The sequence below is a fragment of the Aeromonas sp. 603404 genome (assembly GCF_049171775.1).
Classification (GTDB): Bacteria; Pseudomonadota; Gammaproteobacteria; order Enterobacterales; family Aeromonadaceae; genus Aeromonas; species Aeromonas veronii_A.
The window spans coordinates 57,672-115,342 of record NZ_JAAKPE010000003.1; the positions used below are offsets into that span (position 1 = coordinate 57,672).

At 59.2% G+C, this 57,671-nt stretch carries 45 protein-coding genes (2 of these 45 cut by a window edge); 33 read left to right on the forward strand and 12 right to left on the reverse strand.

The window, feature by feature from the left end:
* The 8 genes from manA to G5306_RS06020 form a co-directional block, all read left to right on the forward strand.
* Nucleotides 1-576: the end of a mannose-6-phosphate isomerase, class I gene (gene manA / locus G5306_RS05985; RefSeq protein ID WP_421312554.1), read on the forward strand. The gene continues 615 nt to the left of window position 1, outside the view; only the last 576 of its 1,191 coding nucleotides appear in the window; its start codon lies beyond the left edge, outside the window; the stop codon is at nt 574-576.
* Nucleotides 577-1,215: 639 nt separating this feature from the next.
* Nucleotides 1,216-3,912: a GH92 family glycosyl hydrolase gene (locus tag G5306_RS05990; protein ID WP_421312555.1), complete on the forward strand. Its 2,697-nt coding sequence runs from the start codon at nt 1,216-1,218 to the stop codon at nt 3,910-3,912.
* Nucleotides 3,913-3,967: 55 nt separating this feature from the next.
* Nucleotides 3,968-6,370, forward strand: coding sequence for a GH92 family glycosyl hydrolase (locus tag G5306_RS05995; RefSeq protein ID WP_216978429.1), 2,403 nt, complete (start codon nt 3,968-3,970; stop codon nt 6,368-6,370).
* 62 nt (nt 6,371-6,432) lie between these two features.
* Complete coding sequence (locus tag G5306_RS06000; RefSeq protein ID WP_421312556.1) at nt 6,433-8,955, forward strand: GH92 family glycosyl hydrolase; 2,523 nt, start codon at nt 6,433-6,435, stop codon at nt 8,953-8,955.
* 308 nt (nt 8,956-9,263) lie between these two features.
* Nucleotides 9,264-11,702 (forward strand): GH92 family glycosyl hydrolase, encoded by a 2,439-nt coding sequence (locus tag G5306_RS06005; protein ID WP_421312557.1) that lies wholly within the window; start codon nt 9,264-9,266, stop codon nt 11,700-11,702.
* 442 nt (nt 11,703-12,144) lie between these two features.
* Entirely contained in the window at nt 12,145-14,037 is a 1,893-nt protein-coding gene (locus G5306_RS06010; protein WP_421312558.1) for a PTS fructose transporter subunit EIIC, read from the forward strand.
* 233 nt (nt 14,038-14,270) lie between these two features.
* Nucleotides 14,271-15,029 carry a DNA/RNA non-specific endonuclease gene (locus G5306_RS06015; RefSeq protein ID WP_421312559.1) on the forward strand — a complete coding sequence of 253 codons (759 nt, stop codon included), beginning with the start codon at nt 14,271-14,273 and terminating at the stop codon, nt 15,027-15,029.
* A 312-nt stretch (nt 15,030-15,341) separates the two neighbouring features.
* A complete protein-coding gene (locus tag G5306_RS06020; RefSeq protein ID WP_421312560.1) occupies nt 15,342-16,445 on the forward strand; it encodes an ElyC/SanA/YdcF family protein in 1,104 nt (367 codons plus the stop codon).
* A gap of 81 nt (nt 16,446-16,526) precedes the next feature.
* Here the strand turns inward: G5306_RS06020 and G5306_RS06025 are convergent, their stop codons facing one another.
* From G5306_RS06025 to cyoA, 7 genes are all read right to left on the reverse strand, one after another.
* A complete protein-coding gene (locus G5306_RS06025) occupies nt 16,527-16,901 on the reverse strand; it encodes a DUF805 domain-containing protein (protein WP_005337730.1) in 375 nt (124 codons plus the stop codon).
* 60 nt (nt 16,902-16,961) lie between these two features.
* Nucleotides 16,962-18,332 carry an MFS transporter gene (locus tag G5306_RS06030; protein WP_266135111.1) on the reverse strand — a complete coding sequence of 457 codons (1,371 nt, stop codon included), beginning with the start codon at nt 18,330-18,332 and terminating at the stop codon, nt 16,962-16,964.
* Between the two features lie 160 nt (nt 18,333-18,492).
* Complete coding sequence (gene cyoE, locus G5306_RS06035; protein WP_421254918.1) at nt 18,493-19,389, reverse strand: heme o synthase; 897 nt, start codon at nt 19,387-19,389, stop codon at nt 18,493-18,495.
* A gap of 11 nt (nt 19,390-19,400) precedes the next feature.
* Nucleotides 19,401-19,730, reverse strand: a complete 330-nt coding sequence (locus G5306_RS06040) for a cytochrome o ubiquinol oxidase subunit IV (protein WP_421312561.1) — start codon at nt 19,728-19,730, stop codon at nt 19,401-19,403.
* Nucleotides 19,731-20,345 carry a cytochrome o ubiquinol oxidase subunit III gene (locus G5306_RS06045; protein ID WP_421208695.1) on the reverse strand — a complete coding sequence of 205 codons (615 nt, stop codon included), beginning with the start codon at nt 20,343-20,345 and terminating at the stop codon, nt 19,731-19,733.
* A 107-nt stretch (nt 20,346-20,452) separates the two neighbouring features.
* A complete protein-coding gene (gene cyoB, locus G5306_RS06050) occupies nt 20,453-22,429 on the reverse strand; it encodes a cytochrome o ubiquinol oxidase subunit I (protein ID WP_421208693.1) in 1,977 nt (658 codons plus the stop codon).
* 3 nt (nt 22,430-22,432) lie between these two features.
* Nucleotides 22,433-23,476 carry a cytochrome o ubiquinol oxidase subunit II gene (gene cyoA / locus G5306_RS06055; RefSeq protein ID WP_227342352.1) on the reverse strand — a complete coding sequence of 348 codons (1,044 nt, stop codon included), beginning with the start codon at nt 23,474-23,476 and terminating at the stop codon, nt 22,433-22,435.
* A gap of 578 nt (nt 23,477-24,054) precedes the next feature.
* On the opposite strand from cyoA, the gene G5306_RS06060 reads away from it, so the two are divergent.
* Both G5306_RS06060 and G5306_RS06065 read left to right on the forward strand, forming a co-directional pair.
* The gene (locus G5306_RS06060) at nt 24,055-25,980 is read left to right on the forward strand and encodes an NAD(P)-binding protein (RefSeq protein ID WP_421254920.1); all 1,926 of its coding nucleotides are present in this window, start codon (nt 24,055-24,057) and stop codon (nt 25,978-25,980) included.
* Entirely contained in the window at nt 25,977-27,182 is a 1,206-nt protein-coding gene (locus tag G5306_RS06065; RefSeq protein ID WP_042056466.1) for a cytochrome c, read from the forward strand. Before G5306_RS06060 ends, G5306_RS06065 begins: the two co-directional genes overlap by 4 nt.
* An 88-nt stretch (nt 27,183-27,270) precedes the next feature.
* Here G5306_RS06065 and G5306_RS06070 read toward each other — a convergent pair whose 3' ends face one another.
* From G5306_RS06070 to G5306_RS06080, 3 genes are all read right to left on the reverse strand, one after another.
* Nucleotides 27,271-27,606 carry a DUF3634 family protein gene (locus G5306_RS06070; RefSeq protein WP_005353195.1) on the reverse strand — a complete coding sequence of 112 codons (336 nt, stop codon included), beginning with the start codon at nt 27,604-27,606 and terminating at the stop codon, nt 27,271-27,273.
* Between the two features lie 106 nt (nt 27,607-27,712).
* Nucleotides 27,713-28,681: a nucleoside hydrolase gene (locus tag G5306_RS06075; protein ID WP_005337734.1), complete on the reverse strand. Its 969-nt coding sequence runs from the start codon at nt 28,679-28,681 to the stop codon at nt 27,713-27,715.
* 220 nt (nt 28,682-28,901) lie between these two features.
* Nucleotides 28,902-29,195: a hypothetical protein gene (locus G5306_RS06080; RefSeq protein ID WP_005353197.1), complete on the reverse strand. Its 294-nt coding sequence runs from the start codon at nt 29,193-29,195 to the stop codon at nt 28,902-28,904.
* A gap of 212 nt (nt 29,196-29,407) precedes the next feature.
* On the opposite strand from G5306_RS06080, the gene G5306_RS06085 reads away from it, so the two are divergent.
* From G5306_RS06085 to G5306_RS06150, 14 genes are all read left to right on the forward strand, one after another.
* Nucleotides 29,408-30,853, forward strand: a complete 1,446-nt coding sequence (locus tag G5306_RS06085) for a coniferyl aldehyde dehydrogenase (RefSeq protein ID WP_421254921.1) — start codon at nt 29,408-29,410, stop codon at nt 30,851-30,853.
* A gap of 11 nt (nt 30,854-30,864) precedes the next feature.
* On the forward strand, nt 30,865-31,485 hold the full coding sequence (locus tag G5306_RS06090; RefSeq protein WP_421312562.1) for a TetR/AcrR family transcriptional regulator: 621 nt from the start codon (nt 30,865-30,867) through the stop codon (nt 31,483-31,485).
* On the forward strand, nt 31,466-31,984 hold the full coding sequence (locus G5306_RS06095) for a hypothetical protein (RefSeq protein WP_421171820.1): 519 nt from the start codon (nt 31,466-31,468) through the stop codon (nt 31,982-31,984). The genes G5306_RS06090 and G5306_RS06095 overlap by 20 nt, the downstream gene beginning before the upstream one ends.
* A gap of 17 nt (nt 31,985-32,001) precedes the next feature.
* The gene (locus tag G5306_RS06100; protein ID WP_421171818.1) at nt 32,002-33,186 is read left to right on the forward strand and encodes an iron-containing alcohol dehydrogenase; all 1,185 of its coding nucleotides are present in this window, start codon (nt 32,002-32,004) and stop codon (nt 33,184-33,186) included.
* Nucleotides 33,187-33,362: 176 nt separating this feature from the next.
* Nucleotides 33,363-33,623 carry a GNAT family N-acetyltransferase gene (locus G5306_RS06105; RefSeq protein ID WP_033114285.1) on the forward strand — a complete coding sequence of 87 codons (261 nt, stop codon included), beginning with the start codon at nt 33,363-33,365 and terminating at the stop codon, nt 33,621-33,623.
* On the forward strand, nt 33,610-34,200 hold the full coding sequence (locus tag G5306_RS06110) for a nucleotidyltransferase family protein (protein WP_320656213.1): 591 nt from the start codon (nt 33,610-33,612) through the stop codon (nt 34,198-34,200). The genes G5306_RS06105 and G5306_RS06110 overlap by 14 nt, the downstream gene beginning before the upstream one ends.
* Nucleotides 34,201-34,271: 71 nt before the next feature.
* Entirely contained in the window at nt 34,272-36,095 is a 1,824-nt protein-coding gene (locus tag G5306_RS06115; protein WP_421232362.1) for a SulP family inorganic anion transporter, read from the forward strand.
* Nucleotides 36,096-36,216: 121 nt separating this feature from the next.
* Nucleotides 36,217-37,578 carry an MATE family efflux transporter gene (locus G5306_RS06120; RefSeq protein ID WP_421312563.1) on the forward strand — a complete coding sequence of 454 codons (1,362 nt, stop codon included), beginning with the start codon at nt 36,217-36,219 and terminating at the stop codon, nt 37,576-37,578.
* Complete coding sequence (locus G5306_RS06125; protein WP_421298232.1) at nt 37,575-38,186, forward strand: hypothetical protein; 612 nt, start codon at nt 37,575-37,577, stop codon at nt 38,184-38,186. The genes G5306_RS06120 and G5306_RS06125 overlap by 4 nt, the downstream gene beginning before the upstream one ends.
* Nucleotides 38,187-38,462: 276 nt before the next feature.
* Nucleotides 38,463-38,678: a YdcH family protein gene (locus tag G5306_RS06130; RefSeq protein ID WP_005337763.1), complete on the forward strand. Its 216-nt coding sequence runs from the start codon at nt 38,463-38,465 to the stop codon at nt 38,676-38,678.
* 162 nt (nt 38,679-38,840) lie between these two features.
* A complete protein-coding gene (locus G5306_RS06135; RefSeq protein ID WP_421312564.1) occupies nt 38,841-40,034 on the forward strand; it encodes a sugar ABC transporter substrate-binding protein in 1,194 nt (397 codons plus the stop codon).
* On the forward strand, nt 40,031-42,169 hold the full coding sequence (locus G5306_RS06140) for a diguanylate cyclase domain-containing protein (protein ID WP_421312565.1): 2,139 nt from the start codon (nt 40,031-40,033) through the stop codon (nt 42,167-42,169). The genes G5306_RS06135 and G5306_RS06140 overlap by 4 nt, the downstream gene beginning before the upstream one ends.
* Nucleotides 42,170-42,308: 139 nt before the next feature.
* On the forward strand, nt 42,309-42,968 hold the full coding sequence (locus G5306_RS06145; RefSeq protein ID WP_064336484.1) for a YceH family protein: 660 nt from the start codon (nt 42,309-42,311) through the stop codon (nt 42,966-42,968).
* A gap of 85 nt (nt 42,969-43,053) precedes the next feature.
* Nucleotides 43,054-43,611, forward strand: coding sequence for a HutD family protein (locus G5306_RS06150; protein ID WP_421312566.1), 558 nt, complete (start codon nt 43,054-43,056; stop codon nt 43,609-43,611).
* Between the two features lie 115 nt (nt 43,612-43,726).
* Here G5306_RS06150 and azu read toward each other — a convergent pair whose 3' ends face one another.
* On the reverse strand, nt 43,727-44,167 hold the full coding sequence (gene azu / locus G5306_RS06155) for an azurin (RefSeq protein ID WP_421312567.1): 441 nt from the start codon (nt 44,165-44,167) through the stop codon (nt 43,727-43,729).
* Nucleotides 44,168-44,502: 335 nt separating this feature from the next.
* Between azu and G5306_RS06160 the strand changes: the two genes are divergently transcribed.
* Entirely contained in the window at nt 44,503-45,558 is a 1,056-nt protein-coding gene (locus tag G5306_RS06160) for an FAD:protein FMN transferase (RefSeq protein WP_421312568.1), read from the forward strand.
* A gap of 61 nt (nt 45,559-45,619) precedes the next feature.
* Here G5306_RS06160 and G5306_RS06165 read toward each other — a convergent pair whose 3' ends face one another.
* A complete protein-coding gene (locus tag G5306_RS06165; protein ID WP_103250619.1) occupies nt 45,620-46,045 on the reverse strand; it encodes an Hsp20/alpha crystallin family protein in 426 nt (141 codons plus the stop codon).
* A 295-nt stretch (nt 46,046-46,340) separates the two neighbouring features.
* Here G5306_RS06165 and G5306_RS06170 point away from each other — a divergent pair, with 295 nt between their 5' ends.
* The 8 genes from G5306_RS06170 to G5306_RS06205 all read left to right on the forward strand — a co-directional run.
* Nucleotides 46,341-47,987, forward strand: coding sequence for a tetratricopeptide repeat protein (locus tag G5306_RS06170; RefSeq protein ID WP_421208669.1), 1,647 nt, complete (start codon nt 46,341-46,343; stop codon nt 47,985-47,987).
* 66 nt (nt 47,988-48,053) lie between these two features.
* The gene (locus tag G5306_RS06175; RefSeq protein WP_421312569.1) at nt 48,054-49,016 is read left to right on the forward strand and encodes an ion channel; all 963 of its coding nucleotides are present in this window, start codon (nt 48,054-48,056) and stop codon (nt 49,014-49,016) included.
* A gap of 115 nt (nt 49,017-49,131) precedes the next feature.
* Nucleotides 49,132-49,938, forward strand: coding sequence for an exodeoxyribonuclease III (gene xthA, locus G5306_RS06180; protein ID WP_100653387.1), 807 nt, complete (start codon nt 49,132-49,134; stop codon nt 49,936-49,938).
* 362 nt (nt 49,939-50,300) lie between these two features.
* Nucleotides 50,301-51,458 (forward strand): efflux RND transporter periplasmic adaptor subunit, encoded by a 1,158-nt coding sequence (locus G5306_RS06185; protein WP_421171953.1) that lies wholly within the window; start codon nt 50,301-50,303, stop codon nt 51,456-51,458.
* Between the two features lie 9 nt (nt 51,459-51,467).
* The gene (locus G5306_RS06190) at nt 51,468-54,578 is read left to right on the forward strand and encodes an efflux RND transporter permease subunit (RefSeq protein WP_421309561.1); all 3,111 of its coding nucleotides are present in this window, start codon (nt 51,468-51,470) and stop codon (nt 54,576-54,578) included.
* Between the two features lie 116 nt (nt 54,579-54,694).
* Entirely contained in the window at nt 54,695-55,447 is a 753-nt protein-coding gene (locus G5306_RS06195) for a substrate-binding periplasmic protein (RefSeq protein WP_058055876.1), read from the forward strand.
* 57 nt (nt 55,448-55,504) lie between these two features.
* Nucleotides 55,505-56,005 carry a hypothetical protein gene (locus G5306_RS06200; RefSeq protein WP_058055875.1) on the forward strand — a complete coding sequence of 167 codons (501 nt, stop codon included), beginning with the start codon at nt 55,505-55,507 and terminating at the stop codon, nt 56,003-56,005.
* A gap of 272 nt (nt 56,006-56,277) precedes the next feature.
* A protein-coding gene (locus G5306_RS06205) for an efflux RND transporter periplasmic adaptor subunit (RefSeq protein WP_421312570.1) crosses the window boundary here: on the forward strand, nt 56,278-57,671 show its 5' portion. It continues 130 nt past the right edge of the window; 1,394 of the gene's 1,524 nt are visible here — the first part of the coding sequence; it begins with the start codon at nt 56,278-56,280; the stop codon falls past the right edge of the window.

Sequence of the window (57,671 nt, forward strand, 5' to 3'; positions counted from 1 at the left end):
GCTGGCCTGCTGGCCTATGCCGCCGCCCATCAGGATGAAGAGACTTTCGCCACCATCAGCAAGCTGGCCAACCAGTACCCGGGGGATGTGGGGCTCTTCTCGCCGTTGCTGCTCAACGTGGTAACACTTGAGCCGGGTCAGGCGATGTTCCTCGACGCCCAGACCCCCCACGCCTACATCCACGGCACTGGCCTCGAGATCATGGCCAACTCCGACAACGTGCTGCGTGCCGGTTTGACCCCCAAATACATGGATGTGCCGGAGCTGCTGGCATGCACCCGCTGTGTCGCCAAACCGGACGACCAGATCCTGCTCACCCCTCGCATGGAAGGCACAGTACAGCACTTCGACGTGCCGGTACCGGATTTCACCTTCAGCGTATATGGCGCAGGCGAACATGCCCTCACCACCGGCAATGCCGAGATCCTGTTCGCCATCGATGGGCCCATCACCCTCATTGGCCAGGATGGTGAGCGTCTGACACTGACCATAGGGCAATCTGCATTTGTACCCGCCAGCACCGGCGATTATCGCGTGACGGCTGAAGGGCGTTTTGCCCGCGCCAGCAACCGCTGATCCTGGTGGGCCATCGGCTCATCACCCTCTGTTCAAAGGGCCCAGCAGGGCCCTTTTTTTCAGCTCATCTGACCATGTAGAGCCCGGTACGACTCACAAAATCGGTCATTTAACTCAACATCGAAGAATAACACGCTGAATTATAATGATTAATATCATTTAGCCTCCCTGGTCACGCCACCCTGCAGTTATGCGAGCCAGCTCACACCCTTCCCCACACGTCATAAAAATCCAGTTAATGCCATTTTTTTCCTCTGTTCCAGGATATTAATCAACGAAATAATAGAAACCGTTAATTTACAGGCAGCAGGAAAAACATTTAAGAGCATTTATATATTCCAGATGTAACACAGCTCAGCCACTTATTTCATAAGTGTAAGGGGCAATTTTTTAAATCAGGCTCTGGGTGCCTGTTATTTTCCTGCGCATTTATTTTTCCGCCTGTATGGCCAGATCGTTTTCACGATCCATTTTATCTGGCTGATATTCCCCCCGTCACCCTCTATATCCAGTGACAGTCGGGGTAATACATGCAGATGGCTCTCTCATCCGGCAGATATTCATTGGCTGGCCCGGCGTTCTGCATTATCTGTTTTGATACGTTCGATACCCTACTTTCATTAACCTGTGGCGACAAATATGAAACTGAAACGTTCCCTGCTCGCGTGTGCCGTACTGGCTGGCCTGGTTGGTATATCCGGTTGTCAAAATGACTCGGATACCGCTGTCGATAACAATAAAGAGACTAACGTCTCCCGTTACGTCAATCCGTTCATCGGCACAGGTAATTTAGGCAACACCTATCCCGGCGCCACGACCCCGCATGGCATGGTGCAGCTGTCGCCCAATAATGGGGCCAATGGCTGGGAATATATCTCCGGCTATTACTACCACGACAACCGCCTCGCCGGGTTTTCCCACACTCACCTCTCGGGCGCCGGAGCTGGAGATCTCAACGATATTCTGGTGATGCCGATCAACTCACGCTCCAATTTCATGCTGAACGAGGGGTCGGCCTCACTGAATCTGGAGGCCTCCCGCTACAGCCACAAGGATGAAGAGGCAACGGCGGGCTACTACAAGGTCAATCTGAAGGATTACGGGATCAAGGCCGAGCTGACCGCCTCGGATCGGGTGGGGGTTCATCGCTACACCTTCCCGCAAGATAAAAAATCGGAAATCGTGGTCAACCTCGGCTTCAAGGTCAACTGGGACTACACCTCCGACTCCTATCTGAAATGGGACAAAACCCACAACCGGATCGAGGGCCATCGCTTCTCTGACGGCTGGGCCCCCAGCCAGAAAGAGTTCTTCGTGATGGAGTTCGACCAGCCCATCAAAAACATCAGCTTCGCCTACTTTGACAAAGACCAGAACCGCTATCTGGACCTGCCGGAAGGCACCACCGAGATCGGCAACGAGACCCGTGGCAAATATCAGTACGCGCGTGCCTATGTGGAATTTGATACCGCGGCGGCGGGCTTGGTCGTCGAGGCCAAGGTAGCCCTCTCCAACGTCGAGATCGGCCGGGATGGCAACGCTGGCGCCTCACTCAACATGACAGAAGTGGCCAATATGTCGTTTGACGATGTCCGGCAGGCTGCGACCCAAAAATGGGAAAAGGAGCTGGGCAAGATCCGGGTCAGTGGGGATGAGGAGTACAAACAGACCTTCTATACCGCGCTCTACCACACCTATCTGGGCCAGACCATTCACTCCGATCTGGACGGACGCTACCGCCAGGTGCATCAGGGGCGCAACGCCTATCCGGATGGCAACACACCGTGGGGCGAGCAGATCGATACCCTCAAGGAGTCGGTTCGCACCGCCGATGCCAACCGGGATGGCAAAGCGGACTTTACCCGTTACGACACCTTCTCCCTGTGGGACACCTACCGCGCAGTACAACCCCTCTCGTCACTGCTGGAGCCGGATCGCCTCGCCGATGTGGTGCTCTCCATGCTCTCCTACGCCGAGGAGGAGTGGATGGACGATCTGGGCAACCTGCGCAAGGGCAGATTGCCGGAGTGGACCTTCAAGGGTAACGAGACCGGCATGATGATGGGGATGCACTCCACGCCGGTGATCCACGACGTACTCTCCAAAGGCTCGCTGGACAGACGGATGATCGCGCTGGGCTTCAGCGATGCGGAACGTCAGGAGATCAAGGAGCGACTGGTGACCGCCATGATCACCGACGCCCGCGCAGCCACCAGCCAGGGGGTCGCCTGGATCAAGGAGTACGAGCAGCAAGGCTATGTACCTGCCCAGTTGCATGACACACCGCCGGGCAATGACTGGGAATCTCACTCCCCCTTCAAGGATGCCTGGACCTCATCCTACTCGCTGGAGTACTCCATGAATGACTGGGCGATCGCCCAATCGATCAAGGCAGTATTTGGCGAAAGTGACCCCCGCTATCAGGAGTTTGCCGATCGATCCAAGAACTGGCAGGCGCAGTTTGACTTTGGCGGCAAGCAGTACAAGGGGTGGTTCAAGGCCCGCGACTACGCTGGCAACTTCATTGATGCCGGTTGGGTAGACCCGAAAACCGGCCGGGCAGTGGGCAAGGATTGGCGCCCCGACATGTTCAACTGGTCATTCGCCGAGTCCAACGGCTGGCAATACGCCTTCAGCGTTCAACATGACATTCATGGCCTGGTCGATCTGATGACCCGCTTCGACCAGACCCAGAATCCTCAGGCCAAACGGGGCGAACTGTTTGCCAAACGGCTGGACGAGTATTGGAGTACCTATCCGGATCGCAACGCTGGCGACAACCAGTTCCCGGTATTCAACACCGGCAACGTGGGACAGCATGTGCAGGGCAACGAGCCCGATATCCATGTGCCCTACCTCTACAACTACGTAGGACAGCCCTGGAAGGGACAGGCCGCCATCGTGGCAGCCACCAACGTCTGCTACAAGAACACCCCTGACGGCATCTGTGGCAACGATGACTTTGGCACCCTCTCTGCCTGGTTCGTGTTCCGGGCGCTGGGCTTCTTCCCGGTCAATGCCTCCTCCGGCATCTACGAGATTGGCACCCCCATGTTCGAAACCGCCTCGCTCGATGTGGGTGCGGGCAAACAGTTCACCGTCACGGCCCAGAATGTCAGCCGCGACAACATCTACATCCAGTCCGCTCGCCTCAATGGCAGCGAGTTCAATCGCAGCTACCTCACCCATGAGGAAATCCTCAGTGGCGGCAAGCTTGAATTCGTGATGGGCGATAGCCCCAACCAGAATTGGGGCAGCCAGCCGGAAGATCTGCCGCCCGCGCAAGGTATCGGCACCTTCCTGCACGAAGGCGACCTGCCTGCCGGTTCCCGTTAATCACCTGTTCGGGGGAGGACTTCCTCCCCCATCACTACTCAAAAATGGAATGACCATGTTCAAGTGCAATCTTCTTTCTCTTGCGGTGATTGCCGCACTGACCGGTGGCATCGCCGGTTGCAACAGTGAGAGCGAGTCTACCGCTATCGAGAAACCGGTAACTCCGGTTGTCGATCTGTCGGTACTGAAATACGTTGACCCCATGATAGGCACCGCCGCATCAGGCCACACTTTCCCCGGTGCCACCCGCCCTGCCGGCATGGTGCAGCTCTCGCCGGATACCTTTATTGGCTCCAACACCGATCACGAGAGCGGACTCAACCCCTGGCACTCAGCCTCCGGCTACTGGGACTCTTCCAATTACCTCACGGGCGAGATCGTCGCAACCGATGTTCCGCTCTACGGCTTCTCCCATACCCATCTCTCCGGCACCGGCGCCACCGATCTGGGCGACATTCTGGTACTGCCCTACGCCGAGATGGCCGACGCCCAGATAAACGCCTTTGACAAAACCAATGAGCACGCCAGCGCCGGTTATTACAAAACCAGACTGAACAAGGGGGAGATTGAGGTTGAACTGACCACCACCAAACGAGTCGGTTTGCACCGTTACACCTTCGCCAAAGGAGCGGATCGGAATGTGAAATTCGATCTGGGTCATACCCTGCTGAACAACAACGGCCAATCGCTGAAAAACAAAATCGAAGTGGTGGATGAGTACACCCTGCGTGGCCGCAAAACCTCCACTGGCTGGTTCCAGGGACAGAACCATCAGGGCCAGAACATCTTCTTCTACGCCAAATTCAACCAACCTGTGGCCAGGGCCATGCTGGGCGAGCAGGACAAGATGCCCACCCGGGAGATGCGCCCCAACAGCGTCTATCAAGGGGATGACCTGACCGCCTACCTCAATTTTGGCCAGGGTGACCAACCGCTCGAGATCCGGGTCGGTATCTCGGCGGTGAGCTGGCAAGGAGCACAGAAGAATCTGGAGGCGGAAGCCCCCACCTTTGATTTTGCCAAGGTGAAGTCAGACGCAGAATACGCGTGGGCCGAAAAGCTGGCAACACTCAAAACCGAAGGGGGGACGGAGACCGAGAAGACCAATTTCTACACCGCTCTCTACCACATGATGATCGCCCCTATCGAGCTCTACGATGTGGATGGCAAGTATCTTGATATGCAAGGCACCCTGCGCACCCTGCAACCTGGCGATACCCCCAACTACTCCATCTACTCGACCTGGGATACCTTCCGCGCCGTTCACCCCATGTGGACCATCATGGACCCGCCACAGGCGACTCTCTACGCCAAGGATCTGATCCGCAAATCCAACGTGGAGTTCGGCCTGCTGCCCAAATGGGAAGGCCACGGCTCGGAAACCGGCACCATGATTGGCTACCCCTCGGCGGCCATCCTTGCCGATGCGGTGACCAAGGGGCTGATCGATGCGCAAGAGGCACTGGAAGCCTCGGTCAAATCGGCCCACTACCGGCCTGCCGATTACCCGCAGATCCATGACGACATCCTGAGCTCGCTGATGGCCGGTCAGCTCAGCTATCACGAGAAAGAGCAGTGCGTCCGTTATCCCAACTGGAACTCGGTCTCCTACTCGCTGGAGTTCTCTTTCTACGACTGGACCATCGCCGAGATGGCGAAAGCCGCGGGCGACATGACAACCTATCAAGAGTTCAAGGCACGCTCCTACAACTCGCTCAAACATTGGGATCCCCAGGCTGGCAATGCCGATGGCAAAGGCTTCTTCGTACCGACCGAGCTGAAAAACGGTGACCCGTGCGCCCTGAAATACGCGCCAGCCGATTTCGATCCCTACAAGTCGGATGCCTTCTACTACACCGAGGGCAATGCCTGGCAGTGGCAGTGGTCCTTCATGCAGGATCTCGACAAGCTGACCGAGATCATGGGCGGCCAGCAGGGACTGAACGACAAGCTCGACAACCTGTTCAACGCCGACCCCAACGGGGGCGAAGCACATCAGGACATGACCGGTTACATCGGGCAGTACATTCATGGCAACGAGCCCTCACACCACGTCATCTATCTCTACAATCGCACCGCCCAGCCCTGGAAAGCGCAGGAGTACCTCGACCGGGTCTATAAGGAGTTCTACAAAACCACCCCGGATGGCCTGATCGGCAATGAAGACGTCGGCCAGATGTCGGCCTGGTACATCATGAGTGCCATGGGCTTCTATCAAATCTCCCCGGGCGACCCGACCTACACCATCGGTCGTCCCATCTTTGACAAGGTCACCATCAACCTGCCCGACGGTCAGTTCAACGTGGTAGCGCAGAACAACAGCCCGGACAACCTCTATGTCAAAGAGGTCACCATCAATGGCAAGCCACTCAACCAGTACAACACCTTCGCCCACAGCGAGATCCGTCCCGGTGGTGAGCTGCGTTTTGTGATGACCAACCAGCAACCGACCCCGTAACTCTACAAGCGGCAAGCCACCCGGCTTGCCGCTTTTTCATCTCCGGAATTTGAGGAACAACAATGTTCAAACCCCACAAGCTGGCCATCATGGTGACAGCCCTGCTTGGCCTCTATGGCTGCAACACAAATGATGAGACTACTGACAATGGCCGTCCCGATAATGCCCTGCAGGTGCTGCAATATGTCGATCCGCTGATCGGCACCGATGGGCTGGGCAATGTCAATCCGGCCCCGGTCATGCCGGAAGGGATGATCCAGCCGGGCCCGGACAACTGGAATCCGGCCAACTGGAATGGCAAGGGATCCCCTTCCGACTATCACCACCATCTGGCCAAGCTTTCCGGCTTCAGCAGCACCCATATCTCGGGGGCAGGCAAGGGGGATCTCAATGATTTCGCCTTCTTGCCCTTCATCGGCAGCAATACCGACCCGGTCACCATCAACAAGACGAGCGAACAGTCGGAAATAGGCTATTACAAAGCGGATCTGGTGGAGACCGGCATCAAGGCCGAACTCACTGCCACCCAGCGGGTCGCCTTCCACCGTTACAGCTATCCGGCGGGTGAAGATCGCAAAGTCCAGCTTGATCTGCAGCACGAGCTGCTGGAGCAGTACGGTAACCACTCCCGCAATATTTACTTCAAGCGGGTGAGCGACAACGCCATTGCCGGAGCCAGAACCAGCAACGAGTGGGGGCAGTGGCAGACGGTCTTTTTCTACGCCGAGTTTTCCGAGCCGTTTGTGGATCAGATCCTCTATGTCGATGGCAAATTGAGCAACGACACCGAGGTGGGGTTGGCCGATTACATCGGGTATGGCGAAACCAGACCCCGGGTACGGGATGTGGTGACCCAGCTCAACTTTGCCAAAGGGGAACGGCCCATCACCATGAAGATGGCCATCTCGGGCACCGGCATTGAGGGGGCCATGGCCAACCTGCGCGCCGATGAACATGACTACCGCTTCGATCAGGTGGTGCAGGAGAACAAGCAGGCATGGGCGAAAGTGCTCAATAAGTTCACCCTGGAGGGTGGCAGCGATGCCGACAAGACGATGTTTTATACCTCGCTCTATCGCACCTACATCGCCCCCTTCGTCTATCAGGATGTGGATGGTCAATATCGCGGAATGGATGGCAAGGTGCATCAGGCCAAGCCGGGCTTTACCAACTATTCGGTCTACTCCATGTGGGACACCTTCCGCGCCGCCCACCCATTGAAGACCATCATCGAAAAAGAGCGATCCATCGACTATGTGCACGATCTGCTCAACAAATATAAAACCGGCGGCATCATGCCCAAATGGGAGCTGCACTCCGACTATACCGGCGAGATGGTCGGCTACCCGGCGGTCTCCATCATCGCCGACGTCATCGTCAAATACCCGGATGCATTCACACAGGAAGAGATAAAGCTGGCGCTGCAGGCGGCCAATGTCTCCGCCAACTTTGACCTCGCGCTGACCAAAAGCTGGGTGCCCTATCAGGATCCCTGGAACGGCGACAAGCGCTTCACCGTGATGACCCGTCACGGCCAGTATGCCGAGCAGCACGGCTATGTCCCCGCCAACGTCAAACTCAAGCCGGAAGAGGGCGGCATGGCGCAGGACAAGTACGATGAACTGGTCAACGAGTCCGTCTCGTACGGTGTCGAGAATGCCTACTATGACTGGTGTATCGCCCAGCTGGCCCGACTGGCTGGCGACAAATCTGCCGAGAACCGCTATCTGGCCCGGGCGACTACCTGGCGCGCCTATTTTGACTACAACCCGGCGCAATATGGCAAATATGGCGCGACCGGCTTTATGCGCCCCAAAAATTACGATGGCAGCTGGGTCAACAATTACCCCTCCTGCGCCATCGATGAAAACGGCAATCCCGTTACACCACCACAAAACTGTGACACCAACGACAGCAGCCGTTATGACATCTTCTGGCCCTATCGGGCCGAGCACAGGGGGCAGGACTTTACCGAAGGCAACACCTGGCAGTGGAGCTGGTTTGTTCCCCACGATATCGAGGGGCTCAAAGAGGTGATGGGGGGCGAGGAGGGATTCCGGAAGAATCTGGATGCCCTCTTCACCGCCAACTCCAACGCCGATACCTCGCAAGGGGATATGACCGGCTATATCGGCCAGTTCGTGATGGGTAACGAGCCGGATCACCATGTCCCCTACCTCTATAACTGGACCAGAGAGCCGTGGAAAACCCAGGAGTATGTGGATCAGGCGGTACGCAGCTTCTTCCACCCGACCACCACAGGGCTGATTGGCAATGAGGATGTGGGGCAAATGTCCGCTTGGTACATCATGAGTGCGCTGGGCTTCTATCAGGTCACGCCGGGGCTCCCGGTCTACACCATAGGTCGGCCACTGTTTGACAAGGTGACCATGGATATCGATGGCGGAAAATTCACCGTGATCGCCGAAAACAATGGTCCCCAAAATATCTATGTGGAATCGGTCACCATCAATGGCAAACCGTTGGGGGAAAACCTGACGTTCAGCCACAGCGATATTCGGGCTGGTGGTGAACTGAAATTTATCATGACGGCGCAAAAACCGATCCGCTCAGATAATAAATAACCATCATGCATTATCAATATATGTTCAGGCCCAAAGCTTCCTTTGGGCCTCTTTTTTTTGTCGACTCACCAAGCACCTCAAAAAATATGAGATGTTGCATCAGATGATGCGCAGATCACAAACAGACTGCCTTGCCACAAAAATCTAGTGAATGACACTTTTTTACTCTGTCGATGAAACAGATGGCATGGGAATAATAGTGCTCGCCGGGATCAATGCCATCGAGCACCAATATTGCTCAGGGATCGCTCCGGTCTCATAAAAATAGATCATGACTGCTCACCCTCTACCCGATGGAGCCGCTCAATATGTTCAAGAAAAATATTCTGGCCATTGCCCTGACCAGCACAGTAGCCATGTTATCCGGCTGCGATTCAGATAACAGCAGCGACAATAACGACGATCAAAAGCCAACGCCAACCAATGTGTTGCAATATGTGAACCCATTCGTTGGCACTGGCTTTAACGGTCACACCTTTCCCGGCCCTGTGGTACCGGAGGGCATGGTGCAACTCTCGCCGGATACCGAGTTGATAGGCTGGCACTCCTCCTCCGGCTATCACTTTGACAAAGATACCCTGTTCGGATTTTCCCACACCCACCTCTCAGGCACCGGCATGGGGGGGCTGGGGGATATTCTGTTCCTGCCCTTTACCGAAGATAAATCCAAATACATCGAGCAAAGCGATGATTACCGCAAAGCCATCTCGGTCAAAATGGACAAAAAATCCGAGCAGGCCGAGCCTGGCTACTATGCGGTGCGCATCGCCGAGAATGGCATCAAGGCCGAGCTGACCGCCTCCGAGCGGGTGGGCTTTCACCGCTACACCTATCCGCAGGGGCAACCCCAACGGCTGAAGATCGATTTGAACTCGATCCTCAACAGCGACTGGGGATCGAGTTCGCTGCGCAACAAACTCACCGTCAGCGAAGATGGCTACACCATCACCGGCGAGCGAGATGCGACTCACTTCTCCGGCTGGGCGAAAAACCAGAAGATCTTCTTCCATGCGACCTTCGACAAGAAGATCAAAGGGGTCTACATCCTCGCTGGTGGTGTGCCGGTAGAGGGCTTGAGCGCCGAGCATAAGGCCAAATCCAAAGCGGATGTCACCGCTTACGTCGAATTTGAAGAGGGCGGCTCAGCCCAACTGAACGCCAAAGTTGCCCTATCGGCGGTCGATGCCACCGGCGCATGGAACAACTACCAGGCCGAAGGGGATGTTTCGTTTGACGAGGCCCGCGCCAACGCCCGCGAGAAGTGGGCCAACGCCCTCAATTTCACCATCGAGGGGGGCAGCAAGGAGCAAAACGAGATCTTCTACACCGCCCTCTACCACACCAAGATCGCCCCCATCGTCCATCAGGATGTGGATGGCAACTACCGCGGCATGGGCAAAGGGGCGCAGGCCAAGGGGGAAGGCAGCTACTCCATCCACTATGGCCAGGCAAGCGAAGATCAGCCCAACTTCTCGGTCTACTCACTGTGGGACACCCAGCGAGCGCTGCACCCGCTTAAAACCATCACCGAACCCACCCGCGCCGTGCAGTATGCCAAGAACCTGCTCCAGAAGTATCTGGAGAGCGGCCTGCTGCCCAAGTGGGAGCATCTGGGGGATGAGACAGGCACCATGGTGGGCTATCCGGCGGTGGTGGTGATTGCCGACGCCATCACCAAATACCCCGATGCCTTCACTGCGCAGGAGAAAAATCTGGCGCTCACGGCCGCCATCGACTCCTCCACCTATACCAACTACCCCATGCTGGCGACCGAGTGGGACAAGGCGGTGCTGGACAAGACCCTGACCAACCACATCGATTACATCGAAAAGAACGGCTTTGCCCCGGCAGTGCAGCGGATCGACGGTCAGCCCGTCTTCGCTGACTACACCCTCGAGTCGGTCTCCTACGGTCTGGAGAACGCCTTCTATGACTGGGCCATCGCCCGGATCGCCAAGGCGGCCGGCAACCCGGTGGCCGAAGCGCGCTATCTGGCCCGTTCTAACGGCTATCAGCGCTACTTCGACCACAATGCGGCCGAATACGCCCAGTACGGGGTGACCGGTTTCATGCGTCCGGTGATGATCGATGGCGCCTTCATGACGCCGTTTGATCCCTATGGCACCGAACATGAGACCGGCAACTATACCGAGGGCAACGCCTGGCAGTGGACCTGGTTTGTGCCCCATGACATCAAGGGTCTGAAAATCGCGATGGGCGGAGAAGAGGCCTTCAAGCAGAATCTGGACGCCACCTTTGCCGCCGAGAGTCAGGGGTCGGAGACCGCTGACATGACCGGGATGATGGGTCAGGTGGCCTTCGGGAATGAACCCTCCCACCATATCCCCTACCTCTACAACTGGACATCGGAACCTTGGAAAACTCAGGAGACGGTCGACTACATCCTCGACACCATGTACTCGAACACCCCGGCAGGCATCATAGGCAACGAGGATGTGGGCTCCATGTCTGCCTGGTATGTGATGTCAGCACTTGGCTTCTATCAGGTGAATGCGGCAGATCCCGTTTACACCATTGGCCGCCCGCTATTTGCCAAAGCGACCATCCCGGTCAAGGGGGGAACCTTCACCATCATCGCCGATAACAACAGCGCCAAGAACCGCTATGTCCAGTCGGTCACCATCAATGGCAAACCGCTCAAGGATGGTCTCTTCTTCGAGCACAAGGAGTTTGTACCGGGGGGCAACCTCCACTTCGTGATGGGCGATACCCCGCCACAAAAGTAACGATCGATAGCATTGAGGTGACATTCAGCACGCAATCCGAAAATGTCACTTTGTGATACCCGACGGCCCACGCCAGATGGATTGATAAAATCCAATCAGCGCTGGGCCATTTTATTTTCCAGTGGGAAGCCCAGGTTCAACCATTAACCCGTTTTTCTCAAATATGCCTTAAATCGGGCAATAAACCGCAAAAAATGGCGGTAAATCCCATTACAAGGGTTTTTCTGTCATATCTTGACCGCTGTCACATCCTGCCATTAATTAAACAAAAACCACTATTGAGTTAAAGATCAACACTTTGCGAGCTGGATCACACCAGCAAAACCATGCAACAAAAATCCAGTTATTGCTACATTCATCGCCTGTCCAACCCTACCCTTGAGGGCAATAATGAGCCCAATTCGCAACGCATGACTTAGCCCTTACAGGGAAGGAGAGTGAGATGTTACCCACCATGACCAACGGCAGACTCATCTGCCTGGAGTTGAAGGCCACCAGCAAGGAGGCTCTGTTCGACGAGATGGCACAGATGCTGGCGCGCGATGGCGCCGTGTCTGATCAACAGCAATTCGTCAAGGATATCTGGGCCCGCGAGCAGCTGGACTGCACCGGCTTCGAGCAGGGTGTCGCCCTGCCCCATGCCAAGAGCAAGGCGGTCAGTCGTCCGGCCATTGCCATCGGTGTCAGCCGTCAGGGTATCGAGTACGGCGCCGAAGATGGCAAGCCAACTCAACTGATCTTCATGATCGCCTCCCCGGATGGCGGCGCCAACCACCACATCGAAGTGCTGGCGGAGCTCTCTACCCGTCTGCTGGAGCCGGGCTTTATCGAGCAGATGAAGGCGGCCACTACCGTCGAGCAAGCCCTGACCCTGCTCAAGCAAGGCCCGAAAGCGGAAAAACCGGCGCCAGCCGCCAAACCGGCTGCCACTGCTCCGGTTGACCCCACCGATCGCACCTTCAAGGATCGCCTCAATACCATGAAGCAGCACCTGCTGTTTGGTACTTCCCACATGATCCCCTTCATCGTGGCGGGCGGTGTGCTGCTCTCCCTGTCGGTGATGATGAGCGGCAAGGGCGCCGTACCGGAAGCGGGCTTCCTTAAAGACATGGCCACCATGGGTATCGCCGGTCTGACTCTGTTTACTGCCGTACTGGGTGGCTACATCGCTTACTCGCTGGCTGACAAGCCGGGCCTAGCCCCGGGCATGATCGGCTCCTGGATTGCCGTTCAGCACTATCAAACCGGTTTCCTCGGCGCCATTCTGGTGGGCTTTATCGCAGGTTTCGTGGTCAATCAGCTCAAACGGATCAAGCTGCCTGACTCCATGACCTCCCTCGGATCCATCTTCATCTATCCGCTGATCGGTACCTTCCTGGTGTGTGGCATCGTGATGTGGGGGATCGGTGCCCCGATCGCCGCCATGATGGAAGGGATGAACCACTGGCTCTCCAGCATGGCGGGCTCCGGTAAAGTGATGCTGGGTGCCATTCTGGGTGGTATGACCGCCTTCGATATGGGCGGCCCGGTCAACAAGGTTGCGACCCTGTTTGCCCAGACTCAGGTCAACACCCAACCCTGGCTGATGGGCGGCGTCGGTATCGCCATCTGTGTGCCGCCGCTCGGTATGGCACTGGCGACCTTTATGTCTCCGAAGCGTTACAAGAAAGAGGAGCGTGAATCCGGTAAAGCGGCCGCCATCATGGGCATGATCGGTATCAGTGAAGGTGCTATTCCGTTCGCCGCTGCTGACCCCATGCGTGTTATCCCGGCCATCGTCGCAGGCGGCATCGTCGGCAACATCACCGGCTTTATGATGCACAGTATCAACCACGCACCCTGGGGTGGCTGGATTGTCCTGCCGGTTGTTGAAGGCAAGATGGGTTACATCCTGGGCACCATCCTCGGCGCTCTGACCACCGCCATCATCGTCAACCTGCTGAAGAAGCCAGTGAGCGAAGAAGATGACGTCACTACCACCCAAACCAGCTTCGAAGTCATTGAAGCGGAAGGGGAAGCAGACGTACTGGCCATCACTGCCTGCCCGTCTGGCGTAGCCCACACCTTCCTGGCCGCCAAAAGCCTGCAGAAGGCCGCTGCCCAGCAGGGGATCAAGATCAAGGTCGAGACCCAGGGCGCCAACGGCATCATCAACCGCATCACCGCCAAGGATGTCGCCAACGCACGCTGCGTCATCTTCGCCCACGATGTGGCCATCAAGAACCGCGAGCGCTTCACCAATATCGAGGTCATCGATGTGAAGACCAAGGAGGCGATTCACAATCCGGAAGCACTGCTGGCCCGCACGCTGGGCAACAAGGAAAACGCCGCCTGATAGCAGTCAGACAGCTCATCACAAGGGGCCCATCGCGGGCCCCTTTTCGTTGTCTGCCGAGCAACCGCACATCATCCCACCGACCAAGCCACTGATTTAAAACATATTAACCAGTCACATCACGGATCTTGGCGAGCCGTCACAGAACGGTGACGTGTAAAAAAACAGCAATTGAAGCGCTGGTCAGATCTCATGTCAAATGGCTCCGCCTACTAAACTGGAGCATCACAAAAATGATAAAAATCAATAAATTGGTTCTGGCTGTTACCCTCACCCTCACCCTCACTGCCACCCCCTTGCTGGCCGCCCATTGGGAGTGCGGTGAGCACGTGCGCTTTGGCCTGCCCTCCGAATCGGATCAGAAGCTCTGCCGTGAAGGGTATGCGGTCGGCTACAACTACGACTACAAGGTGGCGGACTGGGTCTCCTACCGAATGACAGCCCAGAGCGCACAGGGCACTGTGCCGCGCAAGGATGCCTTCGCCGAGGACAAGGAGATCCCGGTCGCCTACCGCGCCACCCTCTCCGACTACAAGGGCTCGGGCTACGATCGTGGCCATCAGGCCCCGGCGGGAGACATGAAATCGAACAAAAACACCATGAAAGAGAGCTTCCTGCTGAGCAACATGACACCGCAGGTCGGGGTGCTCAACCAGAAGGCGTGGCGCGTGCTGGAGGACAAGGTGAACAAGTGGGCGGTCTCCCGCAAGGATGTGCAGGTGATCACCGGCCCCATCTTTACCGGCTCTGAAGAGTCCATCGGTCAGGGTGTGGCGATCCCGAGCGCCTACTACAAGATCGTGATGGACCCGGCCAGACTGCAGGCCATCGCCTTTATCATGCCGCAGGAAGAGGTGCCCATCAGCCAGATCGCCGACTACCGGGTCTCGGTACGTGAGGTAGAGGAGCAAACCCAGCTCAACTTCTTCAGTGATATGCCCGAAGAGCAGCAAGAGACGCTGGAAGCCCGCATCTCCCCGATGTGGAACTGACTGCGAACACTCGCCAGCAGATGGATTGACACCCCATCTGTCTTGCATCGCAACAGAGGGAGGGGGAGTCACGCTCCCCCTGCCCTTTTCAGATGGCTGCTGACCCGTTGCGGCCAGTGTTGCGGCCATTTTTGCGGTCACTAGGTGTGGCATCACCCGACGACCCGCCCCGACTCACAGTTTGCCGCACCGTTAACTGGTATATTGCCCTCTCTTTGGCACTAACAGACTGAATTGACGCACATTTGCCTTATCCCATCGGCCCGCAAACCGGAGCCCACGGCGCGATTCAGCCCGACAGAGGACCTTTTGATGAAACAGACCCTTCTTGCCCTCACCCTCGGCGGCCTGCTCGCGCTCTCGCCCCTCACCCTGCAAGCGGCCGAGAGTTCGATGCAGATGGAGCACGACCTCAATACCCTGGTCAGCAAACGCCAGGCGGTGGACATGCTGCTCGGCGAAGCGCTGCAGATCTACAAGTCGCCAGCCAAGATCTCCCACGCCGGTTTTACCGCCAAGATGCCGAGCAATATGGAGCTGGTGACCGAGCGGCTGCTGGCCGCCTACCAGCTGGAACCCTACCGCACCGACCTGCTCATCTCGGCGGCCAACGCCCAGATCTACAACGGCAACCTGAGCCGCGCCATCACCTTGCTGGAGCAGGCGCAGGCCGTCGCCCCCGATGATCTCGACATCAACAGCTATCTCGCCATCTGGCAGCTGGTGAAGGGTAACAAGGAGGCTTCCCGCAGCTATCTGGCGAAAGTGGCGGATCGCAACAGTGGCCGCGCTGCCGATCTGGAGGAGATCATCGCCCGGGTGCAGCGGATCACCGCCGCCCCGCTGCAGACCGAACTGACCGAGGATCAGGTCAAGGCCAGCAGGGAGGGCAAACGCGCCATCGTCACTCTGGGCTACGCCCTCAATCCCGACGGCAGCATGGACAAGATCCTGCTGGGCCGTCTGCAAACCACTCTGGCGCTGGCCAAGGCCGACCCAGAGGCGCTGATCATCCTGACTGGCGGCATGCCCCAGAACCGCCAGACCGAGGGCAAGCTGATGGCCGACTGGCTGGCCAACCACGGCATCGCTCGCAGCCGCCTGATTGAAGAGAACTACGCCACCAGCACGGTGGATAACGCCCTCTACAGCGCCTATGCCCTCGCCCGCCACCAGATTGACTATGCGGTGCTGGTAAGCTCCGCCAGCCATGTGCGCCGCGGCCAGACGGTGCTGGAAATCGCCTGCGACCAGATTGGCCCGGCCAACATCAAGGTGGCGAGCGTCAGCTACCCTGACAAGCCCCTCGAGGAGCTGGCCACCCCGAGCGAGAGCGAGCTGCTCGGCATCTACCGCGACGCCCTGCGCACCTACGGTATGTGGAGTTACCGCTCCGCCCCGCTGATCGAGCGTTGATCGGCCATCAACACGAAAAAGAGAGGGAGGCGCGATGCCTCCCTCTCTTTTATTGACCGATGATTGGCCAAGCCTCGCCCGTTAGCTGACGATAAAGCCCTGTGAGGGGGCCGCTTTGGGATCGTCACCGAAGCGGTTTGGCCCCTGCTGGCCATTGCAAACCATAAAGTAGATAAGCACCAGGGTGCCGATAATGGGGATGAGCCCGAGCAGCAGCCACCAAGCGCTGCGGTCGGTATCGTGCAGACGACGGGCCGCCACCGCCAGAGATGGCAGCAGCACCGCCAGCGAATAGATGGAGCTTATCAGCTCATTGTCGCCGCCGATCAGCTTGTCCACCATGCCGAGCAACAGCATGACGATGACGTTGCACAGCACGAACATCCAGTATTCGGTGCGACGGGCCCGCCCGCTGAATACCGCATATTGCTTGAGGACCGAGATATACCAGTTCATTGCGCCTCCAGACTGTTTTCAAAAACAAGTAGTTGCAGATCCGAACCGAGCTTAGCGCGATCAGTGTCCGGCGTCGATCACCAGCAGCTCCAGATCCTGGCGACTGACCCGCTTGCTGTCCACCTTCACATAGAGCGAACGTTCCTTCCGTGCCAGCAGTACATCGTTCACCCCGTCGCAGGCTCGGAGTTTCTGCTCCAGTGCAGGGCTCGCCTCCACCCCTTCCGGTAACAGGATGCGCAGACTGCTCACATAGGGGGGCTCCTGCATGGTGAGGCTGACCCCGAGCCAGACAAGGGCCAGCGCAGAGCAGCCGCCAAACACCAGGGCGCCACCACCCAGACTGTAGAGCAGGCCCCCCAGGCTGCCACCGATAGCCACTCCGATAAACTGGCTGGTGGAGTAGATCCCCATGGCCGTACCCTTGTAACCCGGTGGCGACTCCTTGCTGATCAGGGATGGCAGCAACGCCTCCATCACGTTGAAGCCGATGAAGAAGAGCTGCAGGCCGGCGAGCAGGCCCCACAGCTGCAGGCCAGCCTGCCACAGCACCACTTCGGCGCTGAGCATCACCAGCACGCAGATCTGGAACACCAACTTCATCTTTCTGCGCGTCTCGGCATAGATGATGAAGGGTACAACGCTGACGAAGGCAATCAGCATGGTGACCAGATAAGCCTGCCACTGGCTGTCCCGAGGCAGACCCGCTTGCTCCAGCAGCGGCGGCAACGCCACGAAGCTCGACATCAACAGGGTATGCACGCACAAAATGCCGAGATTGAGTTTGAGCAGGCGCGGATTGGTCAGCACAGTGCGCATCCCGCCCCTGACCATGCCGGACTCGCGATTGAGCAGATGAGTTGTCGGTGTCGGCACCAGCCAGAGGGTGACGGCAATGCCCCCCAGCGCCAGCAGGGCGATGAGCCAGAACAGGCCGGAGAGTCCCAGCGCATGAGTGATGAGGGGGCCGGTCACCATGGCGATGGCGAAGGTGATGCCAAAGCTCACCCCGATGAAGGCCATCGCCTTGGTGCGGTTCTGCTCGCGGGTGAGATCCGACAAGAGCGCCATCACGGCGGCCGAGATGGCGCCGCTGCCCTGCAGGGCGCGGCCGGCGATGACGCCCCAGATGGAGTGGGTCAGCGCCGCGATCACGCTGCCGAGGGCAAACATCAGCAGGCCGCCGACGATGAGGGGCTTGCGGCCCACCTTGTCGGAGAGCAGACCGAACGGGATCTGGAACAGCGCCTGGGTCATGCCGTAGATGCCGATGGCCAGGCCGATGAGCGCCTCGGAGGCCCCCGCCAGCGACATGCCGTAGGTGGTCAGCACCGGCAGCACCATAAACATGCCGAGCATGCGCAACGAGAAGACGGAGCCGAGCGCCCAGGTGGCACGGCGCTCGCCCCTCGTCATGGTGAAATCATTCATGATGGCCTCGATAGGTCAGGGAAAAGGAAGACTCAAGGGGTGGCCGACACGCGCCATGCCACACCCGACAGAGGGGAAAAGTACCCGATGGGCGGCCCCATAATAACAGAGCCGGGGAGGTTCCCGGCTCTGGATCTCATGCAATCGGAAGCAACGCACACTATCGGAGCAACATGCTCACCAGCGCCACAGGCTCGGCCTCTGGCTGGAAGTCTACCGACATCATGACACTCAGACAGGTAATGGTGACGATGGAAAACATAAACAGCTTGCGCGCCCAGAGAACATCATCAACCAGCTGTTTGTAACCCGACAGCGCCATCCCCAGCCACCAGACACTCACCGCAGTGGCCACCACCAGATACTTGTAGCCGGCGTAACCGCCGAGGAACAGCATCAGGGTCGGCACCATAAAGGCCAGGATGTAGAGGGTAATGTGGTGCTTGGCCACCGAAATTCCCTTCACCACCGGCAACACCGGAATGTTGGCCGCCTGATAATCCTTGAAGCGGAAAATGGCGATCGCATAGGAGTGCGGCATCTGCCACAGGCTGAAGATCGCCAGCAGGATCAAGGCCCCCGAGTCGAACTGACCGCTCACCGCACAGTAGCCGATGACCGGCGGCGCGGCGCCGGAGAGGCTGCCCACCAGGGTGCCGTAGACCGAGTGACGCTTCATGTAGAGGCTGTAGACCCCCACATAGACAATGAAGCCCAGCACCGCCAGCAGAGCAGCCAACGGATTGGCCGCCCAATAGAGCAGTGCAATGCCCGCCATGCCAAGCGCGGTGGCGTACCAGAGCGATACGCCGGGGGCGATCAGCCCCTTCACCAGAGCACGGTTCTTAGTGCGCTCCATGATGCAGTCGATATCCCGGTCGATGTAGTTGTTGAACACGCAACCGGAGGCCACCACCAGCGAAACACCCACCATGGTCAGCATGAACAGGGGCAGGTCCAGGCTTCCTTTTGAAGCCAGCAGAAATCCCCCGATCACCGAGATGAGGTTGCCGAAGATGATGCCCGGCTTGGTCACTTGCAGGTATTGCTTCATCATTGCCAGCCTGCTCAGTGGACCATCATGTTGATGTTGAGGTTGTACATGATCCACAGGGAACCCACGACCACGATGGCAATGATGAGCACGGTAAAGACCAGTGCCACCAGGTTCCAGCGCTCCTCGGACGAGGTGTTCATGTGCAGGAAGTAGACCAGATGGACAAAGATCTGCACCACCGCCATGCCAACCACGGTGGCCAGCACGGTGGTGTGGGAGGCGGAGCCGTCTATCACCATCCAGAACGGTACGGCAGTCAGGATCAGTGACAGCACGAAGCCGATCAGGTAGCTCTTGGCGCTGCCGAGGCTGGCGCCGTGATTATCAACGGAATGACTCATTTACATTGCCCCCATCAGATAGACCACGGTAAAGACGCAGATCCACACCACGTCGAGGAAGTGCCAGAACAGGCTCAGGCACATCAGGCGGGAGCGGTTGCGATCGGTCAGCCCCTTCTTGGCCACCAGCACCATCATCACGATGATCCAGATAAGGCCGCTGGTGACGTGGATACCGTGGGTACCGACCAGGGTGAAGAAGGCGGAGAGGAAGGCGCTGCGATCCGGGCCGTAACCTTCTGCGATCAGGTGATGGAACTCGTAGATCTCCATCGCGATAAAACCGGCACCCAGCACAAAGGTCACCAGCAACCAGCCATTGACGGTAGACATCCGGTTCTTGTTCATCGCCAACATGGCAAAACCGAAGGTGATGGAGCTCAACAGCAGCAGCATGGTTTCGGCAAATACGAACGGCAGTTCGAAGATATCCTTGCCGCTCGGACCGCCGGCAGTGCCGTTGACCAGGACCGCATAGGTTGCAAACAGACATGCAAACAGGATGCAGTCACTCATCAGGTAGATCCAGAAACCAAACACCTTGTTGGCACCGGCATCATGGTGCCCATGATCATGGGCACTCTCGTGAGTGTGATTTAGAACGTCGGTCGCCATAGCGTCACGCCCCCTTGTTAATGTTGGCAAAATGCTGACCTTCGGGTGCCCATACCCTCCGGGCACCGTAAACGTGGATGTGATATGAAACGCCAGTGGTCATAGCACTAAGCCCCCTTGTTGATGTTGGCAAAATGCTGATCTTCGATGCGCGTGATCTCGTCAACCTGGACGTAGTAGTCCACGTCATCGTTGAAGCTGTGGATGATCCAACTGCCAATCATGGCGGCAAAGGCAAGGATGGCCATCCACCAGATATGCCAGATCATGGCAAAGCCAAAGATGGCGCTGAAGCCCGCGATGATCACCCCTGCCCCGGTGTTCTTGGGCATGTGGATCGGCGCATACTGCTTGGGCTGCTGATAGGCTGAACCGTTTTGCTTGGCATCCCAGAAGGCATCCAGACCGGTGATCTTCGGCTCGATGGCGAAGTTGTAGAAGGGCGGCGGTGAAGAAGTCGCCCACTCCAGCGTCCGGCCACCCCAGGGGTCACCACTCACATCACGGTTCTGCTCGCGGTCACGGATGCTGACCACCAGCTGGATCACCTGGCACAAGACACCAAGGGCAATCAGGCCGGCACCACATGCTGCTACCACCAGCCAGGGGTGGAAGGCCGGATCCAGCTGTTGGCTGATGCGGCGGGTCATCCCCATGAAGCCCAGTACGTAAAGCGGCATGAAGGCAACAAAGAAGCCGATAATCCAGCACCAGAAAGCACGCTTGCCCCAGGTTTCGTTCAGGGTGAAGCCGAACGCCTTGGGGAACCAGTAGGTGATACCGGCAAAGCAGCCAAATACCACGGCACCAATGATGACGTTATGGAAGTGAGCGATGAGGAACAGGCTGTTGTGCAACACGAAGTTGGCCGCCGGCACCGAGAGCAGTACCCCTGTCATGCCACCTATGGTGAAGGTGATGATGAAACCGACAGTCCACAGCATGGGTGAGGTGAACTCGATGCGACCACGGTACATGGTGAACAACCAGTTGAAGATCTTCACCCCGGTCGGGATGGAGATGATCATGGTGGTGATGCCGAAGAAGGCATTCACGTTTGCGCCCGAGCCCATGGTGAAGAAGTGGTGCAACCAGACAATGAAGGAGAGCACGGTAATGGCAATGGTCGCCCATACCAGCGAGGTGTAGCCGAACAACCGCTTCTTGCTGAAGGTGGCCACTACTTCGGAGAAGATCCCGAATACCGGCAACACCAGGATATAAACCTCGGGGTGGCCCCAGGCCCAGATCAGGTTGATGTACATCATCATGTTGCCACCCATGTCATTGGTAAAGAAATGGGTACCCAGATAGCGGTCTGCGGTGAGTAGGGCGATGGTAACGGTCAGGATCGGGAAGGAGGCGATGATCAGCACGTTGGAGCACAAAGCCGTCCAGGTGAACACCGGCAGACGCATCATGGTCATGCCAGGAGCGCGCATCTTGATGATGGTGGCGAAGAAGTTGACGCCGGTCAGCAAAGTGCCCAACCCCGAGATCTGCAGACTCCAGATCCAGTAGTCGACCCCGACCCCCGGGCTGTACTCCAGCCCCGACAGTGGCGGATAGGCCAGCCAGCCGGTCTGGGCGAATTCACCGACCCCGAGGGAGATGTTGATCAACACCACGGCAGCGGCGGTGAACCAGAAGCTGATGTTGTTGAGGAAGGGAAAAGCCACATCACGGGCACCGATCTGCAGCGGCACGACGATATTCATCAGACCGATCACCAGTGGCATCGCCACGAAGAAGATCATGATGACCCCGTGGGCGGTGAAGATCTGGTCGTAGTGATGCGGCGGTAAAATGCCGTCACCACCAGCCGAAGCCATCACCTGCTGGGTACGCATCATCACAGCGTCGGCGAAGCCGCGCAGCATCATGACCATACCCAGGATCAGATACATGACCCCAAGACGCTTGTGGTCGACCGAGGTAAGCCACTCTTTCCACAGATATTGCCACTTGCCGAAATAGGTGATCAGGCCGGCAACGGCCAGCCCCCCCAAAATGATACCGGCTACCGTCACCATGATGATGGGTTCATGGAACGGAATGGCATCGAGTGTTAATTTTCCAAACATCGGTTATTCCTCGGATCCTGCTTGCACAGCCTTGTTATCCAACGGCGCGTTCATATGTCCGGCATGCTCCTTCTGCCCGTCATGCGCCATAGCGGCATGGTCCATCTGCATATGTGCCATGTCATCGTGATTCATGGCGGCGCCATGCTCTGAGGGGGCTTTATGGGTCATCCCCTTGTGCTCGCCATGCCCCATGTCACCCATAAACTTGTTGATCAGCTTGACGAAAAGGGCCGGATCGGCACTTGAGAAATACTCTACCGGGTGGTTTTCGCTCTTCTTGGCCAGCGCATTGAACTCATCCATGGTGATCAGCATCTTGGGAGAGGCCTTGACTTTGGCAACCCAGGCATCAAAACCGGCCTGATCCTGCGTAGCAATCGCCTTGAACTTCATGCCCGAGAAACCGGCTCCGCTATAACTGCTGGAGATACCGTCATACGCGCCTGCTTCATTGGCAATGAGATGCAACTTGGTCTGCATACCGGCCATGGCATAAATTTGCCCGCCCAGCTTGGGAATGAAGAAGGAGTTCATGACAGTGTCTGAAGTCACCCGGAAATTGACGGGGGTATTGACCGGGAATGCTAATTCATTGACCGAGGCAATCCCTAATTCTGGGTAGACAAACAGCCATTTCCAGTCGAGGGAAATAACATCAATCTGGATCGGCTTCACCGTGGACTCCAGCGGCTTGTAGGGATCCAGTTCGTGGGAAGTTTTCCAGGTAATGGTTGCCAGAATGACGATGATAATAACTGGTACGGTCCAGACAACCGCCTCAATTTTATTGGAGTGAGACCAATCCGGAGTATATTTGGCATTGGTATTTGATGCCCGGTATTTACGAGCAAAGACCACCGCCATAATAATCACAGGGATCACCACAATTAACATCAGCCCCAAGGCGGTTAATATCAGTGATTTCTGTTCCAGACCAATCTGCCCTTTGGGATTCATCAAGGCCATGTCGCAGCCGGTCAGCAAGCTGGCCGATGCGATCAACAGCAAAGCACCCAAGCCCCTCTTTAATTCAAAAGGTCTCATGCAGTGTCCTTATGGTCGCAAGGCTAAAGTTGTAAAAACGGGCAACATTGTGATCAGAACCGGAACATGTAAACAACATGGAAAATTAATCTTAAGATTGTGCCAAACTTGGCCTCAGCATGTGAAAAATGTTAATTTTGCATCCGTATCACTATTAATGGCGCCTTTTCCCATAATTAATCAATGACACTCTCTTCTCAATTTATAATTGGACAGGGAGCATTATCTCGCCAACTAACCTTACATAGCATATGGGTATATATGACGAAAAATTAATCCTCCCGCATGAATAATAAACACCTGTCGACTTTGATGATCTGCGACAATTTGAACTCATCATCATTTACGTAATTAAACGCGACGAACAGAACACAGCACGATATTTTTTAGCTGGATTGTTTTTTAACAATTCGAACCCAAACAGATATGTCACTCCATACTCGTTTGATCAATCTGTTTAATAAGTTATTATCAACCCATATAGACGCCATAAAAATATGGCGGTAGGTTGCGTCCTCTTGCTGCTGGCCAGCTACCCCACTCTGTACTTTTCCATTTTTCATACAGCAGGTATTGCTATGAGTATTACACGCAGAGATTTTCTCAACGGCGTTGCCATCACCATTGCGGCAGGCGTCGCCCCCATCAATCTGCTCAAGGCTGCCGAAGGCGGCAGCACGCTGGCGGATAAAACCCTGGCCTACCCGCCCGCCCTCACCGGCCTGCGCGGCAACCACCCGGGCTCTTTCGAACCGGCCCACAGCATCGCCCGTGACGGCAAGCAATATGATTTTGCCAATATTCCCCTTGAGGGGGAGTACGATCTGGTGATCGTCGGCGCCGGGATCAGCGGCCTGGCCGCCGCCTGCTTCTATCAGCAACTGCTCGGCGCGGATAAAAAGATCCTGCTGCTAGACAACCACGACGACTTTGGCGGCCACGCCAAGCGCAACGAGTTCACCACCTCCGATGGCCTGCGCCTGGGTTACGGCGGCAGTGAGTCCCTGCAATCACCGCGTTCGGTCTACAGCCCGGTGGCGCTCGGTCTGCTCAAGGCGCTGGAGGTCAACATCGACGAGCTGGCCGCCGGTTTCCAGCAGACCTTCTATCCGGATCTGGGGCTGAGCCGCGGCGTCTATTTCGACGAGAAGCACTTTGGCGTCAACAAGATAGTGAACGGGGATCCGGGCCACAACGTGGCGGACGATATCCCCCGCGATCGCCTGAACGGTCGTCCGCTGGCAGAGTTTATCGGTGACTTCCCCCTCGATGATGCCGACAAGGCCGCCCTGTTGGCCCTGCACGAAGCGAAGATAGACTACCTGAGCGGCATGACCCGCGAGCAGCAGGATGAGTGGGTGACTCGCAACAGCTACACCACCTTCCTGCGCGATAAAGTGGGCCTCAGCGAGCGGGCGATCAGTTACTTCCAGCAGCGCACCAACGACTTCCAGGCGGTCGGCATCGACGCCACCGCCTGCGCCGATGCGCGCCTCTGCGCCTTGCCGGGTTTCGACGGCCTCAATCTGACGCCGCTGGATGCCGAGGAGCAGGCGGAGCTGGACGATCCCTACATCTTCCACTTCCCCGATGGCAACGCCGGTCTCACCCGCCTGATGGTACGCAAGCTCATTCCGCAGGTGGCGCCGGGTCACACCATGCAGGATGTAGTGCTGGCCAAGTTTGACTACAGCAAGCTCGACCTGCCTGAGCACAAGGTGCAACTGCGCCTTGGCAGCACGGCGTTGCAGGCCAAAAACGTGCGCCTCGCCGACGGCAAGCTGGCGGTGGATGTCACCTACATCAAGGAGGGGAAACTGCATCGGGTGCGAGCCAAGCAGTCGATCATGGCGGGCTACAACATGATGATCCCCTACATGGTGCCCGAGATGCCGGAGCCCCAGAAGGAGGCGCTGCGCCAGAATGCCAAGGCGCCGCTGGTCTACACCAAGGTGGTGATCAAGAACTGGCAAGCCTTCGTCAAGCTGGGGGTACACGAGGTCTACTCCCCCGCCGCACCCTATAGCCGGGTCAAGCTCGACTATCCGGTCAGCATGGGTGGCTACGAGCATCCCAAGAGCCCGGATCAGCCGATGTGCCTGCACATGGTCTATGTGCCGACCCTGCCGGGCAGCGGCCTCTCGGCCCGCGAACAGTCCCGCAAGGGGCGCGCCATGATCCTCGGCATGCCGTTCGAGCAGCATGAGCAGATGATCCGCGAGCAGTTGCAGGGGATGCTGGGCAGCGCCGGTTTCAACCATGAGCAGGACATCCTCGCCATCACGGTCAACCGCTGGTCTCACGGTTACTCCTATGTCACCAACACCCTGTTTGATGACGAAGCGCAGTGCGAAAAATGGATTGAACTGGGTCGCCAGCCGATCGGCAACATCACCATCGCCAACTCGGATGCAGGCTGGAGCCCCTACGCCCACGCCGCCATCGACGAAGCGTGGCGCGCCGTCAACGAGCTGGTAGCCATGAGCAAGGGAGGTGCCCAATGAACCGCGCCCTGTCACTGACCGCCAGCGCCCTGCTGCTGGCCCTGCCCGCCCTTGCCGCCAACGCAGCCCCCGCCATGTCGGCAGGCGAATACGTGGCCAAGCTCGGCGATTGCGCTGCCTGTCACACCAGCGAAACCAGCAAGCCGCTGGCGGGCGGCAAAGGGTTCCCGACCCCCATCGGTACCGTATTTGCCACCAACATCACCCCGGACAAGACCCACGGTATCGGCAACTACAGCCTGCCGGAGTTCATCAAGGTGATGCGCGAAGGGGTGGCCCGCGACGGGCATCGCCTCTATCCGGCCATGCCCTACACCGCCTACGCCAAGATGAGCGATCAGGATCTCGAAGATCTCTATCACTATCTGATGAAGGAGGTGCAGCCGCTGGCCATTGCCAACAAGGAGAGCGACATCCCCTGGCCCCTCAACATGCGCTGGCCGCTGATGGGCTGGAACTGGGTCTACCACGATGACAGCCGCTTCACCCCAGTCGCAGGCAAAAGCGAAGAGTGGAACCGCGGCGCCTATCTGGTGCAGGGTGCCGGCCACTGCGGCAGCTGCCACACTCCGCGCGGGCTTGGCATGCAGGAGAAAGCGCTGACCGAGGCGGATCCCGTCTACCTGAGCGGGGCGGCGCTGGATGGCTGGTATGCCCCCGATATTCGCGGCAGCCGTTACAGCAAGCAGGCGCTGATCGACCTGCTGAAAACCGGCCGCAGCCAGCATGAAGCGGTCGCGGGCCCCATGGGGGAAGTGATCACTCACAGCAGTCAATATTTCAGCGACGCCGATCTGGCCAGCATCGCCACCTACCTCACCGATCTGAAAGATGAGCCGGTGGCGGAGAAAGGGGCCCGCGCCTACGCCAGTGCCAGCGGCAAGGCGGACTACGCCATGTACTGCTCCACCTGTCACGGGGTCAACGGCCAGGGCAATGACCACGTCATCCCTTCGCTGGTCAACAACCGCACCGTGCTGGCGAGCGATCCGTCGAGCCTGATCAATGTGCTGCTGCACGGGGCCGAGACCCCGGTCACCCGCGGTCATCTCGGCTACCACATGCCGGGCTATGGCTGGACCATGGATGATGAGCGGCTCGCCGAGCTGGTCAACACCCTGCGCGCCTCCTGGGGCAATGAAGGCACCGCCGTCAAGGCGGCGGCGGTCAAGACCCAGCGCGAGCTGCACGGCAAGGAGTAAGGGCTGCCAGCTCTCTCTTGGCCAAGTGCCATAAAAAACGGGCCTCCACTGGAGGCCCGTTTGCTATTGATGAACCAGGTTCCGGTGCTTATCCCTTGCGGGATTTGGGCCCCGGCAGTGGCGCCGTTGGCTGGCGGTAATCGCCATAGGGGAAGATATTGCGAAACCGCTGGGCCACTGGTTCGGGGATGGAGCGGGAGAAGATCAGCTTCACGCCATCGCCATCACGCTGCCCCACGATGCGACCGCGCACCGTGTCGTGGCGCAGGATCTGCTTGGCATGCTCAATAAAGGCGGGTGACACCTTGCCCTGCTTGACCACTACCTTGCCGGGGGCAAGGCGGATCTCGAACAGGGCGCCACGCCCCAGCTTCATCAACCACCAGATCAGCGCAATCGCCACTATCAAGGAAATCCAGGCCATCTTCATCCCTCCCAAGCTCTTGATATAAGGCAGTATAAGCGGCCGAGCGTTCCGATTGTTTGGCGCCGATCACAGCCCCCGCCTCAACGTAATAGCGCCTCTTTGCTCAGCAATCCTTGCCCCAGCCCACCAGCGTCTCGCGATAGAGCGCCAGCAAGGCTTCATCGCGCACCGCCACCCCGACCTGCTGCGGACGATAGGCTGCCCAGTCATCGTGGGAGTGGCGTTTGCCATCGAACTTTTGCAGGGTGTGGCCGATGGCCGGGCCGCTGGTGATAACCCGCACCGGCCCCTCGCGCAGGGTAAAGAGGGTCGGATCGATCACATAGGCGATGGCGGACGGGTCGTGAACGTGGCAACCGGAGAGCCCCAGCTTCTCGGAGTAGAAGCGCAGGTAGAAGCGGCTGACATCCCACAGGAAGCGGCCCGGCTCGCCCGCCTTGTCCCTGAGTTCATCCAGATAGGCGCTGCTGAAGAAGCTCTGCTGGGTCACGTCCAGCCCGATGATCACCACCGGCCAGTCTGCGGTAAAAACCCGGTCGGCGGCATCGGGATCGTCGTGGATATTGGCTTCGGCATAGGGGGTGACGTTGCCGCGATGGCCGTTGACGCCAAAGGCGCCCCCCATCACCACCACCTGTTTCACCAGCGAGACAATCTCGGGCGCCTGTTGTAGCGCCAGCGCCAGATTGGTCAGCGGGCCGATAGTGACGAGGGTGATCTCCCCCGGCGCGGCTTTCACCGCCTCGACAATATATTGCCAAGCAGGGCGAGGATCCGGAGCGATAGTCACCTCCCCCGCCTCCATATCGCCAAAGCCGCTCGGGCCGTGGACTATGGTGGTGGGGCCAACCGGCTCGCGCAGCAGCGGGGCAGCCGCGCCTTTGGCCACATCCGCCTTCATGCCGTACTTCTGCTTGAGCCAGAGGGCGTTGCGGGTGCCATTGTCGATGGTGGCGTTACCAAAAACAGTGGTGATGGCGAGCAGCTCGATGGCGGGGTGGGCCTCGGCAAACAGGATGGCCATGGCATCGTCGATACCTGGGTCGGTATCCAGAATGATTTTATGGGTCATGAGCAATTCCTACGGTAACAAACCCTGCGACAAAAGGGAGAGTCTACCCGGCTGACGGTCTCGTATCCCGGCATGGGATCACAGAGCGAGCCTTTGCTCCCGACAACGACACGCTGCTGAAGACAATCTGCATAAAAAAACGCGGCCCTGTTGCCAGCGCCGCGCCCTTTATCGTTGTTCGTTATCTGCTATCTGGCAGTGATCTGCCTTACTCCGACCCTCAGTGCTTGCGGTGCCAGCGCGGTGAGGTCGCCTTCTCCCCCCAGGGGGTGACGCAGGGGAGCAGCGCCCCTTCAATCACCATCTCGCTGCCTGCCAGCGCTTCGGCGATCTTCTGGTGCAGCACCCGCAGTACCTTGCCCTCGTGCTCGGCCAGAGAGTGGCCCGCGGCAAAGAACTCCGGCTGATATTGCAGTGCCAGCTTCTGGGCGAATTCGTAGGTGTTGAAGCAATCCGGCATCCGCTCAACCACATCTTCAAGCCGGGCCAACAAGCTGTTCAGTTCCCTGGTCATAGTGCTCTCTCCGTGTAGGTTAATAGCCAAAAACTACCCCTTATTAGATAAGCCACCAACGAGCAAACCACAAAAGTGTGGGGAGACACACAGTTCTCTCTTGCGTCTGGCTCGTGGTGAACGGCAGACAGCTTGCCAGCTTTACATTCCGGTAACAAACAGCTAGATTTAGACCGACTAATCAGTCGGTCATTTTTCATGCGGAGAACAACATGGGTGCGGCGCAGCTTCAACACACTCCTGAGGATATCCTCGCCATCAAATTGTCCCTGCCGGATCAGCTGGCGCGGCTCAAGCGGGCGAGTCTGGCTCACCCCATGCCTACCCTGGCCGAGCGCCGGGCGCAGCTGACCAAACTCAAGCAGGCGTTGCTCGCCCACAAGGGAGAGCTGTGCAAGGCGCTGGCGGCAGATTATGGCCAGCGCAGCCACTACGACAGCCTGATCGCCGATGTGCTGCCCTGCATCATGCAGATCAACTACACCCAGAAGCGGCTCAAGCGCTGGATGCAGCCCCACCGCCGTCACACCGGCCTGCTGCTGGCCCCCGCCAAAGTAGAGGTGCACTTCCAGCCGCTCGGGGTGGTCGGCATTATCGTGCCGTGGAACTTTCCGGTGATGCTGAGCCTCGGCCCCCTCATCACCGCCATCGCGGCGGGCAACCGGGCGATGCTGAAACTCTCCGAGTTCACCCCTCATACCAACGCCGTGCTGCGCACCATGCTCACCAGCGTGTTTGACGAAAACGAGATCGCCATCATCGAGGGAGATGCCCAGATGGCGGCGGCGTTCAGCTCACTGCCGTTCGATCACCTGCTCTTTACCGGCTCCACCATGGTGGGCAAGCTGGTGATGGCCGCCGCCGCGCCCCAGCTCACCCCCCTCACCCTTGAGCTGGGTGGCAAAAGCCCCTGTCTCATCGCCCCCGACATGCCGGTCGCCACCGCGGTCGAGCGGATGATCTTCGGCAAGAGCCTCAACGCCGGACAGATCTGCGTCGCCCCCGACTATGTGCTGCTGCCCCGCAGCGAGGTGGATAACTTTATCGCCGCCTATCGCCGCCACTTCAGCAAGCTCTACCCGCAGGGGCTCAATAGTGCTGACTACGGCGCCATCATCAACGACCGCCAGTATCAACGTCTCGTCAGCTGGCTGGATGAAGCCGAGCAGGCGGGTGCCCAGCTCCACCCCTGTGGCAACCCGGCCCGCGACGACCAGCGTCGCCTGCTGGTGCCCCACCTGCTGACCGGAGTGCCGAGTCAGTGTCAGGTGATGCAGCAGGAGATCTTTGGCCCGCTGCTGCCGCTCATTCCCTACGACACCCTGGAGGAGGCGCTCGCCTATGTGGCTGAACGGCCCCGCCCGCTGGCCCTCTATCTGATGAGCTTCGATCCCGAGTTGCAGGCACGGGTGACCCGGGAGACCCACTCCGGCGGCATGGCGATCAACGAGAGCCTGTTTCAGGTGGCTGCCGATGATGTGCCGTTTGGCGGCATCGGTGCCTCCGGCATGGGCCACTACCACGGCCACGAGGGGTTTCTTACCTTCTCCAAGGCGAAAACCGTGCTGACCCGCGGCAAGTTCACCACCGGCTCCCTGATCCATCCGCCCTACCACAGCTGGATCCAGAAGCTGATGATGGCCTTCTTCCTGCGCTGATGGAGATGACCATGAACCAGGCTATCCCGCAGCCACAAACCATGACCGACAAGCGCCGCCAGATCCTGGATGCCGCCCTCGCCCTCTGCGCCGAAGATGGCCTGCAGGGGGCCGCCACCGCCCGTATCGCCAAGGCTGCCGGGGTGGCCAACGGCACTCTGTTCCACCACTTTCCGAGCAAGGAGGCACTGATCCTCCAGCTCTATCAGGATGTGAAGACCCGGATGGGCGCTGCCATCTGCGAAGCCGATCCCGAGCTGGCACTGCGCGAGCAGATCCACCACTACTGGCAGCAGGCGATGAGCTGGATGCTGGCCCACCCCAATGAGCTCAAATTTGTGCTGGGTTTCTTTCACTCTCCCCTGCTGGCCCGCCCGGCCCGCAGCCAGATCTTGAATGACACTCTGCGCTTTCTGCCCGCTCTGCTGGTAAAGGGGCAGGCCAGCGGCGAGCTGATGCAGGCCCCCGCGCCGCTGTTGCTGGAGGTGTGTCAGGGGCAGTTCCTCGCCTGCGCATCACTGTTTGTCGATCAACCCGAGCTTGGGCAGGATTCCCACTGGCAAGCCAGTGCCTTTGCCCTCTTCTGGTCAGCCATCTCAGGAGCCAACCCCTATGACAACTCCGACCGTTGAATCTCTGGCCGCACTGGGCCGCCGCCTCTGGATCACCACTCTGCTCTGGGTGGTGGGCCGTACTCTCTGCCGCGCCGCCCGCATCGACGAGGCGGTGCGCCGTGAACTGGCCCCCTTGCCGGATGGCCTGGCCATTCGCCTTGAGGTGGGGGGGCTTGATTACGCCATGAACATGCATAAAGAAGGAGGGCGCTGGTATCCCGGTGCGCCAGCAGCACCCCATGCCACCATCCATCCGCTGCGGGTGCGCTTCAAGCACCCCAATATCGCGTTTCGCGCCCTGAGCTTTCGGCTCGGGGTCAATCAGGCATTTGGCGAAAACCGGCTGCTGGTAGAGGGGGATCTGACCACCGCCATGCATCTGGTGCGGGGGCTTGAGCAGTTGCAGTCCCTGATCCTGCCTGCCTTTATCGCGCGGCCGCTGCTGCGCCACTATCCGGCCCAGCACAACAAGCTTGGCCGTGCCTGCAATATCTATCTGGGTCTGGTAACCGGCTGAGCGCAAGGAGCCTTGATATGAGCCGCTATTACGATTTTTTCTGTCCGGTCAAACTGCTGGCCGGTGAACAGGCGCTGGAGCAGCTGGCCAGCGAGCTGGCAAGCCTTGGTGCTCGCCGCCCCCTGCTGCTGACCGACAAGGGGGTCAATGCCACCGGTCTTGCCACCCTGCTGGCCAATGTGCTGGCCGAGGGGGAGCTGCCGGTCGCCGCCATCTGGGACGAGATCCCGGCCGACTCCTCCACTGCCGTGGTGGAGCGGATCGCCAAACGCTACGCCGAGCTAGATTGCGACAGTCTGGTGGCACTGGGGGGCGGCTCGGTCATCGATACCGCCAAGGCGGTCAATATCTTGGCATCCATGGGGGGTGAACACCTGCTCGACTACTCGGGCGCGGGCTGCCTGACCCGCCCCCTCAAGCCGCTGGCGGTGGTGCCCACCACGGCGGGCACAGGTTCCGAGGTAACGCTGGTGGCGGTGATCAAGGATGAGACGAGTGGGCGCAAGGTGCCCTTCACCTCCCCCTTCCTGCTGCCGCAGTTGGCGGTGCTCGACCCGCGTCTGACTCAGGGACTGCCCCTCAACATCACCGCCGCTACCGCCATGGATGCCATGACCCATGCCATCGAGGCCTTTATCGGCACCGCCAAAAACCCGGTGAGCGATGCGCTGGCCCTGATGGCGGTAGAGAAGATCGCCAATGCCCTGCCTCTCATCCTCAAGGATCCGCAAAACAAGCAGTTGCGGCTGCAGCTGGCTGAAGGTTCCACACTGGCAGGCATGGCCTTCTCCAACTCCATGGTGGGGCTGGTGCATGCCCTAGGCCACAGTCTGGGGGCTCGCTGCCATCTGCCCCACGGCCTGTGCATGAACCTATTCCTGCCTACCGTGCTCGACTACAACCGCCCCGAGGTGGATGGCGAGCTGTCCCGCCTGCTGCTGCCGCTGGTGGGAGCCGAGCGCTTTGCGGCCACCCCTGCCCACCTGCGGGCCGAGGCGACCATCACCGCCATTCGTACCCTGCGCGATACCCTGTGGCAGGCGGTCAAGCTGCCGCGCACCATGAGCGAGGCGGGGGTAAGCGATCGTTCACTACTCGGGGAGATACGGGATCTGGCCGTCAACGACGGTGCCATGCTGTTCAATCGCAAGGATGCCGACCGTGAGCAGTTGCTCACTCTGCTGGAGCGGGCCTGGGCCTGAATCACGCAGACAAAAGATACCCGGCAGAGCGCCGGGTATCTTTTGAGCAGGATCCCGATATGACGCAGAGAGGGCACATCAGGGGAGGATATTGACCCCATGCTGCCGTTATCTGTTCTATACCTTGGCTAACAGTTATTGTGCAGACAGCCATCTTCATGCCAGAGGTGCCCACCATGAGCGACATCATTCATCAGGCCAACCAGCAGCAATTCATCTGTATGGTGGAGGGAAAGGAGTCGAGATTGCGCTACCGGCGCCTCGATGCCAAGACCATCGATGCCTACAGCACCTTTGTACCGCCCGAGTTGCGGGTGCAGGGGATTGCCGATCAGCTGGCCCGCGCCCTCTTCAACTGGACTCAGGCAGAGGGGCTCACTATAGTGCCCAGCTGCAGTTACATTGACGTCTGGTTACGCCGAAATGCCAATAGTTGAGCCATTAGATCCCAAGCAAGAACACGCCTTCCAAGCCAAAACCGAAGCGCTGCTGCGGGCCGATCCGCAGCGGATGGCCTGCCTGCAGGCAGCCGCCGAGCTCAATCTGCCCGACTGGGCGCTGGGGGCTGGCTTTATCCGCAACCTCATCTGGGATCACCTGCATCACAAGGCAACCCCTACCCCGCTCAACGATATCGACCTTATCTACCTCGATAGCAGCGACCCGCAAGGGCTGGCCGAAGCAGAGCACGAAGCCTGGCTCGCCAAACGGCTGCCCGGCCAACAGTGGGAAGTGCGCAATCAGGCCCGCATGCACACTCGCCAGCTGGTGGCGCCGTTTGCCAGCAGCCTTGAAGCGCTCAGCCACTGGGTCGAGGTGCCCACCTGCATCGGCGTGCGCCTGACCCAAGATGGCGAGTTCGAGTGGCTTGCCCCCTATGGCTTTGCCATCAACTGGTCGTTGCAAGTGAGTGCCAACCCCAGATGCCGCCAGGACAAACAGATCTTCACCCAGCGCATCAAGGAGAAGCAGTGGCAGACCCTCTGGCCTGACCTTCAGGTAAACTGGCCATAACCTGATTGCAATCTTTCGATAACCTTGGGCACACTAGGGTAAAAGCTGGTTGTAACTCAATGGGTTAAATAATGCGCGACTTCTTCTCTCTCGAACGCTGGCTACCGGGCCTCGCCGCCCTGCTGCAATACCAGCGCGCCTGGTTGATGCCTGACCTTCGCGCTGGACTCTCGGTCGCTGCGGTGGCCCTGCCCGTGGCCATTGCCTATGCCGAGCTCGCCGGGGTCGGCGCCATCGTCGGCCTCTACTCCTGCATCCTGCCCATGCTGGTCTATGCCCTGTTCGGTACCTCCCGCCAGCTGATCGTCGGCCCCGATGCCGCCACCTGTGCGGTCATCGCCGCCGTAGTGACACCGCTGGCCGCTGGCGACCCAACCCGCCACTGGCAGCTGGTGATGACCATGACTGCCATGACCGGTTTCTGGTGTCTGATTGCCAGCCGCTTCAAGCTGGGGGTGCTGGCGGACTTTCTCTCCCGCCCGATCCTGATGGGGCTGCTCAACGGCGTGGCCATCACCATCATGGTGGGCCAGCTCTCCAAGATCTTCGGCTTCACCTTCAGCGAGCGCTATCTCATCGAGCGGATCGCCAACGGCACCACCTACATAACCCAGACCCATCTGCCGACCCTGGCCATGAGTCTGGTGGCACTGGCCACCCTGCTGCTGGCCAAACGCTTCCGGCCAGCCTGGCCCTCCTCCATGGTGGCCATGGTGATTACCGCCGCACTGGTGTGGGCGCTCAACCTCGGGCAGTACCATATCGCCACTTTGGGCAAGGTGGGCTCCGGCCTGCCCGCCTTCCAGATGCCGGAGTTTCCCCCGGGACTGATGCGGGAGCTGGTGTTGCCAGCCCTCAACCTCGCCATGGTGAGCTTCGTCTCCATGATGCTGACTGCCCGCAGCTTTGCCGCCAAGAACGGCTATGAAATCGATGCGGACAAGGAGTTCCGGGCGCTCGGCATGGCCAACCTCGCCTCGGCCATCTCCCAGGGCTTTGCCATCAGTGGTGCGGATTCGCGCACCGCGGTCAACGATGCCAACGGCGGCAAGAGCCAACTGGTCTCCATCATCGCTGCCGGAGTAATCGCTCTCATCACCTTCTACCTGACAGCGCCGCTGCAATACATTCCGACCGCAGCCCTCGGGGTGGTGCTGGTGATGGCATCTCTGTCGCTCACCGACTTTCGCGGCCTCTGGGCACTGCGCCACTCCGACCGCGCCGCCTTCTGGCTGGCGCTGGTCACCTTTATCAGCGTGCTCACCATGGGGGTGATCCCCGGGATCACACTCGCCGTATTGCTGGGGCTGTTCCAGTTCCTGCGCAATGTGATGCGCCCCACCGACCAGCTGCTCGGCATGGATGACGAAGGGGTGGTGCGCACCTTGGGGGACAACGAGCAGGCCAAGGCGATCCCGGGCATTCTGGTCTATCGCTTCAACTCGCCGCTCACCTACTTCAACGCCCCCTACTTCAAGCGGCGAGTCATGGCCCTGCTGGTGCAAGATCCCCACAATCCCAAGTGTCTGGTGATTGATGCCGTCGCCTGCTTTACCCATCAGGACATCAGCGTGATGAGCATGGTGGGAGAGCTGCACAAGGATCTGAAACGACGCGGCATTCATATGGTGATGGCGGGGCGCCACGGCCAGATGACCCACTGGCTCAAGCAGGCGGGAGTGCGAGTGGGCGACGAGGGGATCATTCTCTGTCCCGACATGTATCAGGCGCTGCGCATGACCCGCTGCTACCGCGAGCCGGTGTTCAGGGATGACGATGTGGTCGAAAGCACCACGGATGCCATCCTCTCCCGCTGGCCACAGGATGATACCCTGCCCGACTCGGCGCGTCTTACCCTCCCCTGCGAGCAGGAGGCGGGCACCACACCGGCCTGATCCGCCGACCAGCTCCTCTGGCCGGAGAGTCTCCGGCCAAGGATTGCACCCGCTCCGCGCTTGGTGTTAAATGCCCGACCAGATGGCACCAGATCGTGCCGTCCCAGCTGTTGGACATGCCATGCAAACTCAATCCCACGCAGGCCCGGGCACGCTCTTTGCGCTGACTTGGCCGCTCTTTATCGATCTCGCCCTCCACTTTCTGACCGGCGCGCTCAACACCTTCATGGTGGGACATGTCTCCTATCAGGGGGTCGCGGCACTGGCGGTCGGCAATCAGGTGTTCGATCTGGCCATCACCCTGTTCAGCTTCGTCAGTATCGGTACCAGCGTGGTGATCACCCAGTATCTGGGGGCAGGTGACCGGGAGCGCAGCAGGGTGGTGATCCACACCGCCATCGGCTTCAACCTGTTGATCGGTCTGGTGGCGGCTGTCGGCGTGATGGCCGGTGCCAGTACCATGCTGGCGCTGATGAACCTGCCAGCCAATCTGATGAGCGATGGCACCCTCTACCTGCAGATCATCGGCCTCTGCCTGCTGCCGGAAGCGGCGGCGCTCTGTCTGGCGGCGACGCTGCGCGCCCACGGCCATACCCGTCAGGCGATGTATGTGACTCTCATCGTCAACCTCATCACCTTTGTCGGCAACCTGCTGCTGCTCTACGGCTGGTTTGGCCTGCCCCAGATGGGCGTGGCCGGGGTTGCCATCAGCACGGTAGCAGGGCGTCTGGTGGGCGTGGTGATGCTGGTCTGGCTGGTGGCCCGCAAAACCGGCATCCACCTCAAGATCCGCGACATCGTTCACCCCAGCCGGGAGATGCTGGGCAAAGTGCTCCATATCGGCCTGCCTGCCGCCGGCGAGAACCTCTCCTGGATGCTGCAGTTTATGGTAGTGACCGCTTTTGTCGGCCTGCTGGGGGACAAGGCGCTGGCAACCCAGTCCTACTTCTTCCAGATCTGCCTGTTCATCCTGCTGTTTGGCCTCTCCATCGGTCTTGGCAACGAGATCATCATCGGCCATCTGGCGGGCGCCAGACAGTTTGACCGGGCCTATCAACAACTGCTCAAGAGCCTCAAGCTCGGGCTCGCGGTCACCTGCGTCATCGCCGTGGCGGCGGCCCTCAATGGCCGTACCATCATCAGCCTCTTTACCGATGATGCCGACATCATCACCCAGGTGGCGCAACTGTTTCTTATCAGCCTTATCCTCGAGCCCGGCCGCACCTTCAATCTGGTGGTGATCAACGCCCTGCGGGCCACCGGGGATGCCCGTTTCCCCCTCTACATGGCGTTGCTCTCCATGTGGGGAATTGCCGTGCCACTCTCCTATTTCCTCGGTATCATGCAGGGTTATGGACTGGTCGGTATCTGGCTGGCGCTGGCCTGCGACGAGTGGGTGCGCGGTCTGGCCATGTTCTGGCGCTGGCGCAGTCGTCGCTGGCAAAACAAAATTCTTGTTGAAACAAAAGCGGAATCACAATGAAGAAGATAGGACTCTTGCTGGCTGCCATCCTGCTCAGCCCCCTGGCCATGGCGCAACCTGCCCCTGCCGCTCCCAAGGCTCAAGCCACCCAGACCTGGTATGTGGCCCCCATCGCCATCGATGAAACCAGCGACGCCCAGAAGGCGCTGACCAAGGACTTCATGGCCCAGATGATCAAGACCATCAAGATCAACGAGTACCAGACCGGCAAGGCGGTGGGCAACACCAAAAAGCCCAAGTGGCTGATCCGCACCAAGCTGATCCCCGCCAGCAACGAGCCGCTGGTCGGCAAGAAGCACCCGCAGGGTCTCACCTACGGCAAGGGCAATCCGACTCAGGAGATCGTCGGCGAGCTGTTGATGAACGGCACCCTAGTGGCCCACATCGGCCAGGGCTGGCGCGAGCCTATCGTCCCGGGCACGCCGGTGGCCGAAAAGCTCTCCATCGCCAACTATCGCTACGCCATCGGGGATCAGGCCAAGTCGGCGGATCTGGAGGAGCTGGCGGCCCAGATTGGCTTTGAAGCAGGCAAGGTGATCCACCGCGATGGCAAGCCGCGGCCCGAGAAGAAAAAGAAAAAAGAGCAGGCGGACGAAGATAAAGAGTAACGTTGCCTGCATCCATAAAAAGGGGCCACTCGGCCCCTTTTTTGATCCTGCACCCTCACGCCAACACTGCCCCTGTTGTGACTTGTCGCACAGTTTGGCTCACCATTCAGATTGATAAATCACTTATCTTGTTTTGATTCAACAAGTTATAAATATCCCGCCGAATACCCTAAATCATTGCCCCCAAATCCGATCAGGATCACATTTATCCCCGGCACTAAGGGGTAGCTTTGGTCTTACAGGCACAATCAAACGAAACCAAGGAGGCTCCATTACATGTTCCCAGAGTACAGAGAACTCATCTCGAAACTGAAGAGCAGTGATGTCCATTTCCAGAAGAAGTTTGACTTGCACAACGACCTGGATGCGGAGATTAGAAAGTTGGAAAAGCATCACGCCAGCGACTATAGCGCCGAGGTGAGAGATCTGAAAAAACAGAAACTCAAACTGAAAGAGGAGATATACGACATCCTCAAACAACATCCACAATAGATGCCTCGAAGAATATGCGGATAAGCAATTTATCCCCCAGCCCGGCCCACGCGCCGGGCTTTTTGTTGTTTCAGTCAATTAGTTGACACCCGAGCCTACCGATCTTGCCGGTAGTTTGTTACATTTTTCCCTTGGAATTCAGGGAATAACGGTGATGATAACATGAGCAGAAAACGATCTTTTTATCATCTCTTGCTGCTTTGCCTGTTCGCATTGAGCCCCCCCCTGCAAGCTCAGGAGCCTGAACTGGAGCTGTGGCACTCCCAGCAAGCCGGTTACGTGATCGACGACGTGATCGCCCGCTTCAATCAGGAGGGGAACCACAGAGTACGGGTCACCCAGATTGAGCCGGGCAAGATCAAGGCGGATCTCCTGCTGGCAGCTCAGGCCAGGGGGCTGCCCGACCTGATGCTGATCCCCTCCGATTTTATCGGCCTCTATCGCCAGATGACCCTCGCTCCCCTCCCGGCCGAGTGGTTTTCCCCCGCGCTGATGGCCAGCGCCTTGCGTTATGTCACCCTGGATCGGCAACGCTGGGGCATGCCCATGATGCAGGGCAACCATCTGATGCTGTTTTACAACAAGGCGCTGGTCTCGACTCCGATGACCCAATGGCAGCAACTGACTGCTATCACCCCGGCCCTCAAGGCCAAGGGGGTCGACCCCGTCAGCTGGCCCTATCACGATATGTACTATTTCGCCGCCTTTTTACACACCTTTGGCGGCTCGCCGGTGACCGAAGGGCGCATCACCCTCGACAGCCCGGCCATGGTGCAGGCGCTGGAGGCCTACCGCACCGTCGCCAGCGAACAGTGGGTCGATCCCGAGTGCGACTATGACACCGCCCTCGCCCGCTTCAATGAGGGCAAGAGCGCCTACCTCATCAATGGGGACTGGGCCTTCAATGATCTGGTGAAGAACATGGGGGATAAGCTGGGCGTCGCCCTGCTGCCCCGCTGGCAAAGCCATCCCATGCACTCCATGAGCGGCGCCTACGTGATGGGAGCCTCCCGCTGGGCGATGGATGATGAGGATCGGAAACCCGTCATCAAGGCACTGATGGCCTTTATCCAGCGTCAGGATATTCAGCAGTTCATCTATCATCAGGGGGCGCTGCTGCCAGTCAATCAGCAGGCTTTTACCGCCATCAGCCGCCGTCCCACGCCTCAGGAAAAAGTGCTGCTGGAACAGTTCACCCTCAGTACCCCCATGCCCTCCGACAGCGCCATGTCCATCGCCTGGCAAGCGATGGAGAAAGGGTTCGAGCGCTTTAAAGAGGGGATCCGTGCCGCCGACACCGCCCACTATATGCAGCAGCTGGCCGATCAGCAGTACCGGCAGGTCAAAACACCATGAAACATCGCACCTTTCGGCTCGGCCCGACCCTCATCATCATCCTGTTCACCGTCGCCCTGCTGCCGGCACTGCTGGCCAGCACTGTGCTGCTGATCCGCCAGCACCAGATCATCGCCCAGAGCGAGCAGTCGCAGCTGGAGCGAGCCCTCACCAGCATGACCCGCGAAGCCCGCTTTCGCAGCGAGCTGATCGGCACCCAGCTCAATCAGCTCAGCCAGGATCGGGTACTCCACCAGGCCCTCGACAACTTTCTCTTCTCCAGCCATGCCCGGCTGGCGCTGGCCACCTTTGTCAAATCCAACAGCCTGCTCACCTCGGCCTACCTCATCGATGACAAGGGGTTGGTGGTGGAGTACATCAATGGCCAGGCCTCCCACCTCGAGTCGAGCAACCTGATGCCGCAGCTGATGGCCTGGGGCAAGACCCGCGAGGCAAAACAGGGCAAGCATCTGCTGCTGCCCGTCGATGATCCCGTGCTGGTCGACGACATGGAGCAAAACCGCAGCGGCGGGCTGGCGCTGGTAGCCCCCATCTATCGCAACCACCAGCGCGCAGGGGTGATGCAGACCCCTTCCGGCTTCGTGATGGCCATTCTCCCCTGGCGGCAGATGGCCCAGTTGCTGGAACCCTATCTCAAGGGGAGCGAATATCTGGTGATCTCTCAGGGCGAGAACCGTCTCTACGAAGGGGCTCACCAGAGCGCCAACGCCATGGATGACAGGGAGCCAAGCAAGATGGCGCAGCCCCTGGCCATTGGCTGGCCCCAGCTGGAGCAGGAGATCACCCCCACCATCATCCTCTACAGCTACAGCAATGACAGGGTCAGCGAGCTCAATAAATCCCAGCAGTTGCTGACCGTCAGCATCGCCGTTATGTTGCTGCTGGTGGCCATCGGCTGCGTCTGGCTCACCCGCTGGCTAACCCGACCGCTGCGCTCGCTGGCCGCGCTGGTGCGCAGCTATGGCAAGGGCAACTACCAGCAACGGCAGGCACCGCTGCGCTTTGTGGAGTACGACGAGGTGCGCCAGTTGCTACAGGAGATGGCCAGCACCATCTCGGATCAGGTGCGGGCGCTCTATCAGCAAAATGAACAACTGCAGCAGGCCAATAGCGAGAAAGAGGCCTTCAACCAGCGGCTGCTCGGATTCAACGACGAACTGGAGCAAGAGGTCGCCTCGCAAACGACCGCCCTGCGCTCGGCCCTGATCCGGGAGGAGCGCAGCCGCCATATCCTGCAATCCTGGTTGCAGTTCGGTCTGCATCAGCAGCTGGATATCGATATTGCCGAGCTGGCCAGCTCCGCCCTGCTGCAGCTATCGCAGCTCTATCCTGGCCACCGCTGGGGACTGGTGATCCGCCGCGATGGCCAGCCCCACTACTCCCTGACCCAGGGGGTCGATGCCTCCTTGCGGGATGCCCTGCAGGAGAAACTGGCTCAACTTATGGATGAGGAGATCAAACACTCCGAATGCCAGTGGGATAACGCACTCTGGAAGATCATGACTCTGCCCGGTAGCCAAAGTGGCGTGCTGTTTGGTTATCTGATGGTGAGCGCCGAAGGGCTGGAGTCCGAAGACAGGGCCATCTTGCGGCTGTTTGCCAAGCAGTTGGCGGTGGGCATCGAGGGGCGCCTCTTCACCGACGAGCTGGCGCGGGTCGCCCGCACCGATAACCTCACCGGGCTGCCCAACCGGCAGGCGTTCGAAGAGACCTTCCATCACTATCAGGCGGTGCTGGCACGTCATCCCGAGCGTCACCTCGCCCTCTTCATGCTCGATCTCAACGGCCTCAAGCGTACCAATGACCAGTATGGGCACGAGGCAGGCGACGCCCTGCTGATCCAGATGGCTCACCAGCTACGCACCCTCTGCCGTCAGGATGAGAAGATTTTCCGCATCGGCGGCGACGAGTTCGTGCTGCTGGCGGAGGCGGATCACTTCGCCAGCCAGCTGCTGGCAGGCAGGTTGGAGGCAAGCCAGCAGCACGCCATCGTGCGGCATGGGGAGCATAGCTTCCCGCTGCGTTTTGCCATCGGCTGGAGCAGCAGCGACCAGACCCCCCTGGCGGAGCTGAGCCGGGTGGCGGACGACGCCATGTATGCCAATAAGGCGCGCTTCTATCAGGGGCTGCGATAAAAAGCGGAGGTCTGCGGCGTTGGCGAGCCTTTCGCCAACGCCCTGATCAGCTCGCAAAAATGGCGCGCAACGCTAGACGCGGCGCGGACCATGACTAAGATAGGGGCTCTTGATGTCTCGATTTGGAAGGGAGTAGGAAATGGAGTTAGTACTTGGCCCACTGGAAGCCCGCGTCATCGGCTGTCTGATTGAAAAAGAGATCTGCACCCCGGATCAATATCCCCTCTCCCTTAATGCACTGGTCAACGCCTGCAACCAGAAGAGCAACCGCGAGCCGGTGCTGGAGCTCTCCGAGCTCGATATCCGCGCTGTGGTAGACGAGCTGATCCGCAAGCGGCTGGTGGTCAACACCGCAGGCTTCAACGCCCGGGTGCCCCGCTACCAGCACAGATTCTGCAACACCGAATTTGGCGAGCTGAAATTCAGTGCCCAGGAGCTTGGCATCGTCTGCGAACTGCTGCTGCGCGGCCCGCAAACCCCGGGGGAGCTGCGCTCGCGCACCAACCGCCTCTGCAGCTTCGATGATGTCACCGAGGTGGATGCGGTACTGACCCAACTCATCGAGCGTGGCCCCTACGTGGTCAAGCTGCCGCGCGAGCCGGGCAAGCGCGAATCCCGCTACGCCCACCTGTTTAGCGGCGAAGTGGATATTCAGGCGATGATGGATGCTGCCCCCGCTGCGGCCTATGCCTCCCCTGCCGCCGACCGTCTGAGCGAGCTGGAGCAGGAGGTAAACGAGCTCAAGAGCCGTCTCGCCGCCATGGAAGCGCGGCTGGCTGCGCTGGATGGTCAGGGCTGATCGCCTTTACCATCGCCAATCTCTATCAGGGAGCCGGGGCTGATGTCCCCGGCTCCCTGCGTTTTTTCATCGTGAGGAAGTGCCCGTGCTCTCCCTGATTAAAGAGTCAGACCACCAGAAGATGCCCTGGAAAAACCAGCAGGGCACCACCAGCCAGATCCTCATCTCCCCCAAGGGGAGCAGCCTTGCCAAACTCGACTTTGACTATCGACTGAGCTCGGCCCCCATCAAGAGCGCGGGCCCCTTCTCTCCCTTTCCCGGCTATCAGCGCATTTTGCTGCCGGTGAGCGGGGCTGGCTTTGTGCTCAACGGCCACCCCTACGCCACCTTCGAGGCGGCGCACTTTAGCGGCGATGAGGAGACCCACTGCGAGTTGCTGAAAAAAGAGGTGACCGATCTGGGGCTTATCTACCATCCGGATCGCATCAGCGCCAACGTGCGGGTACTGAACCTCCCCTTCCCGCTGACCCTTACCCTCGAGCCAGAGAAGACCTACCTCTGTCACCTGCTGAGCGGCCAGCTGGCCGTGCAGGGCAAAGAGGTGGCTATCAACGAGACGCTGGTGGTGACCGGTGAAGAGAGCATTCACTTCGAATGCCAGAAGAAGACCGCCATCGCCTTCTTTACCCTGCAGGCCAAATAGCACAAAAGTCGGCGGTGTGCAGTCATGCCACGCCACACTCAGACAGCAGAGATGAAAAAGCCGGGCAATCCCGGCTTTTTCTATTCAGGCGACCGGCTCGATGCCGGTAACCGCCTTAGTTGACCTTGAAGGAGCCCTTCATCATGGCAAAGTGGCCGGGGAAAGAGCAGAAGAAAGTGAGATCCTTGCCCGCCAGACCGTCAGTCTTGAAGGTGACGCTGCTGCTCTCGCCGCCGCCGATCAGCTTGGTGTGAGCCAGCACACGGGGATCATCCTTGGGCAGATAGCCGTTCTCGGCCCCGGCGCTCATCCCGGCAGTCGCCACGGTCTGATAGTCGGCGGTGCTGGCCAGCACCCAGTTGTGACCCATGGCGGTCACGGGCAGATTGCCGGTGTGATTCAGGGTGACCGTCACCTCCTTGCAGGTGGCCGGCACGCTCATCTCTTTGAGGTTGTACTGCATGGCATCATTGCCTTCGATGACCAGTGCACACTCATCCGCCAGAACCGGGGCAGCCAGGGTACTCAGAAACAGCAGGGTAATCGCCTTTTTCATCATCTTCTCCTTTGATTGGCAATGGATGGCAACGACTTGGCGGATGCGGTGAACGCTTCGCAAAGATGCCGTCTAAATCGACCTTCATTTTACTCAATTGTTTTCAATCGGCGATGGGTTTTGGCCAAAGCTGCGGGCTAGGTCACCAGACGGTGCTCTACTCGCCACTATCTCCCTCACGGATGGACGATACGACCCGCTCCAGCCACAGGTTCAAAAATGTTTAATTTTTTCTGCCCTTTTCCCTCCGATTGCCCCCATCAGGGCTCGCCCGGCGGGCGCCCCTTGGCTAAGCTAGCGCCCCGATATGAACCTTCTCCAGATGAGAGCGCCGGATGATTGCGATAACCCCCGTGGCGGCCCTGCGCGGCCTGCTGCTGACCCTGCTGCTGGCGCTGGCCGGCTGCCAGCCCACCCCGCCTGCCCAGACCCGTATTCAGGGCAAGACCATGGGTACCTACTATGTGGTGACCCTGAGCGATAGCTACCCCGGTGGGGAGCCCGCCCTCAAAAGCGACGTAGAGAGCCTGCTGGCCCGGATGAACAAGGAGATCTCCACCTACGATCCGGGCTCGCTCATCTCCCGTTTCAATCAGGGGCCCGCCAATACCCCGTTTGCCATCCCGCCCGCCATGGCCATCATAGTCCAGCAGGGGATTGATGCCGGTAAGCTGACCAACGGCAAGCTGGATGTGACCGTGGGGCCTCTGGTCAATCTGTGGGGCTTTGGCCCGGACAAACGGCCAGTCAAGCGGCCCGATGAGGCAGCCATCGCCGCCGCCCGCCACAAGGTGGGCATCGACAAGCTGACCCTGACCCCGCAAGGGGATCACTTCCTGCTCGAAAAAACGATCCCGGATCTCTATCTCGACCTCTCCACTCTCGGCGAAGGGGCGGCATCGGATGAAATCGCCACCCTGCTCGAGGGCAAGGGGGTACACAACTACCTGATCGAAGTGGCCGGTGCAGTGCGCAGCAAGGGCCACAACAGCAAGGGTTCACCGTGGAGAGTGGCCATCGTCGAACCTTCCGATCAGCCGGGAGCGTTTTCCGATATCGTCATCCCCAACGGTATGGCGCTCAGCACCGCAGGCAGCTATCGCAACTACTACGAGCTGGATGGCCAGCGTTACTCCCATATCATCGATCCTGCCACCGGCCAGCCGGTCACCCACAAGCTGGTCTCCGCCAGCGTGATCACCCCGACCGCGCTTGAGGCTGACGCCCTCGATACCGCGCTGATGGTGATGGGGCCCGAAGCGGGTATGGCATTTGCCAAACAGCACAAGCTGGCGGTCTATCTCATCATCAAGACCGAACAGGGGTTCAAGGCCAAGTACACGCCCCAATTCGCCCACTATCTGGCGAAGCAACCGACAGAAAAGCACTGATAAACAGAAGGCCCCGATAACGGGGCCTTCTCATTACGGTTGATGATGAACTTGTCACGGGCTATTCGATGGTCACCCGGTGAGGGGCTGGCGTTTCCACCTGCTTGGGCAGTTGCAACGTGAGGATACCGTTCTCGAACCTGGCGCTGACCTTGTCCAGCGCCACCTCGACCGGCAACTCCAGAGTGCGTGAAACACTGCCAAAATAGCGTTCACTGCGCAGTGTTCGCTCATCCTTGTTCTGGCTGTCAAACTGGCGGATCTCCGCTTTCAGCGTCACCTGTTTACCATGGATATCCACATGGATGTCCTCTTTGGCAACCCCCGGCAACTCGGCTTGCAGCACATAGTTGCCATCACTCTCCTTCAAATCCAGCCTGATCTGGCTCGGCAAGGGGTCCCCGTGCAAGGGGCGAATATAGAAGCCGGACGCCATATCGCGAAACAGGTCATCGAACAGACTGGTACGGCTTGGTAGCAAACTCATCTCTGATCCCTCCGTGATTCATGGACTAACAGAGGCAGGCCCTGATACCTGCCTGATGGGGCCTATATGTGACCGGGGCTTGTCGTTGCCCCCTCTATCAGTCTAAAAAGTGTGCCGCGTGCTGCCACCCCATCTGAGCTTTATTTGATATGGATCAACCACATCGCCCTGGCCACCAGGCGCAGAGCGTGACATGGAAACTGAAAGTTGCGTGACAAAAGCACATTGATTGCCACTTGACACGCTTTGGTGGCACACTTTCTCCCATCAACCCGTAGCGCCTCGACCCAGAACAATGCAGACACCGGAAAACGCGTCAGAAAAGAAGAGCCCTGCCAAGCCACAACGCATTCTGATGGTCAATGAGCAGCGCTCGTTTCAGGTGATGATGAAGGCGATGCTGATCAATCTGGGTATCAGCAACATCACCTACTCCAATACCGCCGAGGATGCACGGCGTCGCTGCCAGAAGGGCAGCTTCGACATCTATCTCATCGATTACGATCTGGGGGTCGGCGAAAATGGCCGCCAGTTGCTGGAGAGTCTGCGTGACCAGAGCCTGATCCCGCCCCAGAGCGTGGTGATAATGGTGAGCAGCGACAGCTCCCGCGCCATGGTGCTGAGTGCGCTGGAGGCCGAGCCCGACGAGTACCTGATGAAGCCCTTCTCCCAGGAGCAGTTCTCGTTTCGCCTCAGACGCGCCCTCGCCCGGCGTCATGCCCTGGCACCGGTATTCACCGCCCTGGCCGACAACAACTTCCAGGCTCTCATTACCGCCTGTGCCGAGCGAGCCGATGCGGTGCCCCGTTTTGCCAACTACTGCCGCTGCTTGCAGGCCGATACCCACCTCAAGTTGGGTGAAGCACAGGAGGCTCGCGCCTTGATGCGCCAGCTGCTGGCCGGCCAGGAGAACAGCTGGGCCCGCCTGACGCTGGGCAAGGCGTGCAACACTCTGGGGCTCCATGAAGAGGCGGTCAGCCATCTGCAGGCGACCCTCAAAAATACCCCGCTGATGGTGGAGGCTCACCTCTGGCTGGCGGAATCCCAACTCGCCCTCGGCAATGACGAGCAGGCGCAGCAAGAGCTCAGGCGGGCGGTGGACATCTCCCCCCAGTCGGTGCAACTCTCCCGCCGACTGGCGGAGGTGTGCCTGCTGCGCCACGACTATGCCCAGGCCAAGGATGTGTTGCTGTCGCTGATCGACCTGTCCCGCAACTCCATTCACCGCACCCCCCACTATCTGGGGGCCTATATCCAGACCCTGACCCTCTACGCCCTCAACAGCAACGACAGCTACCACATCGCCAACCTGCAAAAGCAGGTCAATTCGGCCCTGTCGCGCATCCGCGATTCGTTGATGATGTCGGAGTTCAACTACCCGGTGTTCGAGCAGATCTGTCAGGCTCGGGTACAGATCGCGCTGGGCGAGCTGCTCAAGGGCAAGAAGATGCTCTATCGCGCCAACCAGAACTGGCTCGACGAACCGGCCACCATGCCCCCCGCCCTGCTTGGCGAAACCATCCTCGCTCTCTATCAGCTCGGCGAGTTTGAGTACGCCGAGAGCCTGCAGAGCCTGCTGGCGGAGGACGAAGACCGGCTGCTCACCACCTGTATTCAGGCAACCCGGGATGACAAGACGGTACTGGAGCGGCGTCAGCGCTACCAGCAGCTCAACGATCTGGGGATCAAAGCCTATCAGGCCGGGGAGCTTGAACAGGCACTCGGTCACTTCCGCGAGGCCCTGCGCCGCGCGCCCGCCAATACCGGTGCCGCCCTCAACAAGATCCAGGTGTTGCTGCAACTGATGCAGAAAAACCGCAAGAGCCCGGAGTTTGGTGCCGAATGCAAGGAGACCCTGGAGGTGCTCGACGGCATCCCCCTCAACCCGGCCCAGCAGGAGCGTTTTCGCAAGCTGCGCCAGGAGTTCAACCAGTTCAGCTAAGACGCCGCCGTGCCCCCTTTTCCCCGCCTATGCTGAAACCAGTTCGGCAATGCGAGGGAAACGAAGATGGCGATGTGTCGTTATCTGGTGGCCGATGGCCGCCACTGCAGTGAAGAGGCTGGCGAGCACGATCTCTGCCACTGGCATGATCCCCACCATACCCATCAGGAAGCCCACACCGCCGAGGCGCTTGAACAGTACGTTCGCGCAGGCGGACTCTGCCACGGCCTGCAGCTGTCACGGGCCAATCTGGCGGGCCTCAATCTGGTCAACAAGGAGTCCGATCAGGGATTTTTGCTGGAGCAGTGCAACCTCTATCGCGCCAACCTGCGCGGTGGTCACCTCTACGGCCTGCGCATGAAGGGCGGCAGCCTGATGAAAGCCGATCTCAGTGATGCCAACCTCCAGTGCGCCACCCTCGATGACGTCAACCTGCTCGGCATCCGCTGGCACAACACCCGGCTCGACAACATGCAGACCGGCAAACGGGTGATGCAGGATCGCAAGGGGCGCCGCGAACGGGATCCCAAACAGGCGCGCATCTGGTTCAAGGAGGCGGAAGAGACCTACCGGGATCTGCGCAAAGCCTCCGAGGCACAGGGGATCTTCACCATGTCCGGCAACTATATCCAGCAGGAGCTCACCATGCGCCGCCTGCAACTGCCGTTCTGGTCGACCCAGCGTTTTACCTCCTGGGTGGTCGATCTCTTCTGCGGCTATGGCGAGGCCCCGATGCGGGTGGTGCTCTTCTCGTTGCTACTCATCTTTATCTGCAGCATTTTTTACTTCTTCTGCGGCCTTAACTTCGCGGGCAATCATCTGATATACCGACCAGAAGCCTCTCTTGAAGAAAACGCCATCTTCCTGCTGGAGTGCCTCTACTACAGCGTGGTCACCTTCACCACCCTGGGTTATGGCGACTTCACTCCGGTCGGGCTTTCCAGGATCTTTGCCGCCTTTGAAGCCTTCACCGGCAGCTTCACACTGGCGCTGTTTGTGGTGGTATTCGTCAAAAAGATGACCCGCTGACGCCTCTCCCTGCCAAGCGGGTCGGCCACTGGTGCTGACCCGCGCCCCGAACTTGCATCCACCGCCGATTCCTAGTCCAATAGCCACTTATAAAAATGACATGAGCATCCCGGACATGAAGATCATCTCTTTCAATATCAACGGCCTGCGCGCCCGCCTGCACCAGCTGCAAGCCATCATCGACAAGCACCAACCCGATGTGATCGGCCTGCAGGAGATCAAGGTACACGACGAGGCTTTCCCGCTGGCCGATGTGGAGGCCATGGGCTATCACGTGGAGTTTCACGGCCAGAAGGCCCACTATGGGGTCGCCATCATGAGCAAGCAGAAGCCGGTCAAGGTGGAGAAAGGCTTCCCCACCGATGACGAAGAGGCCCAGCGCCGGATGATCATGGCGACCTTCGAGCGCGAAGACGGCTCTCTCATCAAGGTGATGAACGGCTACTTCCCGCAGGGTGAAAGCCAGGATCACGAGACCAAGTTCCCGGCCAAGCAGAAGTTCTACGAGGATCTGCAGCACTATCTCGAAACTCATCACACGCCGGACGACCAGCTGGTGCTGATCGGGGATATGAATATCTCCCCCACCGATCTCGACATCGGTATCGGCGAAGCGAACCGCAAGCGCTGGCTGCGGGATGGCAAGTGCTCCTTCCTGCCCATCGAGCGCGAATGGATGGAGCGGCTGAAAGGGTTCGGTCTCACCGACACCTTCCGCGCCGCCAACCCTACCGAGTGCGAGCGTTTCTCCTGGTTTGACTACCGATCCAAGGGCTTTGACGAGAATCGCGGCCTGCGCATCGACCTCATCATGGCCTCCGACGCCCTCAAGGACAGCGTGACCGAGACCGGTATCGACTACGAGCTGCGCGGCATCGAGAAACCCTCCGACCACGCTCCCATCTGGGCCTGCTTCGCCTGATTGAGTGCGGGCGAGGGCTCCTCTCGCCCGCTACAATTATCCCCCTTTTTCCTCCTGACTATTGTCATCGCACGCACTATCCTGTCGGCAATCTAGTTCTCATATGATACTCCCTACTCCATTTTCCAGTAGCAGAACGGCTTCTGTTGTGAAGAACAGAGAGAACTTTTTCGATCAAGCAGCTTGGGTTCAATGTTCATGCTCTATGATTGAAAAACTTCAATAATCCAATGAGTTAATTTGTAATCATGAAGTTAATCACGTCAGCCGAAAAAAAAGGTGTGCATGATGGCCGCAATCGGGCCAACAGGAGTGAAATGATGATGGAGCCAAACACCAGAGCAGGATTATTCAAACAGGGGATGCTCGCTCTGACGCTGGCCGGTGCACTGGCCGGCTGTGGCGGGGAAACAAACCAGACGGTGCAAACCATGCCGGCCGTGCCCGTGGTAGTCAACGAGGCGACCCTGACCGATGTGCCGCTCACCACCGAGATGGTGGGCGAAACCGCCGGTTTTCGCGAGATCGATGTCCGCTCCCGGGTCAGTGGCATCCTGCTCAAGCGCACTTATGTAGAAGGCCAACCGGTTACCGCCGGCCAGCAACTGTTCCTGATCGACCCCGAGCCCTACAAGGTGGCGCTGGAGCAGGCCAAAGGCACCCTGGCCCAGGAGCAGGCCAGACTCAACAAGGCTCGCGCCGATCGGGATCGCATCATTCCCCTCTTCAAGCGCCAGGTGGTAAGCCGCAAGGACTATGACGACACCATCGCCAACTATGAAGCGGCCATCGCCAGCCATCAGGCCGCTCAGGCCAAGGTGAAGGAGGCCGAGCTCAACCTCAGCTATACCAAGGTCACTGCCCCCATCAACGGCATGGCGAGCAAGAGCTCCCAGTCCGAGGGGAGCCTTATCTCCACCAGTGGCGACAACGGCCTGCTCACTACCATCACCCAGTTTGATCCGCTCTACGTCAACTTCTCCTACTCGGAGCAGGATCGCCTCGATTTCGAGAACTCGGTCAAGAGAGGGACCATTGAAGCCAAGGACGCCACCAACTGGCGCACCCATATCCGCCTGGCCGATGGTTCTGTCTACCCACAAGCGGGCAAGCTCAACTTCTCCGACAACCGGGTCGATCCCCAGACCGGCACCATCCGTGCCCGCGCCATCTTCGATAACAAGGACGGCGTGCTGCTGCCCGGCCAGTTTGTCCGTATGACCATCGATCTGGGCACCCGCAAGAATGCCATCGTGGTGCCGCCCCGCGCTATCGTCCAGTCCCAGGCTGACCGCATGGTGATGGTGGTCGATGCCGAGAACAAGGTGATCCCCCGTCCGGTCAAACTGGGCCCGGTGGTCTCCGAGGGGGTGCTGATCGACAGCGGCCTCAATGCCGGTGACCGTTACATCGTCGAAGGCTTGATGAAGGCTCGCCCCGGCAGCGTGGTGAAACCTGTCTCTGCCGACGAGATGAAAGCCATCACCGCCAAGATGGTCAGCCACTCAGCGGCCAAGTAAGGAGCTCGTATGTTTTCCAGGTTTTTTATCGAGCGTCCCATCTTCGCCAGCGTGATTTCCATCATTATCGTGCTGGGCGGATTGGCGGCAATGCGCTCGCTTCCCATCGAGCAGTACCCCCAGATCACCCCGCCGGTGGTCTCGGTGACCGCTTTCTATCCGGGGGCCACTCCGGAGGTGATCTCCCAGACTGTCGCCGCACCGCTCGAGCAGCAGATCAACGGCGTCGAGCGGATGATCTATATGCAATCGGGTTCGGCCTCCAACGGCCAGATGAACCTCAACGTCTACTTCGAGATCGGCACAGATCCGGATCAGGCCACCATCAACGTCAACAACCGGGTATCGGCCGCCATGGCCCAGCTGCCGGAAGAGGTGAAAAAGCAGGGGGTAACGGTCAAGAAGAAATCGACCTCCATCCTGCAGGTGGTCACCCTCCAGTCGCCGAACGGCTCGTTTGATACCACCTATCTGTCAAACTATGCCCTGCTCAACATCATCGACGAGCTCAAGCGGATTCCCGGCATCGGTGATACCACTCTGTTTGGCGGTACCGACTATGCGATGCGCATCTGGTTGCGGCCGGATCGACTAGCCCAGCTCGAACTCACCCCGAGTGATGTGATTAGCGCCATCCGCGAGCAGAACACCCAGTTTGCGGCAGGCAAGATCGGCGCTCAGCCCACCTCGACCCCCATCGACTTCACCTACACGGTGCAGACCAAGGGTCGCCTTGAAGATGTGAAAGAGTTCCAGAACATCATAGTTCGCTCCATGCCCGATGGCTCCAAGATCCGGGTCCGCGATGTCGCCCGGGTCGAGCTGGGGGGCAAGGATTATGATCTGGTGGCCCGCGCCAACGGCAAACCGGCCATCGGTATCGCTACCTATCTGCAGCCCGGTGCCAACGCCGTAGCAGTCGCCGATGCGGTGCACACCACCATGGAGCGGCTCAAGGAGCGCTTTCCGCAGGATATCGAGTACCAGATCCCCTACGACACCACAGAGTTTGTGAAGATCTCCATCGAAGAGGTGGTACACACCCTGTTCGAGGCGATCGTGCTGGTGTTCGTGGTAGTCTACCTGTTCCTGCAGAACTTCCGCGCCACCCTGATCCCCTGTATCGCGGTGCCAGTGTCGCTCATCGGGACCTTCGCCGGCATGCTGGTGCTCGGTTTCTCCATCAACCTGCTGACCCTGTTCGGCATGGTGCTCGCCATCGGTATCGTGGTGGATGACGCCATCGTGGTGCTCGAGAACGTCGAGCGGATCATGAGCGAGAAGAAATGTTCGCCCAAAGAGGCTGCCATCCTCGCCATGCAGGAGGTCTCAGGTCCGGTGGTCGCCATCGTGCTGGTGCTTTGCGCCGTGTTCCTGCCGGTCGCCTTTATGGGTGGCATGACAGGGGTGATGTACAAGCAGTTCGCCATCACGGTCGCGGTCTCGGTGGCCATCTCCGGTCTGGTGGCTCTGACTCTCTCTCCGGCCTTGTGCGCCGTGTTGCTCAAAGAGGGACATCACAAACCGGCCCGTTTCTTCGTCTGGTTCAACGATAAATTTGACCAGCTGACCCGCGGCTATGTACGGGGTGTGGCCTTCCTGAACCGTCGGGTGGGGGTCGCTTTTGCCATCATCGCCGTACTGCTGCTCTCCATCTACGGTCTCTTCCTGAAAGTGCCGGGCGAGCTGGTACCGAACGAAGATCAGGGCTACCTTATCTCCGCCGTCATGCTGCCGGATGCCGCCGCCATGAGCCGGACACAGGCAGTGGCGGATCAGTTCGACAAGCTCGCCATGGCCAATCCCAATGTGAAGGATGTGATCACCTTCTCGGGCTTCGACATCCTCTCCAACGCCATCATCAGCAACAGCGGTCTCACCTTCATTACCCTGAAGGACTGGAGCGAGCGCAAGGGGACAGGCCAGGACTCCTTCGAGCTGGCCAAAACCCTGCAGGGGATGAGCCTGATGGGGCTGGCTGACGGCTTTGTTGCCTCCTTCAACCCGCCCCCCATCCAGGGGATGTCCACCACCGGCGGACTGGAAGGCTACCTGCAAAACCGGGGTTCCGGCAGTGCCCAGGAGTTTTCGGGCGAAGTACAGCGCTTCCTCGCCGCCGCCAAGGAGCGCCCCGAGTTTGCCAGTGTCACATCCACATTCCGTGCCAATGTGCCGCAGGTCTATCTCGACCTGGATCGCGAGAAAGCCAAGGCGCTGGGGCTACCGATCAATGCGGTGTTCGACACCATGCAGGCCACCTTCGGTCAGGTCTATGTCAACGACTTCAACCAGTTTGGCCGAACCTACCGGGTACAGTTGCAGTCCGAAGCGGACTACCGCGCCAAGAAGAGCGATATCCGCAACGTCTACGTGCGCTCCAACACCGGCGAGATGATCCCGCTCAGCAGCCTGGTGACGGTCCGTGATGCCACTGGCCCCGAGCTGGTAGAGCGTTTCAACATCTTCCAGGCGGCCAAGATCATGGCACAGCCGGCACCCGGCTACAGTTCGGGTCAGGCGATCGCCGCACTGGAAGAGGTGGCCAACAGCACCCTTGGCAACGATGCCAAGCTGGAGTGGACCGGTTCCGCCTATCAGGAGAAGGCCTCTGCCGGTAGCGCAGGCATGGCGTTCGGCTTCGGTATTGTGATGATCTTCCTCATCCTGGCAGCCCAGTACGAACGCTGGAGCCTGCCGTTTGCGGTGATCACAGCCGTACCGTTCGCCCTGTTCGGCGCCCTGCTAGCCACCTGGCTGGTAGGACTCACCAACAACGTCTACTTCCAGATCGGGCTGGTGACCCTGGTGGGCCTTGCCGCCAAGAACGCCATCCTGATCGTGGAGTTCGCGGTGATGAAGCACGAGGAGGGGATGAGTCTTATCGAGTCGGCACTGGAGGCGGCGCGCCTGCGTTTTCGCCCCATCGTGATGACCTCGCTGGCCTTCATCCTCGGCTGTGTGCCGCTGGTCACCTCCAGCGGCGCCGGTGCCGCAAGCCGTCACGCTCTCGGCTGGCCGGTCATCGGCGGCATGCTGGCGGCCACCTTTATCGCCATCTTCTTTATCCCGCTCTTCTTCCGCCTCATCATGAAAGGGTCGGAAAAACGCGCCAAGCCGTAACGCTCTCCACGGGCGTTCCACCGATAACAAACTGCCCCCGCCCGTGCGGGGGTATTTTTTTGTCTGCGGTGTGCTTCAATGACACACATCGAGACTTTTTTGCACAGGATCCGGATATGCTGGCTCAGCTCTGGCTCGCGACGACCTTGACGACCACTACCCTCTCCGCCTGTGGTCATCACGATTATCCCCCCTGGAACTGGCTGAGCGATGGCAAGATCATCGGCGTTTGTGCCGAAGTAGTCAGTACCCTCTATCAACGGTTGGGTTTCAATGTGGATCTCTCCTATGTGGGCCCCTGGGCCCGCTGTCAGCAGAAAGTGGCGAAAGGAGAGGTCGACATCAATATCTGTGCGCTGCGCAACGAAGAGAGAGCACACTACTCCCGCTTTACCCGAACGCCCATGGCCATCAATGACATGGCGGTGTTCGTGCGCCAACCCGGCAGCCGCTTGCTGCAGCGACGGGAGGATCTGACCGGACTGCGGGGAGCCATGATGATAGGCGTCAGCCTTGGCAGCGAAATGGATGATTTTTTGCAAGCAAATACCCGCATCTACAGGGTCAACTCCCTCAAGCAGGTATTTGGCCTGCTGGCCAGTGACCGGGTCGACTTCGTTCCCTATGGCCGCTCTTCCGGCCGCCTGTTTTTGAGCGAAAATTACCCGAGCAGCGGAATGGTTGATCTGCAGTGGCCACTGCAGCGCGGTGAGCTCTATATTTCTGTTTCACTACAATCTCCCCATCTTGGCACCCTCGAACAGCTGGAACCCATGCTGCAAGCGCCGGGCATGAGGCAGTGGATAGATCAGCTGCTGGAGAAATACAGCGACATCTATCTGCAACAACAGCGCCAGCCCTCGCCTTGACCTTCTCCCAGAAGCAAGGTTTAGAGTCTGGATACCAGATCCTAAAGGATGACCGGATTGTCACTCACCCAGCTTGCGACAAGATTGCCCTCTGCCCTGCTAGCCCGGCTATTGCTGGCTCTGCTTCTCGTGTGCAATCTGACCCTCTGCATCAGCTGGCATGGTTCTCCCCTCTCCTCCGAGACGACCCAAAGCAGCCCCCTGCCAATGGTGATGTTGGATTCATCCATGGCGATGGCGGATGGCGAGAGCTCTCATGCGATGCCCGCAATGTCTCACCCGAGCGATACCATGGCCCTCTCCTGCCATCAGGGAGACGAGGGGTCGGCCATGGGCGATGAGTGCCAGATGCAGACCGGCGTCAATGCCCTCTCCTTCGGCGCGATAGCTCTGCTGGGTGTATTGGTCGCCCTGCTGATCTTCCCCCTGCTACTTGGCAGTAACTTCGCAACTGCACTGCTTGATAACTGGTTGCGGGATCCCTTCCTGCGATCACGCGGTACCCATCCCCCCTCCTGGCCGCGCCGACACCTGATGTTGTCGGTGCTGCGACACTAGAAAGCGCTTCTCTTGCGGCAGCGGCAAGCCTCGGCTTGCCCGTCTCCTGCCGCCTTGCCTGACCCTGTGCCCCGGCCAAACCGGCCCGCTCACTGGGAGCCGTGCGCGCTGATACAGCTGCGCCCCGTTTGCCGCCAATCCCTTAGGTGATGCCTTGTCCATCTCCGATCCGGCGGCCTGCACAAGAGAAGAGATATGATGTCACTTGTCCCTGTTACCGGCCTTATCGCCGCCAAGAACTTTGCCACCCTGCCACTAAGTGGGGGTGTGCGATGAGCCAGAAACTGCTGGTATCAGCCCTGCTGCTGGCCCTCGGCGCCGGTGGCGGCTACTGGGCTGCCAAACAGACCACTGCTAGCACCGTGGCCAAGGAGAAGACGCCGCTCTACTGGGTCAACCCCATGGATCCGCGCGACAAGCGCAATGCCCCGGCCAAGGACAACATGGGGATGGACTTTATCCCCGTCTATGAGGAAAAACAGGGCGGCTCACCGGGCACTGTCACCATCAGCCCCGAGATCCAGCAGAACCTGGGGGTGCGGCTTGCCAAGGTGGAGAAGCGCCCTATCCACCAGCAGATCGAGACGGTGGGCTACGTCGGCTATGACGAGGACAAGCTGGAGGCGGTCAACGCCCGCATGGCGGGCTGGGTCCGCACCCTCGCCATCAAGAGCGAAGGGCAGCAGGTGAGCAAGGGGAGCCTTATTTACGAGCTCTACGCCCCGGATCTGGTCAACGCCCAGCACGAATACCTGCTGGCCCTCAACACTGCCAACCCGCTGCTGCTGCGCGCCGCCGAAGGCAAGCTCAAGTCCCTGCAGGTACCGGCAGATCAGATAGCGGCCCTCAAGCGCACCCGTCAGGTGCAGGAGACGGTGCGTTTCTATGCCCCCAGCAGCGGTTATGTCTCCGAGCTGAAGGTGCGAGAAGGCCAGTATGTGGAGCCTGCCGCGGCCCTCTTTAACATCAGCACCCTCAAGCAGGTGTGGGTGAGTGCAGAGGTGTTCGAGCGCCAGGCCGCCCAGCTGAAGGTGGGGGATCCGGTCACCATGACCCTCGACTATGCCCCCGGCCGCAGTTGGCAAGGTAAGGTGGATTACCTCTACCCGACTCTGGATGCCACCACCCGTACCCTCAAGGTACGGCTGCGCTTCGCCAACCCGGACGAGTTTTTGAAACCCAATATGTTCGCCAAGGTGACCATTCAGGCGGGCAAGGGAGAGCCGCAATTGGTGGTGCCGAGCGAAGCGGTGATCCGCACCGGCAGTCAGGACCGGCTGGTGCTGGCGCTGGGGGATGGCAGCTTCAAGTCGGTGGCCGTCACTCTGGGCCCCCAGTTTGGCGACAAGGTGGCCATCAAGGCTGGGGTAGAGGCGGGGGATAACATCGTCAGCTCTGCCCAGTTCCTGCTCGACTCCGAGTCGGCCATCGATTCGGACTTCCAGCGCATGACGGCGGTGCGCCCTGCCCAGGTGTGGACTCAGGGCGAGGTTGAAAGCATCGATCTGGCCAAACGTACCCTGATGGTCTCCCACCAGCCCATCCCCGAGTGGCAGTGGCCCGCCATGGAGATGGAGTTCACCGTCGCCGACGGGGTCGATATCAGCAAGCTGGTCGAGGGGCAGACCCTGCACCTGCAGGTAATGCAGGAGGGGGATGAGTACCG

Coding starts and splice junctions, on each gene's coding strand:
- G5306_RS06015 (WP_421312559.1), top strand. CDS start 14,271: ATGATAAAAATCAATAAATTGGTTCTGGCTGTTACCCTCACCCTCACC.
- G5306_RS06030 (WP_266135111.1), bottom strand. CDS start 18,332: ATGAATGATTTCACCATGACGAGGGGCGAGCGCCGTGCCACCTGGGCG.
- G5306_RS06045 (WP_421208695.1), bottom strand. CDS start 20,345: ATGGCGACCGACGTTCTAAATCACACTCACGAGAGTGCCCATGATCAT.
- G5306_RS06020 (WP_421312560.1), top strand. CDS start 15,342: ATGAAACAGACCCTTCTTGCCCTCACCCTCGGCGGCCTGCTCGCGCTC.
- G5306_RS06095 (WP_421171820.1), top strand. CDS start 31,466: ATGACAACTCCGACCGTTGAATCTCTGGCCGCACTGGGCCGCCGCCTC.
- G5306_RS06120 (WP_421312563.1), top strand. CDS start 36,217: ATGCAAACTCAATCCCACGCAGGCCCGGGCACGCTCTTTGCGCTGACT.
- cyoB (WP_421208693.1), bottom strand. CDS start 22,429: ATGTTTGGAAAATTAACACTCGATGCCATTCCGTTCCATGAACCCATC.
- G5306_RS05990 (WP_421312555.1), top strand. CDS start 1,216: ATGAAACTGAAACGTTCCCTGCTCGCGTGTGCCGTACTGGCTGGCCTG.
- G5306_RS06175 (WP_421312569.1), top strand. CDS start 48,054: ATGGCGATGTGTCGTTATCTGGTGGCCGATGGCCGCCACTGCAGTGAA.
- G5306_RS06060 (WP_421254920.1), top strand. CDS start 24,055: ATGAGTATTACACGCAGAGATTTTCTCAACGGCGTTGCCATCACCATT.
- G5306_RS06135 (WP_421312564.1), top strand. CDS start 38,841: ATGAGCAGAAAACGATCTTTTTATCATCTCTTGCTGCTTTGCCTGTTC.
- G5306_RS06090 (WP_421312562.1), top strand. CDS start 30,865: ATGAACCAGGCTATCCCGCAGCCACAAACCATGACCGACAAGCGCCGC.
- cyoE (WP_421254918.1), bottom strand. CDS start 19,389: ATGATGAAGCAATACCTGCAAGTGACCAAGCCGGGCATCATCTTCGGC.
- G5306_RS06065 (WP_042056466.1), top strand. CDS start 25,977: ATGAACCGCGCCCTGTCACTGACCGCCAGCGCCCTGCTGCTGGCCCTG.
- G5306_RS06005 (WP_421312557.1), top strand. CDS start 9,264: ATGTTCAAGAAAAATATTCTGGCCATTGCCCTGACCAGCACAGTAGCC.
- G5306_RS06145 (WP_064336484.1), top strand. CDS start 42,309: ATGGAGTTAGTACTTGGCCCACTGGAAGCCCGCGTCATCGGCTGTCTG.
- cyoA (WP_227342352.1), bottom strand. CDS start 23,476: ATGAGACCTTTTGAATTAAAGAGGGGCTTGGGTGCTTTGCTGTTGATC.
- G5306_RS06165 (WP_103250619.1), bottom strand. CDS start 46,045: ATGAGTTTGCTACCAAGCCGTACCAGTCTGTTCGATGACCTGTTTCGC.
- G5306_RS06185 (WP_421171953.1), top strand. CDS start 50,301: ATGCTCGCTCTGACGCTGGCCGGTGCACTGGCCGGCTGTGGCGGGGAA.
- G5306_RS06080 (WP_005353197.1), bottom strand. CDS start 29,195: ATGACCAGGGAACTGAACAGCTTGTTGGCCCGGCTTGAAGATGTGGTT.
- G5306_RS06170 (WP_421208669.1), top strand. CDS start 46,341: ATGCAGACACCGGAAAACGCGTCAGAAAAGAAGAGCCCTGCCAAGCCA.
- G5306_RS06160 (WP_421312568.1), top strand. CDS start 44,503: ATGATTGCGATAACCCCCGTGGCGGCCCTGCGCGGCCTGCTGCTGACC.
- G5306_RS06075 (WP_005337734.1), bottom strand. CDS start 28,681: ATGACCCATAAAATCATTCTGGATACCGACCCAGGTATCGACGATGCC.
- G5306_RS06105 (WP_033114285.1), top strand. CDS start 33,363: ATGAGCGACATCATTCATCAGGCCAACCAGCAGCAATTCATCTGTATG.
- azu (WP_421312567.1), bottom strand. CDS start 44,167: ATGAAAAAGGCGATTACCCTGCTGTTTCTGAGTACCCTGGCTGCCCCG.
- G5306_RS06125 (WP_421298232.1), top strand. CDS start 37,575: ATGAAGAAGATAGGACTCTTGCTGGCTGCCATCCTGCTCAGCCCCCTG.
- G5306_RS05995 (WP_216978429.1), top strand. CDS start 3,968: ATGTTCAAGTGCAATCTTCTTTCTCTTGCGGTGATTGCCGCACTGACC.
- xthA (WP_100653387.1), top strand. CDS start 49,132: ATGAAGATCATCTCTTTCAATATCAACGGCCTGCGCGCCCGCCTGCAC.
- G5306_RS06110 (WP_320656213.1), top strand. CDS start 33,610: ATGCCAATAGTTGAGCCATTAGATCCCAAGCAAGAACACGCCTTCCAA.
- G5306_RS06070 (WP_005353195.1), bottom strand. CDS start 27,606: ATGGCCTGGATTTCCTTGATAGTGGCGATTGCGCTGATCTGGTGGTTG.
- G5306_RS06130 (WP_005337763.1), top strand. CDS start 38,463: ATGTTCCCAGAGTACAGAGAACTCATCTCGAAACTGAAGAGCAGTGAT.
- G5306_RS06010 (WP_421312558.1), top strand. CDS start 12,145: ATGTTACCCACCATGACCAACGGCAGACTCATCTGCCTGGAGTTGAAG.
- G5306_RS06025 (WP_005337730.1), bottom strand. CDS start 16,901: ATGAACTGGTATATCTCGGTCCTCAAGCAATATGCGGTATTCAGCGGG.
- G5306_RS06195 (WP_058055876.1), top strand. CDS start 54,695: ATGCTGGCTCAGCTCTGGCTCGCGACGACCTTGACGACCACTACCCTC.
- G5306_RS06040 (WP_421312561.1), bottom strand. CDS start 19,730: ATGAGTCATTCCGTTGATAATCACGGCGCCAGCCTCGGCAGCGCCAAG.
- G5306_RS06100 (WP_421171818.1), top strand. CDS start 32,002: ATGAGCCGCTATTACGATTTTTTCTGTCCGGTCAAACTGCTGGCCGGT.
- G5306_RS06190 (WP_421309561.1), top strand. CDS start 51,468: ATGTTTTCCAGGTTTTTTATCGAGCGTCCCATCTTCGCCAGCGTGATT.
- G5306_RS06085 (WP_421254921.1), top strand. CDS start 29,408: ATGGGTGCGGCGCAGCTTCAACACACTCCTGAGGATATCCTCGCCATC.
- G5306_RS06000 (WP_421312556.1), top strand. CDS start 6,433: ATGTTCAAACCCCACAAGCTGGCCATCATGGTGACAGCCCTGCTTGGC.
- G5306_RS06115 (WP_421232362.1), top strand. CDS start 34,272: ATGCGCGACTTCTTCTCTCTCGAACGCTGGCTACCGGGCCTCGCCGCC.
- G5306_RS06140 (WP_421312565.1), top strand. CDS start 40,031: ATGAAACATCGCACCTTTCGGCTCGGCCCGACCCTCATCATCATCCTG.